The 57,053-nt window shown below is 36.4% G+C and carries 60 protein-coding genes (2 of these 60 running past the window's edge); 39 read left to right on the forward strand and 21 right to left on the reverse strand.

The window, feature by feature from the left end; all coding sequences use genetic code 11:
• The 5 genes from ACEN25_RS11975 to ACEN25_RS11995 form a co-directional block, all read left to right on the forward strand.
• Positions 1-930 carry the 3' portion of a cryptochrome/photolyase family protein gene (locus ACEN25_RS11975; protein ID WP_441803127.1) on the forward strand. 606 nt of this gene lie to the left of the window's left edge, so 930 of the gene's 1,536 nt are visible here — the last part of the coding sequence; its start codon lies off the left edge, out of view; the stop codon is at positions 928-930.
• 85 nt (positions 931-1,015) lie between these two features.
• Positions 1,016-1,174: a lmo0937 family membrane protein gene (locus ACEN25_RS11980; protein ID WP_117434326.1), complete on the forward strand. Its 159-nt coding sequence runs from the start codon at positions 1,016-1,018 to the stop codon at positions 1,172-1,174.
• 28 nt (positions 1,175-1,202) lie between these two features.
• The gene (locus tag ACEN25_RS11985; RefSeq protein ID WP_199907798.1) at positions 1,203-1,340 is read left to right on the forward strand and encodes a hypothetical protein; all 138 of its coding nucleotides are present in this window, start codon (positions 1,203-1,205) and stop codon (positions 1,338-1,340) included.
• Positions 1,341-1,499: 159 nt separating this feature from the next.
• Positions 1,500-2,354: an aldo/keto reductase gene (locus tag ACEN25_RS11990; protein WP_441803128.1), complete on the forward strand. Its 855-nt coding sequence runs from the start codon at positions 1,500-1,502 to the stop codon at positions 2,352-2,354.
• Positions 2,355-2,498: 144 nt separating this feature from the next.
• Positions 2,499-3,257: an SDR family oxidoreductase gene (locus ACEN25_RS11995; protein ID WP_441803129.1), complete on the forward strand. Its 759-nt coding sequence runs from the start codon at positions 2,499-2,501 to the stop codon at positions 3,255-3,257.
• A gap of 1 nt (position 3,258) precedes the next feature.
• Here ACEN25_RS11995 and ACEN25_RS12000 read toward each other — a convergent pair whose 3' ends face one another.
• From ACEN25_RS12000 to ACEN25_RS12020, 5 genes are all read right to left on the reverse strand, one after another.
• Complete coding sequence (locus ACEN25_RS12000) at positions 3,259-5,091, reverse strand: ABC transporter ATP-binding protein (protein WP_441803130.1); 1,833 nt, start codon at positions 5,089-5,091, stop codon at positions 3,259-3,261.
• A 61-nt stretch (positions 5,092-5,152) separates the two neighbouring features.
• Positions 5,153-5,884 (reverse strand): DUF6089 family protein, encoded by a 732-nt coding sequence (locus ACEN25_RS12005; protein ID WP_441803131.1) that lies wholly within the window; start codon positions 5,882-5,884, stop codon positions 5,153-5,155.
• A gap of 138 nt (positions 5,885-6,022) precedes the next feature.
• Positions 6,023-7,378 (reverse strand): multidrug effflux MFS transporter, encoded by a 1,356-nt coding sequence (locus tag ACEN25_RS12010; RefSeq protein WP_441803132.1) that lies wholly within the window; start codon positions 7,376-7,378, stop codon positions 6,023-6,025.
• Positions 7,379-7,396: 18 nt separating this feature from the next.
• Positions 7,397-7,612, reverse strand: coding sequence for a hypothetical protein (locus tag ACEN25_RS12015; RefSeq protein ID WP_441803133.1), 216 nt, complete (start codon positions 7,610-7,612; stop codon positions 7,397-7,399).
• A gap of 112 nt (positions 7,613-7,724) precedes the next feature.
• A complete protein-coding gene (locus tag ACEN25_RS12020; RefSeq protein ID WP_441803134.1) occupies positions 7,725-8,441 on the reverse strand; it encodes a pirin family protein in 717 nt (238 codons plus the stop codon).
• A 195-nt stretch (positions 8,442-8,636) separates the two neighbouring features.
• Here ACEN25_RS12020 and ACEN25_RS12025 point away from each other — a divergent pair, with 195 nt between their 5' ends.
• Positions 8,637-9,350 (forward strand): hypothetical protein, encoded by a 714-nt coding sequence (locus tag ACEN25_RS12025; protein WP_441803135.1) that lies wholly within the window; start codon positions 8,637-8,639, stop codon positions 9,348-9,350.
• Positions 9,351-9,601: 251 nt separating this feature from the next.
• Here the strand turns inward: ACEN25_RS12025 and ACEN25_RS12030 are convergent, their stop codons facing one another.
• On the reverse strand, positions 9,602-10,759 hold the full coding sequence (locus tag ACEN25_RS12030) for an MFS transporter (protein ID WP_441803136.1): 1,158 nt from the start codon (positions 10,757-10,759) through the stop codon (positions 9,602-9,604).
• Positions 10,760-10,842: 83 nt separating this feature from the next.
• On the opposite strand from ACEN25_RS12030, the gene kynU reads away from it, so the two are divergent.
• From kynU to ACEN25_RS12045, 3 genes are read left to right on the forward strand one after another with little or no spacing between them, the layout of a single operon-like run.
• The gene (gene kynU / locus ACEN25_RS12035; RefSeq protein ID WP_441803137.1) at positions 10,843-12,132 is read left to right on the forward strand and encodes a kynureninase; all 1,290 of its coding nucleotides are present in this window, start codon (positions 10,843-10,845) and stop codon (positions 12,130-12,132) included.
• 38 nt (positions 12,133-12,170) lie between these two features.
• Positions 12,171-13,577 (forward strand): FAD-dependent oxidoreductase, encoded by a 1,407-nt coding sequence (locus ACEN25_RS12040; RefSeq protein ID WP_441803138.1) that lies wholly within the window; start codon positions 12,171-12,173, stop codon positions 13,575-13,577.
• Positions 13,578-13,582: 5 nt separating this feature from the next.
• Positions 13,583-14,233 (forward strand): O-methyltransferase, encoded by a 651-nt coding sequence (locus tag ACEN25_RS12045; RefSeq protein ID WP_441803139.1) that lies wholly within the window; start codon positions 13,583-13,585, stop codon positions 14,231-14,233.
• 242 nt (positions 14,234-14,475) lie between these two features.
• On the opposite strand, the gene ACEN25_RS12050 is transcribed toward ACEN25_RS12045, so the two are convergent.
• The 5 genes from ACEN25_RS12050 to ACEN25_RS12070 all read right to left on the reverse strand — a co-directional run bounded on the left by ACEN25_RS12050 (position 14,476) and on the right by ACEN25_RS12070 (position 19,438).
• Positions 14,476-14,754 carry a Sec-independent protein translocase subunit TatA/TatB gene (locus ACEN25_RS12050; RefSeq protein ID WP_441803140.1) on the reverse strand — a complete coding sequence of 93 codons (279 nt, stop codon included), beginning with the start codon at positions 14,752-14,754 and terminating at the stop codon, positions 14,476-14,478.
• 81 nt (positions 14,755-14,835) lie between these two features.
• Positions 14,836-17,136 carry a M1 family metallopeptidase gene (locus ACEN25_RS12055; protein WP_441803141.1) on the reverse strand — a complete coding sequence of 767 codons (2,301 nt, stop codon included), beginning with the start codon at positions 17,134-17,136 and terminating at the stop codon, positions 14,836-14,838.
• Between the two features lie 65 nt (positions 17,137-17,201).
• Positions 17,202-17,702: a DUF6702 family protein gene (locus tag ACEN25_RS12060; protein ID WP_441803142.1), complete on the reverse strand. Its 501-nt coding sequence runs from the start codon at positions 17,700-17,702 to the stop codon at positions 17,202-17,204.
• Between the two features lie 78 nt (positions 17,703-17,780).
• Positions 17,781-18,599, reverse strand: coding sequence for a hypothetical protein (locus ACEN25_RS12065; RefSeq protein WP_441803143.1), 819 nt, complete (start codon positions 18,597-18,599; stop codon positions 17,781-17,783).
• A 62-nt stretch (positions 18,600-18,661) separates the two neighbouring features.
• Positions 18,662-19,438: a hypothetical protein gene (locus ACEN25_RS12070; protein WP_441803144.1), complete on the reverse strand. Its 777-nt coding sequence runs from the start codon at positions 19,436-19,438 to the stop codon at positions 18,662-18,664.
• 121 nt (positions 19,439-19,559) lie between these two features.
• Here ACEN25_RS12070 and pepE point away from each other — a divergent pair, with 121 nt between their 5' ends.
• Complete coding sequence (pepE, locus tag ACEN25_RS12075; RefSeq protein ID WP_441803145.1) at positions 19,560-20,264, forward strand: dipeptidase PepE; 705 nt, start codon at positions 19,560-19,562, stop codon at positions 20,262-20,264.
• Positions 20,265-20,270: 6 nt separating this feature from the next.
• Here the strand turns inward: pepE and ACEN25_RS12080 are convergent, their stop codons facing one another.
• On the reverse strand, positions 20,271-20,702 hold the full coding sequence (locus ACEN25_RS12080; protein WP_441803146.1) for a GNAT family N-acetyltransferase: 432 nt from the start codon (positions 20,700-20,702) through the stop codon (positions 20,271-20,273).
• 32 nt (positions 20,703-20,734) lie between these two features.
• On the opposite strand from ACEN25_RS12080, the gene ACEN25_RS12085 reads away from it, so the two are divergent.
• The 8 genes from ACEN25_RS12085 (at position 20,735) to ACEN25_RS12120 (ending at position 30,251) form a co-directional block, all read left to right on the forward strand.
• Complete coding sequence (locus ACEN25_RS12085) at positions 20,735-21,025, forward strand: GNAT family N-acetyltransferase (RefSeq protein ID WP_028377634.1); 291 nt, start codon at positions 20,735-20,737, stop codon at positions 21,023-21,025.
• A gap of 14 nt (positions 21,026-21,039) precedes the next feature.
• Positions 21,040-21,480: a GNAT family N-acetyltransferase gene (locus tag ACEN25_RS12090; RefSeq protein WP_441803147.1), complete on the forward strand. Its 441-nt coding sequence runs from the start codon at positions 21,040-21,042 to the stop codon at positions 21,478-21,480.
• Positions 21,480-22,214 (forward strand): M15 family metallopeptidase, encoded by a 735-nt coding sequence (locus ACEN25_RS12095; RefSeq protein ID WP_441803148.1) that lies wholly within the window; start codon positions 21,480-21,482, stop codon positions 22,212-22,214. Before ACEN25_RS12090 ends, ACEN25_RS12095 begins: the two co-directional genes overlap by 1 nt.
• Before the next feature lie 32 nt (positions 22,215-22,246).
• Positions 22,247-23,014 carry a M48 family metalloprotease gene (locus ACEN25_RS12100; protein ID WP_441803149.1) on the forward strand — a complete coding sequence of 256 codons (768 nt, stop codon included), beginning with the start codon at positions 22,247-22,249 and terminating at the stop codon, positions 23,012-23,014.
• Between the two features lie 614 nt (positions 23,015-23,628).
• On the forward strand, positions 23,629-25,146 hold the full coding sequence (gene gpmI / locus ACEN25_RS12105; protein ID WP_441803150.1) for a 2,3-bisphosphoglycerate-independent phosphoglycerate mutase: 1,518 nt from the start codon (positions 23,629-23,631) through the stop codon (positions 25,144-25,146).
• Positions 25,147-25,157: 11 nt separating this feature from the next.
• Positions 25,158-25,745, forward strand: coding sequence for a thioredoxin family protein (locus tag ACEN25_RS12110; protein WP_441803151.1), 588 nt, complete (start codon positions 25,158-25,160; stop codon positions 25,743-25,745).
• A gap of 195 nt (positions 25,746-25,940) precedes the next feature.
• Positions 25,941-28,964, forward strand: a complete 3,024-nt coding sequence (locus tag ACEN25_RS12115) for a metallophosphoesterase (protein WP_441803152.1) — start codon at positions 25,941-25,943, stop codon at positions 28,962-28,964.
• A gap of 258 nt (positions 28,965-29,222) precedes the next feature.
• Positions 29,223-30,251 carry a serine hydrolase domain-containing protein gene (locus ACEN25_RS12120; protein WP_441803153.1) on the forward strand — a complete coding sequence of 343 codons (1,029 nt, stop codon included), beginning with the start codon at positions 29,223-29,225 and terminating at the stop codon, positions 30,249-30,251.
• A 33-nt stretch (positions 30,252-30,284) separates the two neighbouring features.
• Here ACEN25_RS12120 and ACEN25_RS12125 read toward each other — a convergent pair whose 3' ends face one another.
• Positions 30,285-30,596 carry a winged helix-turn-helix transcriptional regulator gene (locus tag ACEN25_RS12125; RefSeq protein WP_441803154.1) on the reverse strand — a complete coding sequence of 104 codons (312 nt, stop codon included), beginning with the start codon at positions 30,594-30,596 and terminating at the stop codon, positions 30,285-30,287.
• 118 nt (positions 30,597-30,714) lie between these two features.
• On the opposite strand from ACEN25_RS12125, the gene ACEN25_RS12130 reads away from it, so the two are divergent.
• The 3 genes from ACEN25_RS12130 (at position 30,715) to ACEN25_RS12140 (ending at position 32,564) form a co-directional block, all read left to right on the forward strand.
• Positions 30,715-31,227, forward strand: a complete 513-nt coding sequence (locus ACEN25_RS12130) for a VOC family protein (RefSeq protein ID WP_441803155.1) — start codon at positions 30,715-30,717, stop codon at positions 31,225-31,227.
• A gap of 167 nt (positions 31,228-31,394) precedes the next feature.
• Entirely contained in the window at positions 31,395-31,772 is a 378-nt protein-coding gene (locus ACEN25_RS12135) for a PH domain-containing protein (RefSeq protein ID WP_028377624.1), read from the forward strand.
• Between the two features lie 30 nt (positions 31,773-31,802).
• The gene (locus ACEN25_RS12140) at positions 31,803-32,564 is read left to right on the forward strand and encodes an FkbM family methyltransferase (protein ID WP_441803156.1); all 762 of its coding nucleotides are present in this window, start codon (positions 31,803-31,805) and stop codon (positions 32,562-32,564) included.
• Positions 32,565-32,758: 194 nt separating this feature from the next.
• On the opposite strand, the gene ACEN25_RS12145 is transcribed toward ACEN25_RS12140, so the two are convergent.
• On the reverse strand, positions 32,759-33,502 hold the full coding sequence (locus ACEN25_RS12145) for a DUF5995 family protein (RefSeq protein ID WP_441803157.1): 744 nt from the start codon (positions 33,500-33,502) through the stop codon (positions 32,759-32,761).
• A 164-nt stretch (positions 33,503-33,666) separates the two neighbouring features.
• On the opposite strand from ACEN25_RS12145, the gene rlmF reads away from it, so the two are divergent.
• Entirely contained in the window at positions 33,667-34,584 is a 918-nt protein-coding gene (gene rlmF / locus ACEN25_RS12150) for a 23S rRNA (adenine(1618)-N(6))-methyltransferase RlmF (protein ID WP_441803158.1), read from the forward strand.
• A 71-nt stretch (positions 34,585-34,655) separates the two neighbouring features.
• Here rlmF and katG read toward each other — a convergent pair whose 3' ends face one another.
• Positions 34,656-36,896: a catalase/peroxidase HPI gene (katG, locus tag ACEN25_RS12155; protein ID WP_441803159.1), complete on the reverse strand. Its 2,241-nt coding sequence runs from the start codon at positions 36,894-36,896 to the stop codon at positions 34,656-34,658.
• Between the two features lie 282 nt (positions 36,897-37,178).
• Between katG and ACEN25_RS12160 the strand changes: the two genes are divergently transcribed.
• Together ACEN25_RS12160 and ACEN25_RS12165 are read left to right on the forward strand one after the other, a co-directional pair.
• Positions 37,179-37,553 carry a DoxX family protein gene (locus ACEN25_RS12160; protein ID WP_441803160.1) on the forward strand — a complete coding sequence of 125 codons (375 nt, stop codon included), beginning with the start codon at positions 37,179-37,181 and terminating at the stop codon, positions 37,551-37,553.
• Between the two features lie 51 nt (positions 37,554-37,604).
• Positions 37,605-38,099 carry a nuclear transport factor 2 family protein gene (locus ACEN25_RS12165; protein WP_441803161.1) on the forward strand — a complete coding sequence of 165 codons (495 nt, stop codon included), beginning with the start codon at positions 37,605-37,607 and terminating at the stop codon, positions 38,097-38,099.
• On the opposite strand, the gene ACEN25_RS12170 is transcribed toward ACEN25_RS12165, so the two are convergent.
• On the reverse strand, positions 38,096-39,004 hold the full coding sequence (locus tag ACEN25_RS12170) for an AraC family transcriptional regulator (RefSeq protein WP_441803162.1): 909 nt from the start codon (positions 39,002-39,004) through the stop codon (positions 38,096-38,098). The two genes, ACEN25_RS12165 and ACEN25_RS12170, sit on opposite strands and share 4 nt — an antisense overlap.
• A gap of 231 nt (positions 39,005-39,235) precedes the next feature.
• On the opposite strand from ACEN25_RS12170, the gene ACEN25_RS12175 reads away from it, so the two are divergent.
• Together ACEN25_RS12175 and ACEN25_RS12180 are read left to right on the forward strand one after the other, a co-directional pair.
• Positions 39,236-40,759, forward strand: coding sequence for an aldehyde dehydrogenase family protein (locus tag ACEN25_RS12175; protein ID WP_441803163.1), 1,524 nt, complete (start codon positions 39,236-39,238; stop codon positions 40,757-40,759).
• Between the two features lie 10 nt (positions 40,760-40,769).
• Positions 40,770-41,144, forward strand: a complete 375-nt coding sequence (locus ACEN25_RS12180) for a DUF779 domain-containing protein (protein WP_441803164.1) — start codon at positions 40,770-40,772, stop codon at positions 41,142-41,144.
• A gap of 154 nt (positions 41,145-41,298) precedes the next feature.
• Here ACEN25_RS12180 and ACEN25_RS12185 read toward each other — a convergent pair whose 3' ends face one another.
• Positions 41,299-41,637, reverse strand: a complete 339-nt coding sequence (locus ACEN25_RS12185; RefSeq protein WP_441803165.1) for a tRNA-binding protein — start codon at positions 41,635-41,637, stop codon at positions 41,299-41,301.
• Positions 41,637-41,942, reverse strand: a complete 306-nt coding sequence (locus ACEN25_RS12190; RefSeq protein ID WP_441803166.1) for a phosphoribosylpyrophosphate synthetase — start codon at positions 41,940-41,942, stop codon at positions 41,637-41,639. Before ACEN25_RS12190 ends, ACEN25_RS12185 begins: the two co-directional genes overlap by 1 nt.
• A 128-nt stretch (positions 41,943-42,070) precedes the next feature.
• On the opposite strand from ACEN25_RS12190, the gene ACEN25_RS12195 reads away from it, so the two are divergent.
• From ACEN25_RS12195 to ACEN25_RS12205, 3 genes are read left to right on the forward strand one after another with little or no spacing between them, the layout of a single operon-like run.
• On the forward strand, positions 42,071-42,634 hold the full coding sequence (locus tag ACEN25_RS12195) for a thioredoxin family protein (RefSeq protein ID WP_441803167.1): 564 nt from the start codon (positions 42,071-42,073) through the stop codon (positions 42,632-42,634).
• The gene (locus tag ACEN25_RS12200; protein WP_441803168.1) at positions 42,635-43,306 is read left to right on the forward strand and encodes a uracil-DNA glycosylase family protein; all 672 of its coding nucleotides are present in this window, start codon (positions 42,635-42,637) and stop codon (positions 43,304-43,306) included.
• Positions 43,307-43,357: 51 nt separating this feature from the next.
• Positions 43,358-45,112, forward strand: a complete 1,755-nt coding sequence (locus tag ACEN25_RS12205; protein ID WP_441803169.1) for a M14 family metallopeptidase — start codon at positions 43,358-43,360, stop codon at positions 45,110-45,112.
• Here the strand turns inward: ACEN25_RS12205 and ACEN25_RS12210 are convergent.
• Positions 45,083-45,706, reverse strand: coding sequence for an NUDIX hydrolase (locus ACEN25_RS12210; protein WP_441803170.1), 624 nt, complete (start codon positions 45,704-45,706; stop codon positions 45,083-45,085). The genes ACEN25_RS12205 and ACEN25_RS12210 overlap by 30 nt on opposite strands.
• Before the next feature lie 7 nt (positions 45,707-45,713).
• On the opposite strand from ACEN25_RS12210, the gene pyrE reads away from it, so the two are divergent.
• Positions 45,714-46,361, forward strand: a complete 648-nt coding sequence (pyrE, locus tag ACEN25_RS12215; RefSeq protein ID WP_441803171.1) for an orotate phosphoribosyltransferase — start codon at positions 45,714-45,716, stop codon at positions 46,359-46,361.
• A 41-nt stretch (positions 46,362-46,402) separates the two neighbouring features.
• Positions 46,403-46,795 carry an SRPBCC family protein gene (locus ACEN25_RS12220; RefSeq protein WP_441803172.1) on the forward strand — a complete coding sequence of 131 codons (393 nt, stop codon included), beginning with the start codon at positions 46,403-46,405 and terminating at the stop codon, positions 46,793-46,795.
• On the opposite strand, the gene ACEN25_RS12225 is transcribed toward ACEN25_RS12220, so the two are convergent.
• Positions 46,792-47,520 carry a biotin--[acetyl-CoA-carboxylase] ligase gene (locus ACEN25_RS12225; protein WP_441803173.1) on the reverse strand — a complete coding sequence of 243 codons (729 nt, stop codon included), beginning with the start codon at positions 47,518-47,520 and terminating at the stop codon, positions 46,792-46,794. The genes ACEN25_RS12220 and ACEN25_RS12225 overlap by 4 nt on opposite strands.
• 84 nt (positions 47,521-47,604) lie before the next feature.
• Here ACEN25_RS12225 and rsfS point away from each other — a divergent pair, with 84 nt between their 5' ends.
• From rsfS to ACEN25_RS12260, 7 genes are all read left to right on the forward strand, one after another.
• Entirely contained in the window at positions 47,605-47,976 is a 372-nt protein-coding gene (gene rsfS, locus ACEN25_RS12230) for a ribosome silencing factor (protein WP_028377605.1), read from the forward strand.
• A 9-nt stretch (positions 47,977-47,985) separates the two neighbouring features.
• Positions 47,986-49,971, forward strand: a complete 1,986-nt coding sequence (gene ftsH / locus ACEN25_RS12235) for an ATP-dependent zinc metalloprotease FtsH (RefSeq protein ID WP_441803174.1) — start codon at positions 47,986-47,988, stop codon at positions 49,969-49,971.
• Positions 49,972-50,075: 104 nt separating this feature from the next.
• Positions 50,076-50,690: an LUD domain-containing protein gene (locus ACEN25_RS12240; RefSeq protein WP_441803175.1), complete on the forward strand. Its 615-nt coding sequence runs from the start codon at positions 50,076-50,078 to the stop codon at positions 50,688-50,690.
• Between the two features lies 1 nt (position 50,691).
• Positions 50,692-51,495, forward strand: coding sequence for a phosphatidate cytidylyltransferase (locus tag ACEN25_RS12245; protein WP_028377602.1), 804 nt, complete (start codon positions 50,692-50,694; stop codon positions 51,493-51,495).
• Positions 51,485-52,138 carry a phosphatidylserine decarboxylase family protein gene (locus ACEN25_RS12250; RefSeq protein WP_441803176.1) on the forward strand — a complete coding sequence of 218 codons (654 nt, stop codon included), beginning with the start codon at positions 51,485-51,487 and terminating at the stop codon, positions 52,136-52,138. Before ACEN25_RS12245 ends, ACEN25_RS12250 begins: the two co-directional genes overlap by 11 nt.
• A 6-nt stretch (positions 52,139-52,144) precedes the next feature.
• Entirely contained in the window at positions 52,145-52,417 is a 273-nt protein-coding gene (locus ACEN25_RS12255) for an acyl-CoA-binding protein (protein WP_441803177.1), read from the forward strand.
• 29 nt (positions 52,418-52,446) lie between these two features.
• Complete coding sequence (locus ACEN25_RS12260; RefSeq protein ID WP_441803178.1) at positions 52,447-54,066, forward strand: S41 family peptidase; 1,620 nt, start codon at positions 52,447-52,449, stop codon at positions 54,064-54,066.
• A gap of 84 nt (positions 54,067-54,150) precedes the next feature.
• Here the strand turns inward: ACEN25_RS12260 and ACEN25_RS12265 are convergent, their stop codons facing one another.
• Positions 54,151-56,784, reverse strand: coding sequence for a valine--tRNA ligase (locus ACEN25_RS12265; protein ID WP_441803179.1), 2,634 nt, complete (start codon positions 56,782-56,784; stop codon positions 54,151-54,153).
• 206 nt (positions 56,785-56,990) lie between these two features.
• Here ACEN25_RS12265 and ACEN25_RS12270 point away from each other — a divergent pair, with 206 nt between their 5' ends.
• Positions 56,991-57,053: the beginning of a DUF1573 domain-containing protein gene (locus ACEN25_RS12270; protein ID WP_028377597.1), read on the forward strand. Its footprint extends 336 nt past the window's final position; 63 of the gene's 399 nt are visible here — the first part of the coding sequence; the start codon lies at positions 56,991-56,993; its stop codon lies beyond the right edge, outside the window.

Raw genomic sequence — 57,053 nt, forward strand, 5'->3', positions numbered from 1 at the left:
ACACAAACTCTAAAGCGTATTAAAAAGGCTGAAGTTAAAACAATGGGAACTGTTGAGGCTACTAATTTTAACTGGCCTACCTCAAGATCAGATGCATTAAGCGTTCTTAATTATTTCTGTGAAAATTTATTAAAACATTTTGGTGATTATCAAGATGCTATGGCTCCTAATGAAGCTTATCTTTTTCACAGCAGACTTAGTTTTGCACTCAACAGCAAACTTATAGATCCTATAGAAGTAATTGAGAAAGTAATAGATCACTGGCGCGAGCATAAAGAAGATATAGACATAAGTCAGGTAGAAGGTTTTGTACGTCAAATTTTAGGATGGCGAGAATATATGCGTGGCATTTACTGGATGAAAATGCCCGAATACGCCACAAAAAACAAACTCGACAATCAAAATAAACTACCCGATTTCTACTGGAATGCAGATACTAAAATGAACTGTTTGCACCACAGTATCAAACAAAGTTTAGATCACGCCTATGCGCATCACATACAGCGTTTAATGATCACCGGCAATTATGCCTTGTTAACGCAGACTCATCCTGACGAGGTTGACGCCTGGTATCTAGGTATTTATATTGATGCTATAGAATGGGTAGAAATCACAAATACCCGTGGCATGAGTCAATTTGCAGATGGGGGTATTGTTGCTACAAAACCTTATATATCTAGTGGCAGTTATATAAATAAGATGAGTACCTACTGTAAAGATTGTCATTATAACGTAAATCACAAAACCGAAGAAGATGCCTGCCCGTTTAATAGTTTATACTGGAATTTTTTAAGTAAAAAGAAAAAACACTTTACTGAAAACTTCAGAATGAAAATGATGTTACGGCTATTAGAAAAAATTCAGCCAACGGAGCTTGAAAAAATCATAAACCGGGCGGAGGATATCATAAATAATCCCCAAAATTTTTAAATCCTGCGTTAATTCACTGTTAAGCAGGGACATTATATTTTTTAAAAAAATTAATTTTATATCACTAACCAATATTTATATTATTATGAAAGATATCATTTGGCTTATCATTGTGATCCTTATTATAGGATGGCTAGTGGGGTATTTTGGCTTTGCAGAATCTGTAGGAAGTCTAATACATATCTTACTTGTACTCGCCGTAATTGCAATATTATATAAGCTGGCTACAGGAAGACGCCTGTAACTTAACTTTAACCAATAATTCTATACTTATGAAACGTATTTTTTTGATGCTTTTTACTGCTGGTTTACTAGCTACAACTTTACATAGTTGTCGTGAAACTACAGGAGACAAAATTGAAGACGCTGCAGATGATGTAGGAGATGCTGTTGAAGACGCGGTAGATTAGTCTTAATCTAAGAAATTAAAAAAATCTGTACTTACGTGCAGATTTTTTTTTTGCAACAATTTTGCGCATTCATTTAAAAACTCTTAACACTCTAGCGTTAACAGGCGTTAAAGGTTCATAGAATACACTGTCTGTCATTTAATTTAGCAAAAAAAAGTTATGAGCACAGACACAAATATCAGAACAATAGAAGGCCTAAGCGGAACATGGAAATTACATAACGGTTATAAAATGCCTTATATAGGTTTAGGTGTTTACAAAGCAGACGATGGTGAAGAAGTTATTAATGCTGTAAGGTGGGCTTTAGAAGCGGGTTATCGTCATATAGATACTGCAAAAGCCTATGATAATGAAAAAGGAGTTGGCAAAGCTATAAAAGAAAGCAAGGTAAATCGCAAAGACATTTTTCTAACGAGTAAAGTTTGGAATGACGATCAGGGTTATGATTCTACGATACAGGCATTTAATGACTCTTTAAAACGTTTAGATACAGATTATTTAGACTTATATCTTATACATTGGCCGGTTGAAGGAAAATATAAAGAAACCTGGAGAGCGCTTGAAGATTTGTATAAAGAAGGAAAAATTAAAGCTATAGGCGTAAGTAATTTTCTAAAACATCATTTAGAAGATTTGATGAAAGATGCCGAAATTAAGCCTATGGTAGATCAACTTGAGTTTCACCCGTGGTTGATTCAAAGTGAACTTCAGGATTTTTGTAAACAAAATGACATACAATATGAGGCCTGGTCACCTCTAATGCAGGGAAAAGCCTTTGAAAATGAAACTTTACTAGAATTAGGTGAGAAATATGGTAAGTCACCAGCTCAAATAGTAGTAAGATGGGATTTACAAAATGGTGTTGTAACCATTCCTAAATCAACCTCAAAAGAGCATATAATAAGCAATAGTGATGTTTTTGATTTTGAGCTTTCAGATTTAGATATGAAAAAAATTAATGCACTTGATCGCGATGAGCGTATAGGACCAGATCCTGATAATTTTGATTTTTAAAAATCCTAAAATATCAATAAAAGAATAAAATTAAGACCGCTACATAGCGGTCTTTTTTATGATTTTTAAAAAAGAATCTGCATTAAAATTAGACACGTATCCCAATGTAGCTTTGTATTTTTACTATCCGAAAAATTGATTTTTATGTGGAATTTAGATGGAAAAACAGCCCTAGTTACCGGTGGTACTAAAGGCATTGGTAAAGCTACAGTAAAAGAGCTTTTGAGTTTAGGCGCAAAAGTGATCTTCACCTCACGCAGTCAAAAAGATATAGATGATTTTGAAAGTGAATTGCAGGAACAAAGTTACATCTGTAATGGAATTGTATCAGACGTAAGTATAGAAGATGATCAGGATCGACTTACTGATTTTGTTTTTGAACGTAGCGGAAGTCTTGATATTTTAGTAAATAATGCAGGAATAAACATTAGAAAAGATGCCACGCACTATGAACCCGAAGAATACCGCAAAATTTTAGAAATAAACCTTATTGCTCCTTTTGAGCTAACCCGTAAATTTTATGCGTTGCTCAAACGTTCCGGTAAAGCTTCGGTTATAAATGTTGCCTCGGTAGCAGGTAGTCAGGATGTAAAAAGTGGTGCTCCCTATGCGATGTCAAAATCAGGATTGTTGCAGCAAACCCGCAGTCTAGCTTCAGAATGGGCTGAGCATAATATTCGCGTTAATAGTGTGTCACCCTGGTATACGCGTACACCTCTAACCACTGAAGTACTGGATAATGAATCTCGCATTGCAAAAATCATTGAGCGCACACCCTTAAATCGTATTGCAGAACCTGAAGAGATGGCAAGTGCTATTGCCTTTTTAGCAATGGATAAAGCCTCATACATAACCGGCCAAAATATTATTGTAGATGGCGGTTTAAGTGCAAACGCCTTATAGATTATTTATAACCCTGTGCCTGCAAATCAAATAACTCTGCATAGAGTTTAGGAGCTTGCATAAGCTCTTCGTGAGTACCTAATTCAAGAATCTGACCGTCTTCTAAAACCAGAATTCGGTCAGCCATTCGTACCGTGCTAAAGCGATGTGAAATTATGATACTGGTTTTTCCTTTAGTAAGGTCTATAAAGCGTTCAAAAACTTCATATTCTGCCTTAGCATCTAGTGCAGAAGTAGGCTCATCTAAAACCATAACACGTGCATCTTTCATATAGGCTCGTGCTAAAGCTACCTTTTGCCACTGGCCGCCAGAAAGTTCCTGACCCTGTTTAAATCGCTTACCTAATTGAGTTTCGTAGCCGTTTTTTAAATCCTTAATTACTTCGGTTGCCAGACTTAGCTGTGCCGCATTTTGAATACGACTATCATCTTTAACGGCTAATATATCGCCTACTGCAATGTTTTCGCGTAGCGTAAATTCATACCTGAAAAAATCCTGAAATATAACGCCGAACATCTGCTGAAATTCAGCTTTGTTATACTCATTAATATTAATACCGTCTAAAAGAATTGCACCTTGTGTGGGCTCATAAAACCGAAGCATTAATTTAATTAAGGTTGTTTTTCCTGCACCATTTTGCCCCACGAAAGCCATTTTCTCGCCGGCTTTAAGTTTAAAACTAACTCCTTTTAAAACTTCAGTCTCGCTACCGGGATACGCAAAATGAACATCTCTTAATTCAAATCCCTCTTTAATTTCTAATGGTAACTCTAAAAATACTTTGTCTTGATCTGGAATTACTAGGTCTACAAAGTCAAAATAATCTTTTAGATACAGAGCGCTTTCTGTGATACGCGTAAAGTTTGAAAAGAAGGTTTGTAAGCTATTACGCAATCTGTTGAAGGAAGCAGATAAAAAGGTTAACTCACCAATGCTAATCTCCCCTACCAGCACACTTCTAATAATGACAATGTACGCCCCATAATAACACACCACTCCCAAAATATTAAAAATAGCGCTATAGACACTGCGCTTAACGGTAATTTTTTTGTTAATATCATAATAGCGCTCGCTCAGATTTCTAAAACGATTGGCAATAAAATCTGTTAGACCAAAGAGTTTTATTTCTTTGGCGGTCTTGTCATTTGCTCCTATGTATCTTAGGTAATCGAGCTCACGGCGTTCTGTCGTCCAGCTTCTTGATAATGAATATTGCTGTCCGCTAAACCTGATTTCATTTACAAATAAAGGGATAATACTCAACGCAAGTAATACAATTAGCAGGGGTTCAAAATAGATCAATCCCGCAATAAGTGTAGCTATAGAAATAACGCTTTGTGCCTGTCCTAATGCATTGCTCATTAGGCCTACACGACCTTGTGTTTGCTGTCTGGCACGCTCCAGTTTATCATAGAATTCTGAGTCTTCTAACTGACTCATATCGATCTCGCTGGTTTTGCGAATCATCGTTTCTGAAGATCTGATGTTATATTTATCGCCCAGTAACCCATCTGTGATGGCAATGATTCTACTTATAATATCTGAAACAACAGCGATTACAAATTCAAGTATTACATAATTCCATAACTGAATGTAATCTGGATGGGCAGCGGCAACCTGAGCAATAATTTCATCAATGATTAGCTTTCCTACCCATAAAATAACTACAGGTGCAAATGCATTAATGAGACGACAAATAAGATTTGCAAGAAATAATTGCGGACTAACATTCCAAATTTCTTTAAAAAATCTGGGAATAAAGCGCAGTGCCTGAAACGACGCCCGTACATTTGTTTTTTTCTTATCTGAAATACTATCGAGTCCTCGAGCCATAGCGCAAATATACTCTTGCAGGGTGGTAAGATTGAGCCGGGATTGCTTAAAAAATACTTAATTATAAATTACAATCGCAATAATCATCGCCACCTTTGCCCAAGCGATAGGTAAGCGTTAAGCCCAGATAATTATAAATATCATTTTTCTGAAAGTAACTCATTCGATTAGGCTCAAGCTCCTGAGGTTCTGGCTCGGTACCATCTAGATTGTCTGTAGAACTTAAATGCATTGTAAACTCGATACCCACCTGAATTTTAGGAGACACTAAAGCTTTTAGTCCCAACCCTACCGGTATTGCGGTTTTAGTCTTATTTCCATAATCTATGGCTACTACGTCTTCGTTCCCCGCACTTAAGGGGTAATACAATTCATCTCCATAAAAAATAGAAAAGCCTGTATATACATAGGGAGAAATAGGCAATGCAGAATCTGAAAATAACTGAAAAGGAGTGTATTCAAGGGCGAGGGTACCTTCTAAGTTTGTATTGTCAAAAGAATAATACAGATTCTCACCTCTTCCGTTTCCGCGGAAAGTATCTTTTGCGTCACGGTCGTTATCATGTAAGTTCATATAGGTGAAGCTTCCGCGAAGCGCAATTTTTTCATTAAAATTGAGCTTTCCCACCACTCCGAAAAAGCCACGATTAGGCGCCAGGTAACTTTTATTTCCTATTTCTCCAATATAATTTGTACCTCCTAAATACAAACCTATATCATAGGTTTTCTGCGCATTGACAGTAAATAAAGATAGAAAAAGTGTAATTATAGGGGTAATTACTCGAAGATTCATTTTAGTTGTTTTTTTTTTGCAAAATAGGCACTTTAGAAATTTTACGCCTAAATTTTTGATGTTATTTAGTATAACTCTCAACGTATTAGAAAATTATACATCAACATTAAAATCTCAAAAAAATGAATACCATGCTAATTATGCTTTCACAGCACTGTTAAGCATTTTTCGCTTGTAAAAAAATATAAGTAGCATACTACACAAAGCACACGTAAAGAGTAAATATAGTAACGGCATTACCCCAACCGTTACTAATTGTGAGACAGCAATACTTGCAATTGACCCAAAAATCATCCCTATACTTCCTACCAGAGCAGACGCACTACCGGCCTGTATTGTAAACGGATCTAAGGAAAGCGCCGTGGTGTTAGGATTTTGAAATCCTATACAGAACAGCATCATAAATAAAAATGGATAGATAATCCAAAAATGAACACCCACAATACTACTTACTATAAGACCAGAAAAGGTTAATAGAGTAAGCGCAACACTTATACTTAATGCAATATTAAAAAGTGAAAATTTTCTAAGTGCTAGCCTATTTATTTGACTACCTAAGATTAAACCTAGTGCATTGCTTCCAAAAACCCAACCAAATTGCTGCTCAGACAAGCCAAAAAATGTCATGAATATAAAAGGAGCACTACTTACATAGCTTAGCAAAGCTCCCAACGAAAATCCTCGGGTCATTGCAAAAATAAAAAACTCTCTATTTTTTAATATTGATAGGTACTCTGAAAGTATTTTCTTAGGTCGTAAACTTGTTCCTTTATTGGGCTTCGCACTTTCCGGGAGTATGTAGGTGATTAATAACAACATCACAACTGCAAAACCGGCTAATATAAAAAATACGGCTTCCCAGTCAAAAGCCCCTATTACGAGACCTCCTACTGTAGGCGCGATTATGGGAGCTACGCCCATAATTAACATCAGCGTAGACAAAACATCTGCCACCTGCTTTTTCTCGAACAGATCCCGCACCATTGCTTTTGATGCAACCATGCCGGCACAACCCCCGAGAGCCATAAAAAAGCGGGCAATAACAAGAATTTCTAGCTCCCAGCTAAAAGCACAGATTAATGAAGAGATTATAAATAAAATAAGGCCTCCTATAAGGGGTCTTCTTCTTCCAAATCTATCCATTAAAGGCCCATATGCTAATTGACCTAAAGCGATACCTATAAGATAACTCGTAAGCGTGTATCCTACTTTACTAATGTCCACATCAAAATCTGATGCCACGTTTTCAAAACCCGGCAAATACATATCTATAGAAAAAGGACCTATAGCTATGAGTGTACCCAGAATGAGTACAATTAAATTACGAGATGATGTAGTATAGCGTTTTGTCATAGCGGGCTTTGCGTATGCAAAATTAAGGCTTGATTCTGCAAGAAATTGGCTTTGAGATGTTATTAAAATTGTAAAACTAGAACCGTTTTTCTTAAGGTATCGTTGTAGTGCTTTTAAATTAAAAAAGAGATGGTAAACCATCTCTTTTTTAATTTAAGTTTATGCCCTAATTCTCTCGGATGATGTGGTTCCCATCCAGGGATCTTCCTGATTTTTAAGAAATGTAGACGATTCCTTTACAATGTATTCGGTACTTTTTTTAAACTTTTCTAAAAGTTCAAAATTTACATTGATAGGAACCTGCAAACCCGGATATTTTAGGGCGTACATATCATCTTTTTTTCCTACTAACTCTAACTCAATTGGTGTTTCCATAATAATAAGGTTTAATTAATAGTTTTGGCTTATGCCAAACAAAAAAAATACCAATTAAACCCGGAAAGCTCTCGCTCAAAAAAAGACTGTCAAATTTTCAGAATTCGATAATCTAACTCAATTGCATAGGCACCTCCATCAACAAAACCGAAGCATTTTCAGAAGCGGTAAGCGTTACCGCATTAGTCTCCAGAACACCTAAAGCATCTCTGCGCTCTAATGTTTGATCACCTGCGGTAATGCTTCCTTCCAATACAAAAATATAAAGACCATTGCCTTTTTTATTAAAATCATATGTAACCGATTTCCCGGCTTCCAAATCAACCATATTGAACCAGGCATCCTGATAGACCCAAACTCCTGCATCATCTTTATTGGGCGAAAGAACCTGCTGCAGTTTGTTTTTACGATCTGCTTTATCAAGCGTTATTTGATCGTAACGCGGCTCAACATTTTGCTGATTAGGGATCACCCAAATCTGTAAAAATTTTACGGTTTCGTCTTTGTTTTTATTATACTCACTATGTTGTACGCCGGTGCCTGCACTCATCACCTGTATATCTCCTTCTCTAATCACCGTCGTATTTCCCATACTGTCTTTGTGTTCTAAATCACCAGAAAGCGGTATAGAGATGATTTCCATATTTTGATGCGGGTGAGTACCAAAACCCATTCCGCCGCTTACCTGATCATCATTTAAAACACGTAGAACGCCAAAGTTCATACGTTCAGGATTGTAATAATTTGCAAAACTAAATGAGTGTTTGCTGTGTAACCATCCGTGATTAGCATCACCACGAGTATCTGCTTTGTGAAGTATCGTTTTCATCTTTTTAAGATTAAGATTTACGCTCAAATTTAGGGTTTAAGAGTATTTCTAATTACTGCTATATAGTCGGAAAAATGCCAAAAACTTACCGCTTAGGGTGGTATTAGCACACATTTGATTACTGCTCTAAATAAAGAATCACTACGTAAAACCTAACGGAAACGTTTGTATTTTTGCAACTTAAACTAAGTTACTATGAAAAAAATATTACTTACTCTTGTAGCTGTTGCTGCATTAGTTTCTTGCAAGACAGAAACAAAAACTGAAGTTTCAGAAAACACTACTGAAACACAAGCTATTCAAGAAGAGCGTACTCCAGAGCAAGAGGTTGCTTATAAAATTGCTGAGGCTAGCGGTTTAGAAAATTGGGATAAGGTTTCAGAATTGCAATTTACTTTTAACGTTGATCGCGGTGATAGTCATTTTGCCCGCGCCTGGAAATGGAATCCAAAGACAGACGATGTTACCATGATGAGCCCCGAAGACACTATTAATTACAACCGTAAAAGTGTAGATAGTCTTGCTATGAATGCAGATAAAGGCTTTATAAACGATGCCTATTGGCTATTAGCTCCTATACATTTAGTATGGGATAATGAAGGAACAAATCTTACGGTACAGGATACTGCCACTGCACCTATGAGCAAGCAACTTTTGAAAAAAATTACGATTACGTATGGCGATGAGGGCGGCTACACGCCGGGAGATGCCTATGATTTTTTCTACGATGATACCTTTATGGTACGTGAGTGGATTTATCGCAGAGGTAATGTTTCAGAATTTTCTATGGTAACTACCTGGGATGATTATAACGATTATAAAGGTTTAAAAATAGCATCAGATCACAAGGCTCCTGAAGACGCTGTACACTTGTATTTTACAGACATCGCTGTAAAAACCGAAGAGTAAACAATTCGTATTTAAAAGTTTAAAGCCATCTGAACATCAAGTGGCTTTTTTTTTTACACGGTAACTCAGTACCCGATTGCGTTTATTAAAAATTTGGGCGTGTCCCTTCGGGTCAGGCTATACGCTTCTAGTCCTCACTACTGTTTCGCATGAGGCTCAACAGCAGCTGTGGGCTATCTGCTACTATCCTTCACGCTAAGAAATAATCTAACTTATTTCAGTTAGTCTACTGTGCTATTTAAATCAGTTTATTAAGCTTTTTTATGTCGTTTTAATGTGATTGATACGATTCCTGCTAGAAATGTAAATAGTAATAAAGCTATAAAGCTTCCTTTAAGGTTAAATGTTTCCGCCAGAAAGCCCAGAAATACAGGCCCTAATAATAAACCCACAAAACCCGTTCCTGCAATAAAACTAATTCCTTCGGCTGCATTGATGCCTTTTAAATTACCGCTGTATCTAAACAATTCGGGGACAACCAGAGATAGTCCTAAACCTACAAATCCAAAACCTACTAATGCAGGCGAAGTTGCTGCACTTAATACCAGACTAAAACCCAGGGTCGCAGTAAAACATCCTGCAATCATAATGAGCCTCGACCCATATTTTGAACTGATACTATCACCAAAAAATCTACCTAAGGCCATCATCCCATTAAATATAGTATAGCCCATTCCCACAAGAGTTATTGCTGCAAAGGTTACCTTTTCCAGATATAGTGCACTCCAATCTACAATTGCCCCTTCTGCTGCCATTACTAAAAAACCTATGATTGCCAGACCTATTAATGGCCTTAAATTTTTCAACTTAAAACGTGTCTCATCTTCTTCTTTTTCGGCTTTTAAATGCATATAATTTTTACGTATTGAAAAGTTAATTATTAACATGAGCACGATTACTCCGGCCATATGATACCAAGGTAATTTTATATAAGGTATTAGCAACGTGCCTATACCGGCGCCTAACATGCCGCCTAAACTAAAAAAGCCGTGAGATACCGACATAAAATGTACCTGATCTCTTTTTTCGATTTCGGTAACCAGCGTGTTTATAGTAACGTCCATCAAGCCCGAAAAAATACCGACTGCAAAAAGAGAGACACACAAAAGTACATAGGTAGGTGCTAAAAACGGACCTATAAAAACGATACAAAAACCACTAACGGCGACCATAATTGCTTTTCCTAATTCAAGAAATTTAATAATTCTTGGAACAAAAGGAATCGTCGCTAGAGTTCCTAACGCCATAAAGAAAACGGCAAATCCTAGTTTACCTTCACTTATTTGAAGCTTTGCTGTAATTTCAGGGATATAAATCGCCCAGGTGCCAAAAATTATATTCAAAGTTGCAAACAGAAATACCGGAGTAAAGTATCTCATAGTACTAAAAACAAGGCGAAGCGCTTTCATAGCATAGTTTTATTTACAATCCCACAAAATACCAAAAATCTAAGCACCGCCTAAAAGTATTTTAATTGCTATTTTTACAGCCTATGTTAGAGAAAGAAAAAAATATGTTTAAAAACTCGTTAGCCTACGCAAAACAGGCTGATGCAGAAGATCCGTTAGCACACTTTCGGGAGAAATTTAATCTTCCAAAAGATGAAAATGGCAAAAACCTCATTTACCTCTGCGGAAACTCGTTAGGACTTCAGCCTAAAAAGGCACGCGATTATGTCGCAGAAGAGCTAGATAACTGGGCAGAAATAGCTGTAGAAGGTCATTTTAAAGCAAAAGTACCGTGGACGGAATACCACGAAATTCTTACCAAACCTATGGCAGATATTGTAGGCGCAAAACCTGGTGAGGTGGTCATCATGAATACGCTTTCAACAAATTTACATTTGATGATGATATCGTTTTACAGACCTACTGCTACACGTCATAAAATTTTAATTGAGAGTGACGCTTTTCCTTCAGATAGTTATGCAGTAAAATCTCAAATAAAAGAAAAAGGTTTTGACCCGGAGAGCTCCTTAGTATTGTGGAAACCACGACCGGGAGAACATTTATGCCGTTTTGAAGATCTTGAAGCGTTAATGGCCGAGCATGGAGAAGAGATTGCACTGGTTATGATAGGTAATTCTAATTACTACACCGGGCAAAAATATCCGATAAAAGAGATTACCCAATTAGGTCATAAATACGGCTGTAAAGTAGGCTTTGACCTTGCTCACGGTGTAGGTAACATAGACGCAGACCTTCACGATAACGGTCCTGACTTTGCAGTGTGGTGTACCTATAAATATTTAAATAGCGGCCCGGGAGCAATAGGTGGCTGCTTTGTGCACGAGCGTCACGCAAATAATAAAGATATCCCTCGTTTTACCGGCTGGTGGGGACATAAAATGGATAGCCGTTTTAATATGCGCGTCGATTTTGATCCTATTGAAGGTGCAGAAGGGTGGCAATTGAGCAATCCGCCTATACTTTCTATGGCACCTATACGAGCATCATTAGAGATTTTTGCAGAAGCAGGATTTCAAAACATACGTGCAAAATCAAGAAAAATTACAGGGTATTTAGAATTCCTTATCAAGGATTTAAATGATGATCGTATAGCAATTTTAACGCCTTCAAGCCCAGACGAGCGCGGTTGCCAGTTATCTATACAGGTAAAAAATGCAGATAAGAGTATGCATGATGGTTTTATGCAGGCAGGTATTATTTGTGATTGGAGAGAGCCAGATGTGATACGTGTAGCTCCTGCCCCACTATACAACAGCTTTGAAGATGTATTTGAAATGACCCAAAGATTAAAAGAACTTTTAGCTAAAAAATAAACGGTCGTTTTAAAAGACTGCCCATTAACAAGCCACCTTTGAAAAATCAAGAACATATATTAGTAATAGGCGCAGGACTTTGCGGTTCACTACTTGCATTACGCATGGCGCAGCGTGGTTATAAAGTTACGCTCATGGAAAAACGTCCTGATCTACGCGAGGAAATTGTAGATTCTGGGCGGTCTATTAATCTGGCATTTTCAGATCGTGGCATGAAAGGCTTACGCCTGGCAGGACTTGAAGATAAAGTCTTACCGCTTTGCATCCCTATGAAGGGGCGTATGATACACAGTACAGATGGTCAGCTTTTTATGAGCCCCTATAGCGGAAGAAGTCACGAATATATTAACTCTATTTCACGAGAAGATCTCAATATTATGCTTCTTGACGAATGTGACAACATGCCGGGGATTACGATGCATTTTAATCAAAAGTGTACCGGTGTAGATTTAGAAACCGGAAAGGCAAGTTTTGAAGATTACAAAACACATATCACAACTCAATATACCGCAGATGTGGTTATGGGAGCAGACGGTGTGGGCTCTGCATTGCGCAAAAGCATGCTAGATCATCGCAAATTTTTATTTAGTTATGGTCAGGATTTTTTAACCCACGGTTATAAAGAATTATCATTTCCGCCTGCGGCAGATGGTGGATTTCTTGTAGAAAAAAATGCGTTGCACATCTGGCCAAGAGGTAAAGATATGATGATTGCTCTCCCCAACCTTGACGGGAGTTTTACAGTAACATTATTCTTATCCTGGGAAGAAGGCAAAGACAGTTTTGAAAGCCTTAACACAGACGCAGCGATTAAAGATTATTTTAAAAGAGAGTTCCCAGATGCGCTCGCTTTGATGCCTAATCTTTTAGAAGAGTTTGCACAAAACCCCACATCCCCATTAGGCACTATAAAATGTTCTCCTTGGCACGCCTACGGAAAAGTTTTATTGCTGGGTGATGCCGCGCACGGGATTGTACCTTTTTACGGCCAGGGTATGAACTCTGCCTTTGAAGATATTCATGTATTAGACAAGTATCTAGATCTACATCAAGGCGATTGGAAAGCTGTATTTAAGGCGTATCAGGAAGAGCGCAAAGAAGATACAGATGCCATTGCAGATCTTGCTGTAGATAACTTTCACGAAATGAAAGCCCATACCGCCAGACCTATTTTTCAGGAGAAACGTAAACTGGAAATCGCATTTGAAACCGAGTTTCCTAAGGAATATTTCTCTAAATATTCGCTAGTGACATTCAGAGAAGATTTACGCTATTCTGAAGCTATGCGTCGCGGCCGTGTGCAGGATAAAGCCATTTTAAACCTCATTCACGACGGAAAGTTTACAGCGAGTATGACGTTGCACGAAAAGTTAGATCTTGTAAAACAAGAAACCCGAAAAATGCTTCACGATGACGAGGTCGTTGAAGGTTTAGAAGAAGAATAGACACTATGCATTTTATTTCTGAAGAACTCGATGACTATGCCGTGGCACATTCTGAAAAAGAACCACCACTGCTAAAAGAGCTAACCCGGGAAACCTACCAAAAAGTTGTACAACCACGTATGCTTAGTGGACATTATCAGGGGCGCATTTTAAGTATGATTTCAAAACTGGTAAATCCTAAAGTTATTTTAGAAATAGGCACTTATACAGGTTATTCAGCTTTATGCCTTGCTGAAGGGTTACAACACGGCGGTATTTTGCATACCATAGATGTTAATGAAGAACTTGTAGATTTTCAGAAAAAATACTTTGACGCTTCTGAGTATTCAGAAAATATTAAACAACATTTAGGGCCTGCTTTAGATATCATACCATCACTTGAAGAACAGTTTGACCTTGTTTTTATAGATGCAGACAAACCCAATTATCCCGCATATTTTGATCTTATTGTAGATCGAATTAAACCCGGTGGAATTTTGCTATCAGACAATGTCTTGTGGAGCGGTAAGGTTGTTGAAGAGCTTAATCCTAAGGATGTTTCTACACGCGCACTTCTAGAGTATAATAAATTACTCGCGGAAGATTCTCGTCTGGAGACCGTGCTTCTTACCATTAGGGATGGTCTCACCATTAGCCGAAAAAAAATCCCATCTTGAAAGACGGGATTTAATAATTAACACGTGGTAAAATATTTTAAAAGTGGTACATCAATCTTACAAAGCAATATCACTTTTTAAAATGGCAATTAGTTATTATTGAATTTGATATGAAGATATTACTAATTTCTGAATAATAACTCATAAAATTTACGACGACTCTAATTATTTTAAACATTTACGAGTCGTTTGGAAATCTGGCGTTTCACGCCCAAGTGACCAAAATACCAAATTATTATTTTTTAAAAATTACGCTTTACACTACCCGTAATTTCATCGATATGCTTTTTAGCATCATCTATTTCTTTCTTAACATCTTTAGCGATGTCTGTATTGATGCCTTGTTTGTCTGCACTTTTGGTAATTTCGGTCTTAATGTCATTTGTAGCGTCTTTTAACGTACGCATACCCTTACCCAGACCTCTTGCAATATCAGGAACCTTATCTGCGCCAAATACCATTACAATGATAAAAACGATAAAGCCTATTTCTGCGCCGCTAATAAAAAATGGTATATTCATAGTCCTACAAATATATGGGGAAAATTGAAAAGCCGGTGAAAGATCACCGGCTTTTTAGTTGTAATAAATTCTTAAAATTAATTAATCTTCAGAACCCTCTTTAAAGCTGTCAAATTCGCTTTTAGGCTCTTGTTTTGGCCAGCTGTTATTACTTAAATCTACATCAGCTGTTTCTAAATTAGGGTCTAATTGCACTCCTATAAGTTCTTTATCTGTAGCTAAAACCTTAGTTACCTCAGCATCATTTTTACGCCACACTTGCACAGGGTAGGTTACTTTTTCTTTAGAACCATCTGCGTAGCTGTACTCAACAATAATAGGCATAGGTATGCCTCCCGGCTTATTGAATTTTACTGCGTAAAAATGTTTAGGAGTTTTAAGCTTAGCCCGTTCTGCAGGCGTAAAGTTGTCCATCATAAATTCATTAAGGTTAGGAGCATTTTCTAGCATTCCTTTACCTTTCATTGCGGCGTCATAATCTTCTCCGCCTTCTTCAACTACATAAACAGCATCTACATTTGCAGGGTCTGCGCCATAACGGCTAAGTAATTCTTTACCTGCTGCTGTAGGTTTATTTGTTAAATAATATGATTTTACACTTTCTACACCCATATCTACATTTTCAGTAGAATAGAACCAACCTCTCCAGTACCAGTCTAAATCAACTGCAGAAGCATCTTCCATCGTACGGAAGAAATCTTCAGGAGTTGGGTGTTTAAACATCCAGCGGTGTGCGTAGGTTTTGAATGAATAATCAAATAAATCACGACCCATTACTGTCTCTCTCAAAATATTAAGAGCAGTTGCAGGCTTTCCGTAGGCATTATTTCCTAATTGATATACATTCTCAGGGTTAGACATTATAGGAGAAATGAAGTTTTGATCATCACCCATATAACCGGTGATTTTAGAAGGCTCTCCTCTACGTGAAGGATATTTTGAGTTAGGAGCTATAGCTTCGGGGAAATTCTCACCAAAATCCTGCTCAGCAACATATTGTACAAAGGTATTAATCCCTTCGTCCATCCATCCCCACTGACGCTCATCGCTATTTACGATCATTGGGAAAAAGTTATGTCCAACCTCATGTATAATTACGCTAATCATACCAAATTTTGTACGGTCGCTGTACGAACCATCTTCATTAGGACGACCGTAATTCCAGCAAATCATAGGATACTCCATCCCCTGGTTTTGACCGTGTACAGAAATTGCTTTTGGATAAGGGTAGTCAAAAGTCATTCTTGAATATGACTTAAGGGTTTGTACAACCGCTTTAGTAGAATACTCTTCCCAAAGTGGATTCCCTTCTTTAGGATAAATAGAAATAGCCATTACATCTCCCTTAGGAAACTTAACTGCCTGTGCATCCATTATATATTTACGAGAAGATGTAAACGCAAAGTCACGCACATTGTCAGCATGTAATTTCCAAGTTTTCTTTTGAGTGCTGCGTCCTTTTTCGATCTCTACAGCTTCTGCCTGGGTTCTGATTAGGACAGGCTTATCATAACTATTTTGAGCCTGCTCCCAGCGGTTCATCATTTCTTTAGAATAAACCTCTTTACGGTTAGTTAATTCACCGGTACCATCTAATAAATGATCTGCAGGTACTGTAATTTCTACATCATAATCACCAAAAGGAAGTGCAAACTCACCATTGCCCCAAAACTGATAATTCTGCCAGCCTTCTACATCATTGTACACACACATTCTAGGGAAAAATTGTGCGATCACATAGTTTTTGTTTCCGTCAGGGAAGCTCTCGTAACCCGAACGTGCTCTGTCTACAGTATGTTCTACAATATTGAAATTCCATTTTACGCTGAATTCAAACTCTTCACCCGGCTCTAATGGCTGCGGCATCTCTACACGCATCATTGTAAAATTAACTGTGTGCTTTAACGGCTTACCGTTTTGGCTAACTTCAAGTATATTAAAACCACCATCAAATGGTTCTTTCATATAGCTGCTTACAATAGACGCGGGTTGATTTACAGGAGCCATACCACTTCCATCTTTTTCTAAAGCAGGAGAATCTTTTTTACGTATGTTTTGATCTAATTGAACCCAAAGATATTCTAAACGGTCTGGTGAATTATTCTTATAAGTAATCGTCTCGTAGCCACTTATGGTTTGGTTCTCATCATTAAGCTCGATTTTAATCTCATAATCGGCTTCATTTTGATAATACGCAGGTCCCGGAGCTCCCGAAGCCGTGCGGTATTGGTTTGGCGTGGCAAACTCATTATAAAGTTGTCTAAACTTGTTTGTGTTTGTGTGACCTGCCTGTCTTTCTTCTTTAGCCGGTGTATCCTGTGCAAAGCCCGCAGAAACTGCCAGAAACATCAAACTAAATAGTGTGTACTTGATTTGTTTCATAAATTATATAATCGATTTGTGCTTGTGTATGGTATAAAAGTAAAGATTAGGTAAATGTTAATATATTATTCAGAAAGTTTTAACATTGCTTTATCATTTTCTCGGTTTAACAGAAAACTTTTTTTAGTTGAACCTACGTGCAAATGCACAACATTTTTCTGATCAGGAAACAGGTCCATCAATAACGTATTTTCAATTTCTATAGATTTAGGATTTGTCACTTCCTTTATTTCGATAAAACAAACCACATAATCTACTTCATCTTTATGACCCAGGTAGTGCAGCTCCTGCTCTTTCCCATTGACCGTAACGATAAGCTTTTGCTTAAAATATTTTTGAATATATCCGTCTAATTTCTTTTGATCGTAAGATTTATCAACCTTAATAGACGGGTCGTATCGTTCTTGAAACACCTTTTCTAAATCATCGTAGAAAACGCGGGTAACCATTTTTATGGACTTGGAATTTGTATCATAGTCTGCCTGAGTAACACTAAAATAATATTTATGAGCGCTTGCCGCCAATAGCGGTAAGGCCACGAGAAGAATACCAATTAATTTTTTCATAGATTTTTTAAAATTAAAACTTTAAAAGAGGATGAGCTGCTTTTTAGATCAATTAACGCAAATCACGTTCCAAAAAAATTAATCTTCTTTTTTAACTCCTGCACCATCTAGTTCTTTAAATCGAAGATACTGTGGTGCCTGAGCAATAAGAAGCTCTATTAAAGATAGCGGATTCTCTTCGGAAGCAATTCTAAGATTTTCATTTTGATCCATAAAGACATAATGGGCAAAATCATCTATATAGCGCGCAGGGATATTTAATTGATAGATATAGGTACTGTCTGCTACAAGATTTCGTGCTTTTTGAACCTTAATTTCCATCCTCGATAACGCTACTTGTTTTTTAAGCATTTTAGTACGCCCCGAAATTGCATTTATAACAGCGCCTACAGGAATAATCCCACCACCAGAATGCGTAGCTGTATATAAACGCCGTTCTTCCTGTGTAAGAATAGGCCCCTTATAAACCGGCAAACCGGCGTCTGCAGGATTAAAGGGTTTTTCTACTTTAGGAATATTCATATCATCCCCTAACCTACCGCTTAAGTCAATATCACTAATATTTACATCTTCTAGTTCGGTGATATTTGTTTCGAGCTCAACTTGCAGATAATTTCGCTCTAGAATCTGCGCAGTGACCACAAGCTCTTTAGGCTTAAATTGAATTGCAGAAATATACAGCGTATCATTAACGCGTGCAGGGATTGAAAACCCACCCTGCTCGTTTGTAATTGTACCTTTTTGCAGTGTGAGATTAAGCACGTGTAAATACTCGTGATCTATAGAGTCATTAGTGATTTTACCAGAAAGCAATACCGCTTCCTGAGCTTCAACCGTAAATGAAGCCAGGCAACTCGTAAAAATAAGCGCAAAATTTAATAGTAGTTTTTTTGACACGTGTACCTCTTTAGTTTGTCTTCAAAATACGTGTCAAAGATAAGATTGTTGCACAGAGGCAATTAGTTCTTCTCATTTTGAACTTTTTCAAAATCATCTCGCTTTTCAATCAAAAACTGAATAAGGTTAAGTTCATTACCATTTTCAAGCATTTCTTTACTAAGGCCATGCTCTGCAACATAATCCATATAGGCACCTATAGCCTCTTTTTTAATATTCAGGTTTTCCTGAAAAAACTGATTTGAGTACATCTGTGCAAGTTCATCTTCTGCACTTTTTTGAATATCGTCATCGTTTTTATTCATGTCAAAAACAGCTTTAAAAATATTTACAAAATTTAGACCATACCTCCATCGCTGATTGTCTAGCGCTACGTTCTCTGCCGGTGAATACTGGTCATACTGGCTGTCTTCAATACGTATATCATCTCCTGTAAAGGGTACCGGCTCAATTACCCGAACGCGGTTAACATCTGCGACAATATCTCCTGTTAAGTCATAAGGGGTAACTACAATTTCATCTAAAACAGTAATTGTCTCACGTAAAGTGATGTTAATTTGTTTGCTGTTTACAATGCCTTTATCAACTAAAACGGTAACAGGTGCAAATTGTAAAGATTGTATAACTACCTCATCGTTTTGTGCTACGGCCAGATCAAAGGTTCCTTCAAGTGAAGTTATGGTCCCCCGCAGTGAGGTTTTATTATAAATTACAATACCACTGGGATCATCACCCATAGGTACGATTACCTGTCCGGCTACCATAACACGGGCTATTTTTTGAGAAATAGCTACAGTAGAGCTCATTATTAAAAGAAAAAGGAGGGTATAAAGTTTCATAGCGAGAAGGTTTTTTTTGCTCCAATAAGTAACGACAAGAAAGTTAATTTTAAAATGAAATAGGCTGTAAAATTTTGTTAAATGCCTATTAAACTTAACTTTGATTTTAAAAATTGCACAAATGAAAAATTTACTACTTGCAAGTACCTCTACTGTTTTTGGTGGCTCTTATCTTGATTATTTATTACCAGAATTAAATAATCACTTTAAAGATGCTGAGCGCCTTATATTTATACCTTATGCAAGACCCGGAGGCATCACGCACGACAGCTATACCGATAAAGCGCGTGAAGCTTTTGACAACTTAGATATTGAAGTTGTGGGTCTACACGAGTTTAACGATCCCAAAGCAGCATTACAAAACGCTGAAGCCGTTTTTACCGGTGGGGGTAACACTTTTTTACTGGTAGACCAGCTTTATAAAAATGATCTTATGGCGACTTTACGCGAGCGGATATTTGAAGGTTTGCCCTATCTAGGCACTAGTGCAGGAACTAATATTGCCGGGGTTTCCATGCAAACCACAAATGACATGCCTATTATTTATCCTCCAAGCTTTAAGACTATAGGTGCTGTTCCTTTTAATATAAATCCTCATTATTTAGATCCTATTGAAGGTATTGAGCATATGGGAGAAACCCGTGAAACCCGAATTGCAGAGTTTCATCACTTTAACACCATCCCGGTAGTGGGTTTACGTGAAGGTAGCTGGATAGCTGTAAACGGGAAAACTAACACGCTCAAAGGCTCATTAAGTGCACGCATATTTGAAGCAGGTAAAAAACCTTACGAGTTAGAAAGCGGATCTGTTTTAAACTTCGACTAGTTTACGCTAGTCGAGCTGTTTTAAAAAGTGATACCCCTTAATCACATAATTCTCGTTAAGGTAAAATTTATGGCTTGGGTAATTTTCTACATAACTGTTTAATTCTGCAGTTGTGCATCCTTTTTCTTTAGCATAATCAAAAATCCATTTGAAGATTTGTTTTCCCAGTCCCATGCTGCGGTATTCGGGCTTTAAATACACGTGATCCTGCTCACAGGTTTTACCACAATAGTGTCGAGTAGCAAACCACAACCCAAAAACACCGGCAAGATTATCATCTACATAAACCCCGTGGCACTCATAGCGATGCTCAAACATTTCTGTAAAACGAGACGTTAAAGTAGCATCATCTACCCGGTAACCCATCAACTCCTGTATGAGTGGTAAAAAGGTGTTAATGTCTTCCTTATACAACCTACGGATATTAAGTTTGCTCATTATTTTCTAATTTAGACGAAAACACAAAAATAATGGATTCATCAATTCAACACAGGGAAAATAGCACCAGAGGTGTTTTTTTAATAGAAGGAGAACAAGGTAAAATTTCAGAACTTACCTATACCATTAAAGATGAACATACTATAATCGTAGATCACACCGAAACTAAACTTGGGTTTGAAGGACAGGGTTACGCCAGTAAATTAATGGCAGAAGTTGTAGAATACGCGCGCTCAAAAAAAATTAAAATTGAGCCCCTGTGCCCCTTTGCTGAAGTAAAATTTGACGAGCATCCAGAGTATGCAGATGTTAGAGCAAACTAATTAAATAACAGAATGTGTCAAATTATCTAATCAAGGAGATCACTGCCCGCGAGACATGGGCGGTACGTCACCCGGTTTTGAGAACAGGCAGACCTTTAGAGACCTGTGCTATGGAAGGTGATGATCACCCAGACACCTTTCATCTGGGCTTGTTTGATCAAGCTAGTTTAATAGGTGTTGCTAGTTTTATGAATGCCGCTAAACCACAATTTACAGGAAGCCAATATCAACTGCGCGGTATGGGGGTATTAGCTGCCTGTCAGGGTAAAAATCTGGGAGCGCTACTTATTAAGGCAGGTGAGCAAAAATTAAAGACATTAGCTATAGATGTGTTATGGTGTAATGCGCGTATAAAAGCCTTAAATTTTTACCTGCGGAATGATTTTATAGTAGAAGGAGATTCTTTTGAAATTGAACCTGTAGGCACGCACTACCTACTTTATAAAACGCTGTAATGAAACGACGTAATTTTATACAAACCACAGTACTTAGTGCAGCCGCAATAGGCTTATTTCCGCAGTTTTTAGAAGCAGGTATATTACTTCCTGAACCCGAACTCATAGGTAAAGGAAGCCCGAAACTTATTGAAAAAAATGGATACCGCCTGCGTCCCGAAGCTTCAGCGGCTTTTGATAAGCTTACTGCAGCGGCTCAAAAAGACGGAATAGGTATACAGGTTGTTTCAAGTTACCGCGATTATGCACATCAAAACCGCATCTGGGAACGTAAATACACGAGTTATACCGGCAACGGACTTTCAAAAGAAGCTTCCATAGAAAAGATAATAGAATACAGCACCATCCCAGGAACATCGCGCCACCACTGGGCAACAGATCTTGATATTATTCAAGCGGGTACAGGAGTAACTAACAATGTGTTGGATCCCGATAAATTTCACGGTACCGGTCCCTTTTGCAAACTGAAAGCCTGGCTAGATGAGCATGCAGCATCCTTTGGGTTTTATGAGGTTTATACTAATGATTATGGTCGTAAAGGATTTAACTACGAGCCATGGCATTTTAGCTATGCACCGCTTTCAAAAGGATATCTCGAAGCTTATAAAGAACTCGATATCGCTCAAGTACTTCAGCAGGAAAAATTACTGGGCAGCGAAGCTTTTACTTCGGCATTTATAGAAAAATATCGAACCGAAAATATTTTAGACATCAACCCAAAACTTTTGAGTTAAATTTAACCTAACCCATCAACAACCAGCATATTATGAAACTAGGAGGAAGATCTCTCAAAATACTTTTAGGCGTAGGTATCGTCGCCTTTGGTTTAATTAGATACTGTGGCAGCCAGGAAGAAAACCCGTACACAGGGCGTACACAGGCGATTAATCTTTCTACAGACGAGGAGATTGCCATAGGTTTACAAAATGCGCCTATAATGGCAGAACAGCACGGCGGTTTACACCCAGACCAGCAACTGCAGGATTTTGTAGATATGGTGGGAAAAAAGCTAGTAGATAATACTATTGCACGGGAGACGCCGTATCAGTATGAATTTCATCTGTTACGCGATCCCAATACGGTTAATGCGTTTGCTTTACCCGGCGGTCAGGTGTTTATAACCTACGCCCTAATGGAGCGGTTAGATACTGAAGATCAACTTGCAGGTGTTTTAGGTCACGAGATAGGTCACGTGGTAGGCCGTCATTCTGCTGAACGTATTGCACAAAGCGAACTCGCAAATACGGTTGCTACCGGTGCTCAAGTGGGTGCAGATGCGGGAATGCTTGCCTCTCAAATAGGACAAACATTACTGCTTAAAAATGGGCGTGGTGACGAACTTGAGAGCGATGAACTGGGCGTTAAGTTTATGATCGAAGCAGGCTACAACCCGGAAGCCTTAATCGAAGTGATGAAAATTTTAAAAGAAGCCAGCGGCGGGCAACGTGTTCCTGAGTTTCAAAGCTCACACCCCGATCCTGAAAATCGCATTGAAAAAATACAGGCAGCTATTGAGAAGTATCGTTCTAGTTAATTATTAAACCGGCATACAGAAAAGATCTCGTGAAATTTGAAAAGAGCGCTTCGTGAAATTTTATGCTGTTTGACCCGCAGGAGAGTTCAGAAAATTTAGAAGCCGAATGAAAAATTTAGAGATCCATTTCTTAAGCCTAAACTTTTTTGATTCTTTTTGGGCGATGCAAAAAAGAACAGCTTAAAATATCCTATTAAACCTTAGTCCCTGGGATAATCTATTTTTTAATCTCTCGGTTCAGAATAGCTGCAGGCAGCTCCGAAAGACAGGAGCGATAGCGACGCGGAGCGGAAAAAGCGGTTTTTGCCCGCGAGGCAAAAAATTCCTAAGCGAGAGGCTCTTTTCTTTTGGTTCGTTTTCTTTGGAGAAGCAAAGAAAATGAACAGAACACCCTAGAAGACTAAGAGTTTCATTAGTAACAAAACCGGCATATAGAAAAAATCTTTTGAACTTTAGAGATCTATTCTTAATCCTGAAGTTTTTTAGCTCTTTTTTGGGCAATGCAAAAAAAGAGCCGTATTAAAATGAGCTACTCAATCGCTATCGTGATTGCTGTTTAAAGTTTTAGCCATTAGTTGGTTTAGTCCTTATCTTTGTAGAACAACTCAATAATCATGAACAAGAAAGTTATATTAATGATCCTCGATGGTTGGGGATTTGCACCTAATAAAAATGTTTCTGCAGTAGATCTTGCAAACACACCCTTTATAGATTCGTTATACACAAAATACCCGCACGCGCAACTGCTTACCCACGGTGGCAATGTAGGTTTACCAGACGGCCAGATGGGAAATAGTGAAGTAGGCCATATGAATCTGGGTGCCGGTCGTATTGTGTATCAGGATTTTGCTAAGATTAATAAATCACTCAGAGAAAATAAATTACGCGAGCAACCTGAGCTTAAAGATGCGTTTGCGTATGCTAAAGAACACAACAAACCCGTGCATTTACTCGGTCTGGTTTCAGACGGTGGCGTACACGCACATATAGACCACGCAAAAGGCTTGATTAAGGCTGCTCACGAAGTAGGCATTAATGAGGTGTATATTCACGCATTTACAGACGGTCGCGATGTAGACCCGCAAAGTGGAGCCGGTTTTATAGAAGAACTCAACACATACGCTAACGAGAACGGTGCTAAACTGGCCACCATTACCGGTAGGTATTTTGCCATGGACCGTGATACCCGCTGGGAGCGCGTTAAAAAAGCCTATGATGTGACCGTACACAGCATTGGAGCAAAAACCAATGATCCTGTAGCAGCGATTAAAGAAAGCTACAAAGATGGGACTACAGATGAATTTTTAGAACCTATTGTAGTAACCGAAAACGGCAATCCTGTAACCCAAATCAAAGATGGTGATGTTGTCATTTTTTTTAATTACCGTACCGATAGAGGCCGCGAGTTAACCCGTATGCTTTCGCAGGAAGATTTTCACGAGCAAAATACCCATAAGCTCGATCTGTATTATGTAACGATGACTAATTACGACCAGACGTTTAAAAACATTCACGTAATTTTTGACAAAGACAATCTCGAAAATACCCTCGGAGAAGTCGTTGCTAAAGCGGGCAAAAAGCAAATTCGTATAGCAGAAACCGAAAAATACCCACACGTAACTTTTTTCTTTTCCGGCGGAAGAGAACAGCCTTTTGAAGGCGAAACCCGTTTAATCGCAAAATCTCCAGATGTTGCGACTTACGATTTACAGCCCGAAATGAGTGCTTATGAAGTACGTGACAAAATTGTTGCCGAACTCAAAAAAGAGGAAGTAGATTTTGTGTGTTTAAATTTTGCCAACCCAGATATGGTGGGTCACACCGGTATTTTAGAAGCCGCAATCAAAGCGGTAGAAACCGTTGACGCTTGTGCTAAAGCTGTTGTAGAAACCGGTATGGAGCACGGTTACAGCAGTATTGTGATTGCAGATCACGGTAACTGTGAGACCATGGCAAACGAAGACGGTTCTCCAAACACCGCACACACCACAAACCCGGTGCCTATTATCGTGGTAGACAATGACATTAAAGAAGTTAAAAACGGAATTCTAGGCAACGTCGCTCCTACTATTTTAGATATGATGGGCATACAAAAACCGGAAGTTATGGATCAGGAAAGTCTGGTTAGTTAAGATTACAAACTATGAGAACATTAAAATATTTAAGCCTCGCACTTGTGTGTGCAGCTGTAGTAAGTTGTAAATCTAAAAGCAGTGTGGTTGCGCAAGCAGAAACACCCGCAGCTGCAGAAGAACTACAAATACCAGAAGAAGTACCCGAAGCACCGCAACAACCCGAAATGCTAACTGGCAAGACACAACGTACCCAGTTGCAGGCAGGAACATTTAGAAGTTGGTTCAATCCCGAATATGAAGACTACACTGTCGACAGCGGTTTACTTGAAGAGCTTAAACCGCTTTTAAAAGATGTTGAAATCACTGTTTTTATGGGAACCTGGTGTGGGGACAGCAAGCGTGAGACGCCTCGTTTTTATAAAATTCTCGATGCTGCCGGTAAAACGGAAGATATCGAACTCATCACTGTAGATCGCTCCAAAACTACTCCACAAGGCTTGGAAGCTGGTAAAGACATCAAACGTGTACCTACGCTTATTTTTAGTAAAGACGGTAAAGAACTGGGGCGTATTGTAGAATACCCTATAGAAAGTCTCGAAGCAGATATGCTAAAGATTCTAAAAGGTGAACCCTATAAACACGCCTACGCGAATTAAATTTGTTATCGAATACCAAAAAATTAAAGCGACAATTTTCTATGAATTGTCGCTTTTTTTATGCGGTTTACGGAATGGCGTACAGTAGTGATTGAAAGTTGGGTTATATTTAGCGTGGTAATGGGGTTCGAACACAAGGTAATGTACTGCCAAAAATGTTAGCAAGAACTTTAATAACCGCCAAATAGAGAAAACATGAAAATTGGAATATTACATTTGAGTGACTTACATATACAAGACAATCCTTTAATCGATAGAATTGATAATCTTGTTAAGGCAATAGATTATGATGTAAATCAACTATCACATATATATCTAATTTTATCGGGTGATATTGTAAATTTTGGAAGACAAACAGAATTTGAAAATGCCAAAATATTTATCTCTAAACTGATTGAAAAACTGAAAGAAAGAAGAGCTATAATAAATATTAAAATAGTTACTGTACCTGGAAATCACGACTGTTGCTTTGATAATGAAAAGAAAACGAGAAAATCTATATTGAATGATTGCAGAACTGATGAAGTTCTAGAAGATGATTATTTTACTGATGCAATGGCCGTTCAAACTAATTTCTGGAATTTCACAAATGAATTAACGGAATTTAAAGATAGAGATAAGGTCGCATATAAATACGAATTTAGACCCCACTTAGATTTTAAAATCACATTTCATTGTTATAATACCAGTTGGCTAACTGAAATCAATGAAAAACAAGGTTCATTAATAATCCCAGAAAACAAATTTATTGAGAATGAAAATGGCGAATATGTAATTTCTGTTTTCCATCATCCAACAGACTGGCTTTCGGCCAACACAAAACGAAACAATAAACAAAGATTTGAAGAACATTTAATAAAAAGCTCAAATCTTGTAATTTATGGTCACGAACATGACAAGGGTAATCCAAAAGCAATCCTTCAAAGGAATAATAATGTTATTTTTTGTGGTGGTAAAGCTTTTAATACAAACATTATTGATGAAACAGGATTTTCTCTATATGAAATAGATCTCTCCGACAAATCTATAAATTCTAAAACATTTAAATTTAATGGTGAAGAGTATTCCGTAGAATCTCAAGAAAAGCATCGAATTATTGAAAAAATTAAGCGGAAATTTATTCTATGCCAAGAGTTTGAGTCTAGAATTACAAATTTGACCATTCCATTAAAACATTCAAAAAAACCCAAATTAGTTTTATCAGATATATTTGTTTTCCCAGATTTAGAGCCATTAATTGAAAATGACAGTATTGTTCAATATCCAAATTCATCGGATTTAATTGATAGAGTCAAAAATGAAGAGAATGTAAATATACTTATTGAAGGAGCCGATCAAGCAGGTAAAACAGCTTTGCTTTACGTTCTTTTCAAAAGATATTATGAAATGGGATTGACTCCTATATTTTTAAGAGGTAAGTATTGCAACGATACTGATATTAAAAAATTAGTAAAGAAATCTTTAAAAGAACAATATAATGATGACAATATTGACTTGTATTTTCAACTTGAAAAAAGAATTATTTTAATTGACAACTTTCATAGATCGACACTTAACTCAAAATATAAGAAAAAATTAATTCTATCATTTACAAATAATTTTGACTATGTACTAGTTACATCAGATAACACATATAGCTCTAAGAATTTAACTGAAGAAACTACTAGTTTTAAAGAATATTTGAAGTATAAACTTTTGCCTCTTGGTCACGAAAAAAGAAGTGAATTAATTGAACAATGGCTTTTAATTGGAGAAAATATATTGACTATTCAAGAAGAAGTGATTTTAAATAACGTCAAATTAAGATTTAATGAAATAAATTCTTTAATCGGCAATAGGCTCATGCCTTCTTATCCTATTTTCATTTTAACACTTTTGCAAAGCCTAGATGAAAACTTGCAAAATTTTTCGCAAACATCATATGCTAATATTTATTTGGTATTAATTAAAGCCGGGCTAATTAAAGAAGGTATTAAAGATTCCGTTTTAACAAGCTTACTAAATATTCTAAAAGAACTTGCATTTTATACATATGAAAAAGAAATAAGTGTTATAAATACTGATGATTTTGATAATTTCATTACAAATTACAAACGAAAATATTTCCGCCATAAATCATTAACAAATGATAAAATTCTTAAAGTACTTTGCAATTCAAATATTCTAAAGTACGATGATGAATACTACACATTTTCTTATAAATACATATATTATTTTTTAATTGCTCAAAAAATATCCACAGATATAGAAAAATATCAAGACCTTATATATCAGCTATGTAATGAGATACATTTGGAAATTAATGCCAATATTCTAATTTTTCTTTCCCACCATACAAAGGCACAAATATTAATAGATAGTATAGTGTTTACAAGTGAAATACCATTTGAAAATGCCTCTCCTTTAACTTTAGATAAAGATGATGAATTCGTGAAATTCATTTCCGAATTTACTAATGAAATAAAGCACGAAATAATAGAAGACATAAATCCAAAAGAAGAGGTAAAGAAAGAGCTAAAGAAAAAAGATTCTACTGAAAGAAATGAACAAAAATATGAGGATAGCGAAGAAAGCATTTTACCTCCTGAAGCAATTGAAATGAATCAAGCTTTTAGAACTGTAAAAATTATAGGTCAAATAGTAAAAAATCAAAGTGGAGATTTCGAAAAGGAAAAACTTATTAAACTAGTTGAAGCAGCCTACAATACTATTTTTCGTTTTCTAGGTTTCTATTCAAGTATGCTAGAAAAAGATAAAGAAATACTTATAGAAACAATTGTTGAAGATATTAAAAGAAAAGAGGAAGAAAAGAAAAGCAGACGTGGGGAAATAGATGTTAAATTTATAGAAAAATCTGTAAGAAATATTTTTCAATTTATTTCATGGCGAATTTGTGTTGATAGTATGACAAATTTAATGTTCGCTGTAGGAACTAAAGGACAGAATGAATTATTTGATAAAGTAAATTCTAACATCAATTCGCCAGCATCAAAAATAGTGACTTTTGCAATTAAGACTTTCTATAATAATATAGACATAAAAGAGTTAGAAAATTTATTTAACGATGTCAAAGAAAATTATTTAGCTCAGTGCATATTAAGAGAATACATTAAAAGGCATTTGTATACGAATTTTGTTGAGAGAAAAAAAAGAGATAGAATAATTCAAATTGCTGGTTTTAACAAACAAAGACTTATTGGAAAAATGAAAATTAATTAGACACCTTAAAAGATATTAATAATAAGGTTTATCTATTATTTATTACAGCTAGAATCACATTGAAACAAATGGAAAACGAATTCGTAAAAACCGCAGTTCCACAAAGATCTGCGGTTTTTTAGTTTATAAAAGTTTGACTAATCACATATTCAAAATCCTATAATATTCTTTGACTTTCAGCCTTTTAAAATAGGCTCAAGCAATTTTGTTTGTAATTCCTAAATTAGCATTTTAAATAGGTAAAGCATTACACCAATTATGAAACCAAAGCCAATATTTAGAATCCTATTTATAGTTGCGAGTATAGGCTCTCTATATTTCGTGCCGTGGATTTTAGTAAAAGCGTGGATACTACCCCTACCCGATACCGTACAGAAACAACTTGATGAAGCAATAGGTCACGGTTTTGATGGGATGATTGTGTATATAGATCAAGGCAATAAGCCTCCTGAGTTTTACGCTGCAGGATGGCACGACCGAAAAAATAAAATACCGGCAAATCCCAAAGCTTTATTTAAAATTGCAAGCATCACAAAATTGTATGTGGCCGTAGCAGCGACAAAATTAGTTAAGGCTAAACGCTTGTCATTAGATAAAACCCTAGCCGAATATTTCCCTGAACTTACAAATCGTATAGAAAATGCTAATGAAATCACTTTGCGGATGATGTTACAACACCGCAGCGGTATTCCCAATTTTGTAGATCACCCGGATTATTGGACAAATCCTCCTAAAAATAAAGAAGAAACACTGGGATATGCGTTAGACTTACCTGCAGATTTTAAACCCGATACAGATTATGGGTATTCCAACACAAACTATATGTTGATTTCAGATCTTATTGATAAAACGGTAGGATATAGCCACAGGCAGTTTATAAAAGAAGAAATATTAGATCCGCTTAATCTGAAGAATACCTATGGTTCAATTCAAGACATTGACCTTGCTGATCTTATGAGTGGGTATTATGTAGGCATTGAAGAAGATTTAAAAACCGAAGAAACAGGTTTAATGATCGCAACCGCAGAAGACGTAGGTGCGTTTATAAGAGCTTTAAATGATGGTTCTGTATTTAATGAAGGGGAGCAGGAAATTTATTCAACGGTTTACGAATACGAGCACACCGGATTACTACCGGGGTATCAAAGTATTGCAAAATATCATAAAGATATTGACACTGTAATTATTCAGTTTAACAATACAACCAACTTTGAGGGTTACGAATGGAATTTAGCAAAAATAAGCTACGGTCGTATCTTTAAAATTGTAAAACGCAGAAGCAGTTAAACAAATTGTTGTAGAATTTTAGATATATATAAACTAGCTGTTTATATCATCTAATCCCCATTGATCTAAAGCCTTTAAAATAGTTTCTAACGATTTACCTCGAGCACTCAACGCATATTCTACCTTTGGCGGAACCACAGGAAACACTTCACGAATAATTAACCCGTCTTTTTCTAATTCGCGTACCGTTTGGGTAAACATCTTATTCGATATTTCGGGTACTTTTTTTTGTAAAATTCCTGAACGTAACGGGCCTTCAAGCAGATGAAACAACACCAGCGGTTTCCACTTACTACCTATTAAATTCATTGTGTAATGAAGCGGACAATAATTATCTGTACTCATTTAAAATCTTAATCAATTGTTTTTCAGCAATTCACTCATTTTGGTAACTATGCTACTTTTAGGTAAGTTATTGCCTTCTAGGCAAATATAGGCTAATTTTGTAGTCTAAATTAAGATTATGACGACTACTAAAAATTATCCGAAAGCTTTTTCACACGTAGGTATTACCGTTCCTGATATTCATAAAGCCGTAAAATTTTACTCAGAAGTGATGGGATGGTATGTAATTATGGAACCTTCTGAAGTGAAGAAAGAAAAGGAAACCGCGATTGGCCAGATGTGTATAGATGTATTTGGTGATGATTGGGAAACCTTTGAAATCGCTCATTTAGCAACTTCAGACGGGGTAGGCATCGAGCTGTTCTCATTTCCTAACGGCGTAAAAGAAGCTCCAAAATTTACCCCGTTTAATACAGGCCTTTTTCACTTCTGTGTTCAGGATCCTAATATTGAAGAATTAATAGAGAAGATAGTTTCTTACGGCGGAAAGCAACGGATGCCTATTCGGGAGTATTACCCCGAAGATAAACCCTTTAAAATGTGTTATGTAGAAGATCCGTTTGGGATTGTGTTTGAGATATACACGCACAGTTATGAATTAACGTATTCATCAGGAGCTTACTCAAAATAAGAAGCAAATAACCCATTAAAAAAACCGTGGTTTCTTAAAAGGAGACTACGGTTTTTTAGTTTTATGAAATCCTTCTAAAAAACTAAAGCTCTAATTGCTAGATTTACAGAGAACGTCTCGAGCGAGAGACGTTCAATTTAAATACAAACTTATTAAACTAAAACACAATGGGACTATTTAACAATATACTGGGCAACGCCAGCGAAGTTTCTTCAGAAGAATTAACTCAAAAATACAGCCGTTTACTTATAGAAACTGAAACGGTAGAACTGGGTTTTAAACTTTTTCGTGATGTATTTATGTTTACAAATAAGCGACTAATTCTTATAGATGTACAAGGTTTAACCGGCAGTAAAATGGAATATAAATCGCTTCCTTATAAAAACATATCACGCTTTTCACTTGAAACAGCAGGTACTTTTGACCTTGATGCAGAGTTAAAAATCTGGATTTCTAGTGAAGATGTGCCATCGGTTTCTAAACGATTTAACAAGAGTATAGATGTGTATGCAGTACAGCGCTTGCTTGCTCAGAAAGTGATGTAATTTTAATTAAAATACTTTTAAAAAAGCATTGTGATACCTATCAAAAGACTGGTTAAAAAACTTTTTAGACGCTTCGGTTTAAAAATCATTAAGACTGAAACTAAAAATTACAGCGATCAAAATCCATTTTTGACGCAATATAATTTATTAGAAAATCCGGAAAAAGAGATTATAATTTTTGATGTGGGAGCTTATGTAGGTGAGGTTACCGGTTTTTACAGATCTTTATTTCCTAACGCAGCTATACATAGTTTTGAGCCTTTTAAAGAATCGTTTGACCAGCTAAAAGTTAATACGACAGGTGATGCTAATATTAGTTTAGTAAACAAAGCATTAAGTAACAAAAGTGGTAAAGTATTGTTTAACAGCAACTCCTTTGCGCAAACTAACTCTTTATTAGATTCAGACCCTAATGCTAAAAAAACGTGGTCTGAGGGACTCTTTGATACCCGGGAAAAAGTTAGCATAGAAACAATTACCTTAGATGATTATGTAGAAGCCAACGCCATCAAAACTCTCGATATTTTAAAGATGGATGTTCAGGGAGGCGAGTTTAAAGTATTTCAGGCCGCTTCAAAAACCTTATCTCAAAAACGAATCAAAATGATTTATACAGAGATAAGTATAATGCCAAGCTATCAAGGCCAGCCTCAATTTGATGAAATTCTAAGTTTGCTTCGTACGTACGGGTTTGTATTGTATAATCTATACGGAAATTCTACTACCGAGAAAGGACAACTACGTCAGGTTGATGCTCTTTTTATATTAAAAGACCTGATTGAAGAAAAATAATTTGAGAACATTGCAAAAGCTTCTAAAATTAAGTTTCAGCATTATTTTTTAACTCAAAGTCAGCTACAAAAACTTTTCAGAAATGATGAATAAAAAATTTTTAGTTCTTACCGCTATACTTGTTCTTTCATTTACAAGTGCACAAGAACCACTAAGCTTCTTGAGTAAATCAATTTTAAAATAAAAGTTAACCGTTAAATTCCTTCTTCTAAAACAGAAGCGACTTTCTGTACATCCTTAACTTCAAAAAAACGAACAACCTCAGCAATAACCTGTACTAACTTGCTTTTTGGATTTACAATTTTATAAGCTAAAGCAGCTATTACCTCATCACGTTTTTTAAATGCTACTTCTTTATTTACAGCAGCAGCATATTCATTAGCAAACAGCCAGGCACCATCGCGGGCAATGTTAATGCTAAAAGAAACCAGCTTGTCCTCTTTGCCCTTCCCCACCAGGCCGAGCAGCTTAAATAATGGAGAAACTTTACCGATGCGCTCTTTTACATCAGCAATCATACTGGCCAGAATGGCATTTATTTTATTAAAATCGGTTTCAAAATCCCCCAAATGATTATCGCCGGTAGTTAGGGCAGCGGCAATACCCAGATCAAGGTTAATATGCGCATTAATACCCAGCAGCAAGTGCTGCATCACCATCGCTTCGGAAGTTTTAAAAGCAAAATCCCAACTTTGCGTGAGTGGTTCTCCTTCTTTAAATGCATGATAAGCATTGATATACCGGTTCGCAAAAATGACATCCAATTTTTCCATTCGGGCATTGTCATCAAATTCGTTATTCACAATACCTTTTTTAATGCGTTTAGTAACAGCATTATACAAAATCGGAAAAAAGACCAGACAGCTATTGTCTACTTTTTCACTTAAAATAATTTGATCAAGTTGAATAATAACTTCGTCAATAGTAACCGCTTGCATATATTTGATTTTTAACTATTTAAATATAACCGATTCTATTAGAAGTTAAAATTATCTATTAAATATTCAGTCAAAAACGAATAATTGCAACGTCCTTTTTTATTAGTCACTTAAAAGCCACGAGTATGAGTATCTTCGCACCTTAGCCACTTAACTAATTATGTATGTCTAAATCTAAAAAAACACCTTTAAAATCAACGTTGCACGCACGCAATCGCAATCGTGAACCGTATGATTTAAAAGCTTTAGTAAATGTGGTTCCCGAATTAGGAAAACATATAAAACCAAATAAGTATGGCACAGAATCTATTGATTTTGCAAGTGCTGAAGCTGTGAAACTACTCAATCAGGCATTACTTAAGCATTATTACGGAATTAAAAACTGGGATTTCCCTGACACTAATCTGTGTCCGCCCATACCAGGACGCGCAGATTATCTACATGCTATCGCAGATTTATTAAGTGAAGGTACTGGCGAACTTCAAAAAGGAAATCAAATTAAGGGACTGGATATAGGAACGGGAGCGAGTTTAATTTATCCTATTCTGGGTGTAACTGAATATGACTGGAGTTTTATTGCTACAGATATAGATGCAAACTCTATTGCTTCCACAGAAAAAATCATTGAAGCTAACAATTCATTAAAAGGGAAAATCGAATTGCGCCTACAAAAAAATGCAGATAGTATTTTTAATGGTATTCTAAATCCTGATGATATTATTGACTTTACAATGTGCAACCCACCCTTTCACGCATCTCAAGAAGAGGCATTACGAGGAACCCGTAGAAAAACAAAAAATCTTACAGGTGTTAAAAACTCAAAACCCGAACTAAATTTTGCAGGTGTAAGCAACGAATTAATTACAGAAGGTGGTGAGGCAGAATTTATTAAAATAATGATTAAGCAGAGTAAAACCAGAGGCACACAGTGCAAATGGTTTACCACTTTAGTCTCTAAGCAAGACAATTTAAAACGTATTTATAAACAGCTTAGAAAAGCTGAAGTTAAACAATTAAAAACCATCCCCATGGGAACCGGCAATAAATCAAGCCGCGTTGTAGCCTGGTCTTTTCAGGAATAGGACTATAACAGTGTAAAACTAAAAAAGGCGACCCGTTGGGTCGCCTTTTACACATCTTAAATTACAAGAGATTAGTAACGGTCTAAATTCATTACTTTATCCCAGGCCTTAACAAAATCGTGTACAAATTTCTCTTTAGCATCGTCTGCAGCATACGCTTCAGCAAGTGCTCTTAACTCACTGTTAGATCCAAAAATTAAATCTGCACGGGTTCCTGTATATTTAACTTCACCACTTTTGCGATCGCTACCTACAAAGATTGCGTCTGAGTCTGAAGTCGCTTTCCAGGTTGTACCCAGGTCTGTAATAGCTACCAGAAAATCATTTGTAAGTGTTCCCGGATTATCTGTAAACACTCCTTTATTAGAACCATCAAAGTTAGTGTTCAATACACGCATACCTGCTACTAATACAGTCATTTCAGGAGCTGTAAGCGTAAGTAAGTTAGCTTTATCTAGTAATAATTCTTCAGCAGTAATTTTTACACCTTCTTTTAAATAGTTTCTAAAACCATCTGCTACAGGTTCTAAAGCTTCAAATGCTTCTGCATCTGTTTGTTCTGCTGAAGCGTCTGCTCTACCTGCTCTAAATGGTACATTTACAGAATATCCTGCATCACTTGCTGCTTTTTCTACAGCTGCGCAACCTGCTAAAACGATAAGATCTGCCAGAGAAACTTTTTTGTTTCCGCTTTGCGCAGTATTAAAATCATTTTGAATACCCTCTAGTGTATTTAAAACAGACTGTAATTGCTGCGGATTGTTCACTTTCCATCTATTTTGAGGTGCTAAACGTACGCGTGCACCATTGGCACCACCACGCTTGTCAGAACCTCTAAAGGTAGAAGCTGAAGCCCAGGCTGTAGCAACTAATTCTGAAACTGAGTGTCCACTATTTAAAATAGAAGATTTTAAACCTGTAATATCTTCATCATTCACTAACTCATAATCTACAGCAGGAATTGGATCTTGCCATATTAATTCTTCCTGCGGAACTTCTGGTCCTAAATACCGCTCTTTAGGCCCCATATCACGGTGCGTTAATTTAAACCATGCGCGGCTGTAGGCATCTGCAAATTCCTGTGGATTCTTATGAAAATGTCTTGATATTTTTTCATATTCAGGATCCATTTTCAAAGAAAGATCGGTTGTCAACATAAAAGGCGCGTGCTTTTTAGAAGGATCGTGCGCATCTGGTACAGTACCTGCTCCACCGTCGTTAACCGGTTTCCACTGATGTGCTCCTGCCGGGCTTTTTGTTAACTCCCACTCGTAACCAAATAAGTTATTAAAATAGGTATGACTCCATTGTGTTGGGGTATCTGTCCAGGCTCCTTCAAGACCACTTGTGATTGTATCTGCTCCTTTACCGGTACCATATCTGTTATTCCAGCCCATACTTTGTGCCTCGATACCTGCAGCAGCAGGTTCTGCATCTACGTAAACAGTAGGATCTGCAGCACCGTGTGTTTTACCAAATGTATGACCACCGGCAATAAGCGCTACGGTCTCATAATCATTCATCGCCATACGACCAAAGGTTTCTCGAATGTAATGAGCCGCTTCCACAGGATCTGGATTTGCATTATGCCCTTCTGGATTTACATAAATAAGTCCCATATGCGCAGCACCTAATGGTTTTTCTAAATCACCGTTAGCATAACGATCTTCATTACCTAACCACTCTGATTCTGCTCCCCAGTATACTTCTTCCGGTTCCCAAACGTCTTCACGACCACCTGCAAAACCAAACATTTTTAATCCCATAGACTCATGAGCTACGTTACCGGTTAGGATAAGTAAATCTGCCCAGGATAATTTTTTGCCGTATTTTTTCTTAATAGGCCAAAGCAATAAACGTGCTTTATCAAGGTTTGCATTATCTGGCCAGCTGTTTAATGGTGCAAAGCGCTGTTGCCCAGAACCTGCGCCCCCACGACCGTCCTGTATGCGGTATGTACCGGCAGCATGCCACGCCATACGTATAAAAAACGGACCATAATGACCATAATCTGCAGGCCACCAGTCCTGGCTATCTGTCATAAGATTGTGTAAATCCTGTTTAACAGCTGCTAAGTCTAAAGATTTGAATTCTTCAGCATAGTTAAAATCAGGATCCATTGGGTTAGTCAATTCTGAATTTTGTCGTAGAATACTTAATTTGAGCTGATTTGGCCACCAGTCTCGGGTTGTTGTTCCTCCTCCGGTAGTGTGATGCATTTCACCACTTAAAAAAGGACATTTTGCTTCTGAGTCATTCACATCCCAGACTTTTCCGTCTGCGCCATGATCATGATTATTTTGATTTTCCATATTAGATTGAATTTTACATTTTAAAGAGTATAAAGAACTTCAATTTTAAACTATTTTTGGTATAATTATAATTTATACTTTTTATGTTTCCATAAGTAAATACTATTTACAACGATTGATACGCATTCAAATTACCTCAAACATTTGATAAAACACAAATCTTTTGATCTGAATATCAACAATTAATCTGTTTAAATCCTAAATTTATAATTAGCTCTAGAAAATTACACAAAACATTTTTAACGCATTTAACCTAATCTTTAAGAATCAACCAACATTTGTATGAAACGTAAAATTATTAACATCGTAAGTATTCTTTTTGGACTACTTTTTATCAATTCTGGTCTCAACAAATTTTTTAATTATATGCCTATGCCAGAAGATTTACCTCAGGAAGCGCAAGATTTATTTGCAGCACTAATGAGTTTTGGCTGGTTACTACCGCTAATAGCAGTTGTAGAGATTATAGCAGGAATACTTGTAATGATACCCCGCACACAGGCTATAGGTTATATTATGATTTTTCCCATTATGGTAGGAATTGTTTTAACCCACATTGTAAATATGCCAGAAGGTTTATTAATGGCGGTTATTCTAATGATAATTAATATAGGGATGCTTTATGAAAATAGAGCTAAAATAAAACCGCTTTTCTAACTACCTTGCGTTTTAATAAATGCGTAAAAAAGCGCTCAATACTACTTTTCAATGCATCCTAACGAAGAAGTTCTAGAAACATTTTACAGTGCGTTTAAAGCTCACGACCCTGAGAAAATGACCGCCTGCTATGGTAAAAACATCACGTTTACAGATCCCGCTTTTGGCAATATAAAAGGAGATCGGGCACGAGCAATGTGGTTTATGCTTATAGAACGTGGTGGAAGTAATCTGGAGATAAGTTATAGTGATATACAAGCTAACGACTATAACGGAAGTGCAAAATGGACGGCCACGTACTTATTTGGCCCTAAAAAACGTAAAGTTGTAAATCACGTAGTAGGAACATTTTACTTTCAAAACGGTAAAATATTACAACATACAGATCATTTTAACCTTTGGCGCTGGTCACGGCAAGCGATTGGGTTTAAAGGTTTAATTCTGGGATGGTCTAATGTTATGAAATTAAAAATACAGCAGCAATCTAGCAAATCACTCTCAGGATACCTGCAAAATATGCGCAGCTTTAAAGAAGAAACATCTTAATGGCTGGTCATTGAAGTCTGAAAAACACCAGGAGACACATTTTTCATTCGTTTGAACACTCTATTAAAATAGGAGCGGCTTTCAAAGCCACATTCCTGATATATATTTTTAATTTTACGATCTGGATTCTGAAGTAAGCTTACCGCTAACTTTATACGCTCTGTATTTATATAATCAATAGGAGAAATGCCCAGTTCATTTTTAAAAACCTTATAAAAGTTAGACTCACTCATACACGCCTGTTTGCTTAACAGCTCTACGGAAAGAGATTCATTAAGATGATCTCTTATATATTGTATAATAGAGGTAAGCCTGCTACTACTATTTAATTTTAAAGCCTTATCTGTATAAATTTTACGGTTATTTGTTTGCAGAATACGTATGATAAGTTCTTGAAGCATATTGTCTACAAAATAATCTTTAGAAGGGTGATTCTCGGTAAACAGGAATAGGAGACGTTGTAAAATCTGATAAATGCCGGTATCATTTGTAAAATGAAAATTATAATCCATTAGGCTCCATTCACTGCCATCGTCTTTAGTAAGATTCTCATTCATAAGGTTTACAACCTTTTTAATCTTATCATCTGCAATCGCCATTGCCAGACATCGCGTGGGGTTACGCTCCTGAGCTTCAGGAAAATCTATACACATCAATTCGTCTGCAGGTAAGATGAGTGATTCTCCAGGTAAAAAATCAAAACCATTGTGATCGCGCAGGTGCATAATTTTCTTTCCGCGAAGCATACTTGCTAAAACCGGCTTATCAAACTGTAACAAAACCCGTTCTGCCTGTGCATGTGTTTCAAAGACATGCATAGCCGCATGATTTAACGTATATGATGTCTGGTTTTCGACCAGATGTTCAAGCTTTCTGTTTTTAAAAAATGATTCAGATAATTGCATATTCAAAATATAACATCCTCAGATTAACACCCCTTACAATACTAAATATACAATTTAAGAAGCTATATTTTAACACATTAACACTATTTGATAGAATAGTACATTGTTTTAATAGTATAGGTCAGTCGTTTTCCTAAACTGATTTTTAACTTTAGAAGACTAAAAAGTGCACTACCATTTCCCCTACTAAGCACAACTCAAAAATTTAAACTATAACTAAAAAAAATCATTATGAGCGATGTAAAGACTGCTTCCGCAAACGTTGTCGAGAAGCCTAAATTTAAAGATCAATATGAAAACTTTATAGGAGGAAAATGGACAGCTCCTGTAAAAGGTGAATATTTTGACAATGTATCACCTGTAGATGGCGCAAACTTCACAAGAATACCGCGCTCTACTGCAGAAGATATCGAAAAAGCTCTAGACGCGGCCTGGGAAGCTGCCCCACAATGGAATAGCTCTGCTGCAGCCTATCGCAGTAATTTACTTCTTAAAATTGCAGATGTGATGGAGCAAAATTTAGAAACACTTGCTCGGGCTGAAACCTGGGATAATGGTAAAGCGATACGTGAAACCCGTGCGGCAGATTTACCGCTTGCTGTAGATCATTTTAGGTATTTTGCAGGGGTTATACGTGCAGAAGAAGGCTCCGTTAGTGAATTAGACAGCAATACTGTAGCCCTCAATATAACAGAACCATTAGGTGTCGTAGGTCAAATTATCCCCTGGAATTTCCCAATCTTAATGGCTGTTTGGAAACTTGCTCCTGCTCTTGCCGCAGGTAATTGCGTAGTTCTAAAACCGGCAGAACAAACTCCTGTGAGTATACTTATATTAATGGAGTTAATTGAAGGTATTTTGCCGGCAGGGGTACTTAATATTGTAAACGGTTTTGGAGCTGAAGCCGGAAAACCTCTCGCCTCTAGCCCACGTATAGATAAAATTGCATTTACAGGAGAAACCACAACCGGCCAACTTATTATGCAATATGCTTCTAAAAATATCACACCGGTTACATTAGAATTAGGAGGTAAATCTCCTAATGTTTTCTTTGAAAGCGTTATGGATGCAGATGATGATTTCTTTGACAAATGTCTTGAAGGTGCGGTAATGTTTGCTCTAAATCAAGGTGAGATTTGCACCTGTCCTTCTCGATTACTAGTGCAGGAAAGTATTTATGAAAAATTCTTAGAACGCGTGGTAGATCGTACAAAAGCCATCAAACTGGGACACCCGTTAAGTCCTGATACCATGATGGGAGCTCAGGCTTCTAACGACCAATACGAGAAAATTTTAAACTATATAAGTATTGGTAAAGAAGAAGGCGCAGAAGTACTCTGTGGTGGAGAATCAGCGTACAACGAGGGACTTGAAGGTGGTTTTTATATTCAACCTACTATTTTAAAAGGCAATAATAAAATGCGCGTTTTTCAAGAAGAAATTTTTGGCCCTGTGCTTTGTGTAACATCTTTTAAAGATGAGGCAGAAGCTATTGAGATCGCTAATGATACTTTATATGGTCTTGGTGCAGGCGTCTGGACCCGTGATACACATCAAGCTTACCAGATCTCAAGAGGCATTAAAGCCGGTCGTGTTTGGGTAAATAACTATCATAATTATCCTGCTCACGCTCCCTTTGGTGGTTATAAAAAGTCTGGTATAGGACGTGAAAACCATAAAATGATGTTATCTCATTACCGTCAAACAAAAAATATGCTGATTTCTTATGACAAAAAAGCAATGGGCTTTTTCTAAATTAAAACCTATGACAGAACGTGTATCTGCCACAGCGGCAGCAAAAAAAATTATAGATCAATTACGAGAGCAGCACGGTGAGTTAATGTTTCATCAAAGTGGCGGCTGTTGCGACGGCTCCTCACCTATGTGTTTTCCTAAAGGTGATCTTATGATTAATGAAACTGATGTCTATCTGGGAACCGTACACGGATGCGATTTTTTTATGTCTAAAGATCAATTTGAAAATTGGAAACATACTCAGTTAACTATAGATACCACTCCGGGAAGAGGTTCTAGCTTTTCTTTAGAAATTCCTTTAGGAATACGCTTTGTAATCAAATCCAGATTATATACTGCCGAAGAAGCGCAAGATCTCAGTCCTACGCGTAGTGGAGAACATTAGAATAATTGGTATATAAAAATAGTAAAACCCACATTTTAGTAAAATTGTGGGTTTTTTAGTTTTTTGGCGATTGCTAGAGCACCGCGCTATTCGCTGTATCTTTTTTTCGCCACAGGCTCAAAAAAGGATGCCGCTGCTATCGCTATCGCAAAGACTAACCTATGCGTAATCCATTTTCAACAGGAAGATCAGGACTTAGTAAAGTTACAGCACTACCATCAACAGCTCCTAAAATAAGACACTCGCTCATAAAATTAGCAATCTGTTTCTTTGGGAAATTAACTACTGCAACTACTTGCTTACCTACTAATTCAGTACGCTCATATTTGGCTTTTATTTGAGCTGAAGTTTTACGAATTCCTATACTATCACCAAAATCAATTTGCAATTGAAATGCCGGCTTATTAGCTTCCGGAAAATCACTAACTGTTAAGATTGTACCTACACGCATTTCGACGCGCTCAAATTCTGACCAACTGAGATCATTTTGCATTAGTATTCAATTTTCAATTTTTGTATCATTTCTTGAGAAATTTGACCACTGTATGCACCGTAAGCATCTACTAATAACCCTTTCTCTCCACTTTTTGTATTTATTACGTAGAGAACACTATTATCACCGGGGTTAGTCATCCCTTCAAATCTAAAAGCCTCTTCTACTTCTATTTGAGCTGCCGTCCAGGTTTTTTTAAGGTGCTTCGATTCGATACCTTCATCTACAAGGTTAAAGTCTACCGTGTATCCTTTATCTTGTAAATCTTCTATTGCTACTGAAAGCGAACTATATGTATTTTTCATAATCATTAGATTTAATTTTAAAGTTACAAAGGGGTTACTGAGCACCCAAAAAATTAAAACAACTTTAGTATTTGTAACTTTATACTCCTTTTACTACTAATCTGGTATATTAAAAACCTACACGCATTATGGCAAGAACACAATCTAATATGCTTCCATTAGGAACCATCGCTCCTTTTTTTTCTTTGCTAAACCCCCTAACTAATAAATATGTAACTTTAGTTGATGCGGCTGGAGAACTAGGCACGGTTGTTATGTTTTTATGCAACCACTGCCCGTTTGTTAAACATGTGAATGATGAGATTGTACGTATCGCAAATGATTACCGGGTTTTAGGTTTTGGCTTTGTAGCCATAAGCAGTAATGATGTTGAGAAATATCCAGAAGACAGCCCCTGGCTAATGCGCGATACTGCGCATAAATACAATTATTCATTTCCTTATTTATACGATGAGAGTCAGGAAGTTGCTCAAGCGTATAATGCCGCCTGTACTCCAGATTTTTATTTGTTTGACGCAGCATTAAAATTGGTATACAGAGGTCAGCTTGATGATTCCCGCCCCGGCAATGGCATCCCCGTAAACGGAAGAGATTTTAGAGAGGCATTAGATAATATCTTTAATAATCGCAAGCAAAACGAACTTCAAAAGCCAAGCCTGGGATGTGGTATAAAATGGAAAGAGAGCCACTAAATGTTTAACCATATTCACCCGTATCTCCCATTTAATCTTGAAGAAGCCACAACACTTATTGTGGGAACATTGCCACCGCCACGCTTTACAACAGGCGAACTTTTAAAAGAGGATGTAGATTTCTGCTACGGAAGTAAAAATGGAATGTTATGGCCCATACTTGATCATATCTTCAATCTTAATCTGATTTATGACAATTCTACATTTGCCATAGATCAACGGCTCAATTTTCTCAAAAAACAAAAAATTGGAGTCTGTGATATTGTAGCTTCGGCAAAACGCGAGAAAATTGATGCATCAGATCTCGGGATGCAGGCTGTAGAACTGCGTGATTTGATGGGCTATCTCCATGAGTTTTCGCAAATTAACACCTTACTATTTACCGGTGGAAACAGTAAAAATGGTCCTGAATATTTTTTTCGCCGACAGGCAAAAGAATACGGGATCAAATTAGAAGTTGTCTCTGCAACTGTACCACGTATTCATCAATTCAAACTTCAAAATCGAAGCATTAAAACCGTATCACTTACAGCTCCTTCGGGCGCTGCTAATAGAGCCATAGGGAGTATGAAAGCTTACCAATTACAGAAAGATGTAAATCCTTCATTTACCACTTTTGATTTTAGGGTGAATCAATACCGCCCCTTTTTTACACGTGAACCCATAGATTAATCTCAAACTTAGATTTATTCTTATTTTTAAAATCTCTAATTCTATTATCAAATGAAAATTTATCTATTCAGTTTTATAGTGGTTGCACTTATTGCCTGTGCTGAGAAACCAAAACCCGAAGATTTTGATTTAGAAACTCAATTTGAAAAAAGCGAAGGGACACAAACTCCTGAATATGCTGATGTAATATCTTACTACAAACAGCTAGATTCTGCATATGTTGCTATAAAAACCTACGAGATAGGTGAGACAGATAGCGGATTTCCATTAACACTTATCACCTACAATCCTGACCGAAGTCTGGAGTCTGAATTTTCTGAAAATAAGAATGCATTACGAGTGCTTATAAATAATGGTATTCATCCCGGTGAGCCAGATGGTATAGACGCTACAATGATGATGATGAGGGATTTAGCTAGTGGAAAAATAAAAACTCCTGAAAATATTTGGGTTGGAGCCATTGCTGTTTACAATGTGGGAGGAGCCCTTAATCGCAACAATACTAGTCGCACTAATCAAAATGGCCCTGAGGAATACGGGTTTAGAGGTAATGCGCGTAATTATGATCTAAATAGAGATTTTATAAAAGCCGACACAAAAAATGCACGCAGTTTCGCTGAAGTCTATCACCTAATAAATCCCGATGTATTCATAGATAACCACGTGAGTAATGGTGCAGATTACCAGTATGTACTAACCCATTTATTTACGCAACACAACAAACTTGGAGGAAAACTAGGTGCGTATCTAAACACAGAGATGCATCCACAGTTAGAAAAAGAGTTAGAAGCAAATGGCTGGCCTATTACTCCTTATGTTAATGTTTTTAATGAAGTTCCTGAAACCGGCTTTTCTCAGTTTATGGATTACCCAAGATATTCAACAGGCTACACTACCTTATGGAATACTTTAGGAATGATGGTAGAAACACATATGCTTAAACCTTACAAGCCTAGAGTTGAAGGTACTTATGAACTTATGAAAGCCATGCTAAACATCGCATCTAAAGATGCTGCCAGGATCAAAAAAATGCGTTTTGAAATTGATTCTCTTTATAAAAGCGGAAACTACAGCGGTAAACACTATGTTACTAACTTCACTATAGACAGCTCAAGAACTACAATGTTTGATTTTAAAGGTTTTGAAGGCAAGCAGATTACAAGTACCGTAACCGGTTTAGACCGTTTAAAATATGATCGGGAAGCTCCTTTTTCTAAAGAAGTGACCTATTACAATTATATAAAACCAACTGATTCGATCACAATTCCTAAAATGTATATTGTTCCCCAAGCTTACAGTGATATAATCACACGTCTTAGAGAAAATAAAATTAGATACACCACCATAAAAAAAGACACTTCAATGGCGGTTACTGTTTATCATATTGCAGATTATAGCACACGATCTACACCTTATGAAGGTCATTATCTACATTCAGCAACACAGGTTGACAAAAGCACAGAAAACATCAATTTTAGAAAAGGAGATTATTTGGTAGAGACCGCGCAATCAGGACTACGCTACTTATTAGAGACATTAGAACCTACAGCCGTTGACTCGTTTTTTAACTGGAATTATTTTGACACTATTTTACAGCAAAAAGAAGGTTTTTCTCCTTACGTATGGGAAGACAAAGCTCAGGAATTGCTTGATGGTAATCCAGACTTAAAACAAGAGTTTGAAACTAAAAAACAGGTAGATAAAGATTTCAGTAAAAATTGGTATGCTCAATTAGAATGGCTTCATAAGAAATCTCCTAATTATGAAAAAGCGCATCTACGCTACCCGATCTTTAGGGTTGAGTAGTAAATATTCTTTAGGGAACAGGAGTTTTATATTTTCATAAGACTTAGAAAGTGCCTTTTGAGATTTTTCAAAATTTTTCCAACACACTTTTTTTATCCCTTCAGAAGGTTGTGGCTCTAGAGCACCTTCAAAAGTTGTGGTCATCTTATACCAGTAGGTTTCCTTCAACTTAAATTTATTATTGCGTTTGAAGATATGGTAGGTAGTTGTAATGTGTTCACCTAAAACCAGGTCTTTACATCCTGTTTCTTCTTCAACCTCACGTATGGCACACTCTTCAATAGTCTCGTTCTTCTCTAATTTGCCCTTAGGAAGATCCCATTTACCATTGCGCTTAATAAATAAAATTTCTGAATTTTTATTGTAAACCATTCCGCCACCGGCGATAACCAAAGGGAGCTTTTTCTTTAAAAACTTGAGTAATTTTTCACCTTTGGGGTGGTACAAATTTATGTGCGTAAGATCACCTAGATTTACTTGTTTAATAATGCTTTTAATTTTTGCACGTTTTAAAGGAATTGATGTGTAATTTGCACCAATATACTTTTCAGTTGAAAGTATAATGGGCACATCATTTACAAAAACTTTATACATTTGTACCATGATTTTAAAAAAGGAAACAGCCAAAAAAACGGCTGAGTTGTTATTGCAAATTAATGCAATTAAATTACAACCACAAAATCCCTTCACCTGGGCTAGCGGTTGGAAGTCTCCCATTTATTGCGATAACCGCATCACACTCTCTTACCCCCAGATACGCAACTACTTACGTGAGAATATTGCGCAGCAAATTGAACATTTGTATGGGAAACCAGATGTAATTGCAGGTGTAGCAACAGGAGCAATAGGTATAGGAATGCTGGTTGCAGACTATCTAAATGTACCATTTGTATATGTACGTCCTGAGGCTAAAAAACACGGAAGACAAAATAAAATAGAGGGTAAATTAGATTCTGGACAAACAGTGATTGTGGTTGAGGACCTTATAAGCACAGGGAAAAGTAGTCTTATGGCTGTTGATGCTCTAAAAGAAGCTGGTGCTAACGTTAAAGGAATGCTTGCCATTTTTACTTATGGTTTTGATGTAGCTCTTGAAAATTTTAAAAACTATAATTTAGATCTGTACACTTTAAGCGACTACGAGCATTTACTTGAGCAGGCATTAGATACACGATACATTTCTGAAAAAGAAAAACTTACATTGCAATCATGGCGTCTCTCTCCACACACCTGGGAGGCAGCGGTATAATTAATAATAACTAAACTTATATTACAGTTTAATACATAACTATGTTTATAGAAAGCCCTAAAAAAACAATTGACAAAAGCCCTGAAGAACTATTTGCTTTTTTAAATGATGTCAACAATTATAAACAATTGATGCCAGATAGCATTAGTAAATTTGAAATCCTAAGTGATAAACGCTTCTTATTTGCTTTGAAAGGAATGCCTGATATTGTTTTAGAATTAAAAAACAGTGTCCCCTTTAATAAAGTAGTATTGGGTGCTGCGAGTGAAAAACTTCCATTTACCCTAACTGCGAACATTAAAGAACTAACAGATCAAAGTAGTGAAGCTTATTTTGAATTTAAAGGAGAGTTTAACGCGATGATGTCTATGATGATTAAAGCCCCTATCACAAAATTTATTCAAACACTTACAGACAACTTACAAAACATTTAATAAAGTAACTTAAGTTCTTTAAGATCAAATTCTTTTAAAAGCTCATCTTCTACCTGGAGGATGAGCTTTCCTGTTTTAGATACTTCTTTAATGATGCCGGTAAAAAGTTCACCGTTGGGTAATTCAAAGGTTGAAGCTTTATCTTTTCTAAAGAGTTTAGACTCGTATTCTGCCTTAAGTAATGCTAAATCACCATTTGTAATTAAATCAACGTAATGATAAAATTTTGAGATTAATATCTTCATAATTTCCTCTGGCTCATGATATTTCCCGGTCTCTAGAAGTATTGAAGTCGCTCTGGGTGCACGTGTAAAAATCTTTTGATTAACATTAATTCCTATGCCAATAATCACAGCATAAAGACCATTGCGAATAACACTTTCAATGAGCACTCCGCAAATTTTAGATCTGCCTGCCAATATGTCGTTAGGCCATTTTACAGAAAGTTGATTAATTCCCAATTGTTGAAGCGCTTCATAAATAGCTAAAGATGTTGCCATCGTAATATAAAATTGTCTATCTACACGCAGTCCTTCAACCCTTTTAAACACGCTAAAAGTGAGGTTTTTATCTTTCTCAGATTCCCAGTATGCACCGCGTTGCCCCTTACCTGCACTTTGCTCAGTGGCCCACACGATCGTGTCATCCTCAATGTCAAGCTTTCTCGTATATGCCCGCAAGTAGGTATTAGTTGAGGTTGTGGCATTAAGTTTGACTATCTTCATGAAATAAATGAATAGCTTAAATGTTATTACAAAAAACACTATCAGACAAATTTGTAATAACTTTGTCAGACTAAAAAAGATTTAATGGCCAAAAAAGAAGTAAGTACAGATCTACTAATAACAACTATTCTAGAAGGGATTGAAGAGGTAAAAGGTCAAGATATTGATATATTAGACCTTAGGGAAATAGAAAACATGGTTTGCGACTACTTTATCATTTGTAATGGTACGTCAAACACTCAGGTTTCTGCCATTGTAAATTCAATTCAAAAAACGGTAAGCAAGAAAATTAAAGATAAACCATGGCATGTAGAAGGATTGCAAAATTCTGAATGGGTGCTTATGGATTATGTGAATGTTGTTGTACACGTTTTCCAAAAACACATTAGAGAATATTATGACATTGAAAGCCTTTGGGGAGATGCCAAAGTAACATCAATCGAAACAAATTATTAAAACACATAGATGGCAGATAAATCAAAAAAGCCGGCTCCTAATAAACCTAAGTTTAGTGCCTGGTGGATATATACCGCAATAATTCTAGTTTTCTTAGCATTAAATTTTTTTAGCAGTAGTTCTGACTATGGTAATCCTAAAGAGATACTTGAGAATCAATTAATGACCTTCGCTAAAGATGGTGATGTTAAGCGTATAGATATTAATAAATCTAAGCAAATCGCATACATCTACCTTACCGAAGAGGCTGCTAAGAAAGAAATTCACGCTAAACCAACAGATAACGGAATGTCGTTATTGAGTTCTGATTCTGGCGCTAATTATGAATATAGATATGCTACTCTAGAGGATTTAACAGATCAACTTTCAAAGATCGAAGAAAATCAGGGAATCTATATTTCTCGAAAGGTACTGCCTCCAGATAGTAATATAATGGGTGATATATTAATCACACTTTTACCTATAGCAATTATTATAGGAATCTGGATATTCATCATGAAGAGAATGTCATCTGGTGGTGCAGGTGGTGCAGGTGGTCAGATATTTAATATTGGGAAATCTAAAGCAAAACTCTTTGACGAGAAAATAGATGTTAAAACAACCTTTAAGGACGTTGCAGGTCTTGAAGGCGCAAAAGAAGAAGTACAGGAGATTGTAGATTTCTTAAAGCACCCAGATAAGTATACTAACTTAGGAGGTAAAATTCCTAAAGGAGCATTGCTTGTAGGACCTCCGGGAACAGGTAAAACTTTATTAGCTAAAGCTGTTGCCGGCGAAGCTAAAGTTCCATTTTTCTCACTTTCCGGTTCAGATTTTGTTGAGATGTTTGTGGGTGTAGGTGCTTCTCGTGTTAGAGATTTATTCAAACAGGCTAAGGAAAAATCTCCTGCTATAATCTTTATTGATGAGATTGATGCTATAGGTAGAGCGCGAGGAAAAGCAAATTTTAGCGGTTCTAATGATGAACGTGAGAATACACTTAACCAACTTCTAACCGAAATGGACGGTTTTGGCACAAATACAAATGTTATTGTACTTGCTGCAACAAACCGTGCAGATGTTTTGGATACAGCACTTATGCGTGCAGGTCGTTTTGACCGTCAGATCTATGTAGATCTTCCTGATGTACGTGAACGTGAAGAAATATTTGAAGTGCATTTAAGACCACTTAAAAAAGTTGCAGATGAACTTGACACAAAATTTATGGCAAAGCAAACTCCAGGTTTCTCGGGAGCTGATATTGCCAATGTTTGTAATGAAGCTGCTCTAATCGCTGCACGTCAGGGAAAAACTGCAGTAGGCCGTCAAGACTTTTTAGATGCGGTAGATCGTATTGTAGGTGGTCTTGAAAAGAAAAATAAGATTATTACTCCAGAAGAGAAAAAAGCAATTGCTTTTCACGAGGCGGGTCATGCAACGGTAAGCTGGATGCTTGAACACGCAGCACCTTTAGTTAAAGTAACTATTGTACCTCGGGGTCGCTCTTTAGGAGCTGCCTGGTATCTACCTGAAGAGCGTTTAATCGTACGCCCTGAGCAAATGCTTGATGAGATGTGTGCCGCTATGGGTGGTCGCGCCGCTGAGAAAGTTACTTTTGATAAAATTTCTACAGGAGCATTAAGTGATCTTGAAAAAGTAACGAAGCAAGCCCGTATGATGGTTACTACCTACGGTTTAAATGATGCCATTGGTAACTTAACTTATTATGATTCTTCAGGTCAAAATGAATATAACTTCAGTAAGCCTTATAGCGAAAAAACAGCTGAATTAATTGATAAAGAAATTTCAAAAATTATTGAAGAGCAATATCAAAGAGCTATAACTATTCTTGAAGAAAACAAAGACAAACTAAATGAGCTTGCTGCCGTACTACTAGATAAGGAGGTGATCTTCAAAGATAATTTAGAAAAAATATTTGGAAAGCGCCCTTATGATAAACCAGAAGGCACTGAACAACAGATACAGGAAAATACACTTCCTGTAAGCGAGAATTAAATTACTCTGGTGCCAAAAATTTTAAATCTTAACTTAACGCTTTGTTGAGTTAAGATTTTTTATATTTGATAAACACCATATAACATAAGCATACACACTCATTTATGAGTATTTTCGATAAAATTTTTAAACCGAAAAATTCAGAAGAATCTGATAAGCCAGGAACCTCAAAATCTGAGCGCGGTAAATATATGCCAGATGTTAGCGCTCCTGCTGATGAGCGTTTTACAAAACATTTCATATTAAATGGCGGTAAATTTTTATACTGTGTAGATATGGAAGAAGTGCATGAAAGTTTTGACAATATCTTACTGGAAAACGACTGGTATGAGCAAGATGTATATTGCCTTGATGAGAAGTTAGAAAATCTCTTCACTAACTACAATTTGAAGTACGGCACCGAAACCGAGTCAAAATTTATGCTTTCGACCTGTGAAAATTTAATTGCAGATGATGGTAGTTTACTTATCTCCTCCAACCAAATTAAGGAGAAAAAGCTAAAAGAGCTCCCTCAAAATTTTGTGATTTTTGCAACAACCAGCCAGATTGTAAATAGTATTGGTGAAGGTCTTAGAGGTATTAAAAAGAAAAATACCGGTTATATACCTACCAATATTACAACCATAAAAAACTTTGAACCTAAAGAGGGTCCTAAAGATTTTATGTCTTACGGTAGCAGTGCAAAAAATCTGTATTTATTGCTACTAGAAGATTTATAGTATGCGCGAACTTACTGTAAGAGCACTTTCCGGCCTTTTGTATGTCATTATACTGCTATTTTCAATTCTCTACTCTGAAAAATGGTATATACTTTTATTCTTACTATTTGGCATTATAACCTTACGGGAGTTTCTTAGATTAATAGGTTTTCAGTTCTGGTACACTTACCTCATTCTAATAGCATTTATACTTTTTTTTAGTTATTACAAAGTATCAAAGATCACCACCTTAATTCTATTGGGATTTACGGTAGCTACCGGTCTTTACTTAATGAAAAATTTATTTAGTGAAAAGATTAGAAAGTATGGAAAGCTTCAGAAATTACATATAACTATTTTTTACATCATTTCAAGTTTTGTATTTCTAACCCTGCTTCCTTCTCACGGAGACGAATTTTCTCCATATACCGTTGCCGGTCTTTTTATTTTAATATGGACAAATGACACTTTTGCTTATATCGTAGGTAAGAGTTTTGGAAGACATAAACTGTTTCCAAGTATATCTCCTAAGAAAACCATCGAAGGCTTTTTTGGAGGCCTTGTTTTCGCTTGTATTGCCAGTTATTTTATTCATAAATTTACCGGAAGCCTTAATTTTAATATTTGGCTTTCGCTAGCTGTGGTTATGAGCACTTTAGGAACTTTTGGAGATCTAATAGAATCTAAATTAAAACGCGAAGCCGGTGTTAAAGATAGCGGTACGTTAATGCCCGGACACGGTGGTCTGTACGACCGCTTAGACAGTATATTATTTGCGAGTCCTTTTATTTATCTGGTTTTAATTGTTTTTGAATATGTTTCATAAAGAAGGTTACACAATTATTATAATTACGATTGTAATCGTAGCAATAGGTTTTATAAGTACGCAAACTTGGGTTTCTCCTGTTTGGCTTCAATACGTTTGCTACGCAACTTTAGTAGTATTTTTACTTTTAATTCTACAGTTTTTTAGAAATCCGGGCAGAATTGCCGATGTTAGTACAGAAGATGTTGTTTCTCCAGTAGATGGTAAAGTTGTAGTAATTGAAGAAGTTTTTGAAAAAGAGTATTTTAAAGAAAAACGTCTGCAGGTTTCCGTATTTATGTCTCCTCTAAATGTTCACGTTACGCGATATCCCGTTAGCGGAAAAGTAGTTTATAGCAAATACCATCCCGGTAAATATCTTGTTGCCTGGCATCCTAAGGCTTCTGAAGAAAATGAACGCACAACTGTTGTAGTTCGCTCAACAAGTTTTGGCGACGTACTTTATAGACAAATTGCCGGTGCACTGGCAAAGCGTATTGTAAATTATGCTAAAGAAGGTGATGATGCTATAAAAGGCGAAGACAGTGGCTTTATAAAATTTGGCTCACGTGTAGATATTTACCTACCCATAGGCACACCTTTAACTGTAAAATTAAATCAGAAGGTTAAGGGTTCACAAAGTATAATAGCAACTCTTAAGTAAATCGTTTTGAGTAAAGAAAAATTGGATGAAGATTTTCAGAATGCTGCTGAAAGAGCCAGTAATACAAAGATTGCACTACCACCAGATATTCAGTTATTACTTTACGCCTATTATAAAAAAGGCAATCATAAAAGCAAACTTATTCCTGTAGAAAATTTAAAGGAAAATGATCTCAGAAGTGCCTTTAAATACAATGCTTTAATTCAAATTAAAGGCCTCTCGGCTACTGAAGCCAAAAAGGAATACATTAGGCTTGTGGCTAAATATATAGTTGATTAATTTACATTGTTTTTTTCGCTGCTACTCTTATGAAAAAAACAATTTCGCTTTTATTATTTGTATTTGTATTTAATTTCTTGAATGCTCAAGAAACTATTTCAGAAACTGAAAAATTAGCATCATTTGCAAAAATTTACGGATTTCTCAAATATTATCATCCCGAGGTAAGTAGTGGTAAATACAATTGGGATCAAGAGTTTATAAAACAACTCCCTATAGTTTTAAAAGCTACAGATAAGGAATCACTATCTCAAGTTTATCTAAATTGGATTGAGAGCTTGGGAGTTATTGAAAGATGCAAACAATGTGATTCTAATACCATTTATTTAGATAAGAATTTTGATTTATCATGGACGCAAGACTCCGTCTATTTTAATAAATCACTCTCCCTAAAACTTAAATATATAGAGAAAAATAGAAATCAAGGAGATCACTTTTATGTAGAAAAACAACCTGTTGGTAATATCAAAGTTACTAATGAGCCAGAATATAAAAATTTTGATTATCCTAGTGAAGAATATCGCCTGTTGGGGTTATTTAAATACTGGAATATAATTGAATACTTCTATCCTTATAAATACTTAACAGATCAAAACTGGGATTCCGTTTTGAAAGAAATGATCCCTAAAATAAGAAATACCCCTAATAAAAAAGAATATCACTTAGTCTTACAAGAACTTATCGCAAAATTAGATGATACCCACGCCTCAATAACATTTTCAGAAGAAAAGTCAAAATACCTACCTATCAAAATTTCACATATAGACAGTAAAGCGGTTGTTTCAGGTTTTTATAATGACTCTCTAGCTAAACTCAACAACTTGCAGCTAGGAGATGTCATTTTAAAATTGAATGATATAGATGTTCAAAATGAAGCACAGAAGAATCTCAAATATGTTGCAGGCTCAAATTCTAATATCAAATTCAAACTTGCATACATCAAAATATTTAAGGGATTAGAAGATACTATTAGTTTAACGATTAACAGAAATAATTCTGTTAGAACCATTAAATCAAAAAGATACGATTTTGATGATTTTAATTACAGGAGCAATCCAAAATCGATTAAATCAAAATCTATAAGCGATGCGATAGGTTATATTAATATGGCTAATGTTAAAGAAGATGACATTAAAGATATTTTTAAATCGTTTAAAAATAAGACCGCACTAATAATTGATTTAAGAAACTACCCCTCGTTTATTTATTACAAATTTTCTGAATACTTAAATCAAGAAAAGAAACATTTCGCCACATATTATTGTCCCGATATAAACTATCCTTCGAGATTTGTCAAAACTAATTTAAGGACAAATGGTAGTAAAAAAGCGTTTGTAGGTAAAGTTATAGTATTGGTAAATGAAGGATCTTTAAGTCTTTCTGAATTTACAACTATGGCATTTCAAACAGCAGATAATGTAGTAACAGTTGGCAATCAAACAGCTGGCGCAGATGGAGATGTTGTCAAATTTGATTATCTCGGCGGATTTAAAACTAAAATGTCTGGCAATGGAGTTATTTACCCGGATAGTACAGAAAGTCAAAGAAATGGTGTGAAAATAGATGTGGTAGTCAAACAAACCCTTAACGGATTAAAACACGGCCGTGATGAAATTTTAGAGAAAGCTATTGAGATTGCCAATGAATAAATAGTGTAATAAAAAAAAGGAATACATTAAGCTTGTTGCTAAATATATTCCTGATTAACTAGTTATTTATTCTAAGATTTAATTCTATTTCAAAGCTGCAAGTCTCTTTTCTAAGGCATCGATTTTAGACTGTGCATCTGCTTGTTTTTGACGCTCAATTGCTACCACCTGCTCTGGTGCACCACTTACAAAACGCTCATTTGATAATTTTTTAGTTACCGAATTTATAAACCCTCGGGTATAGTTTAATTCTTCCTCAATTTTAGCGATTTCTGCTTCAACATCTATAGCTCCCGTTAGCGGAATAAAATATTCATTTGCCTTTACTCTAAAAGACAGAGCACCGTCTTTACTAACCGTTGTAGCTTCAATAGTTGAAAGGTTACATAACTTTTTAATAATACCATTAAAACGATCTGTAAAGCCTTCCGTATTCATTACATAAAGTTCTAATTCTTCTTTAAACGATATATTTTTCTCTTTACGTATGGCACGAATTCCTGTTATTACTTGAGTCGCCAGGTCAAAATCATTTAACAACTCCTTATCTCCGGCTTCAACTTCTGGCCATAAATTTATAATTAATGCTTCGTCTGGCGTACGAGCTGTTATATTCTGCCATATTTCTTCAGAAGCAAAAGGAATAAACGGATGCAAAATGCGCAGATTGTTTTCTAGAGCATCAATCACCATATCATAAGTTTTCTTATCAATAGGTTTACCATATTCAGGTTTTACAATTTCTAACAACCAACTGCAGAAATCATCCCAAACTAGCTTATAGGTAGCCATTAATGCATCACTTATACGGTATTTGCTAAAATGGTCTTCAATCTCAACACCGGCTTCTTTAAAACGCTCTGCATACCAATTTAAACCTTTCAGACTAGCCTCAGGTTGTTCTATAGTTGCATCAACTTCCCAACCTTTTATAAGTCTAAAAGCATTCCATATTTTATTAATGAAGCCTTTACCTTGCTGGCATAAATCTTCATCAAAAAGCAAATCATTACCTGCAGAAGCACTCAATAATAGCCCTACCCGCACACCATCTGCACCATACTTATCAATAAGCATCATCGCATCTGGTGAATTACCTAATGATTTAGACATCTTACGGCGCTCTGCATCACGTACGAGACCTGTTAAATACACATTTGTAAATGGTTTCTCACCCGTATACTCATACCCTGCCATAATCATACGTGCTACCCAGAAGAATAAAATATCTGGACCGGTAACTAGATCATTTGTAGGATAGTAATATTTAAATTCTTCATTATCTGGATTTGCCACACCGTCAAAAACACTCATTGGCCACAACCAGGAAGAGAACCAAGTATCTAAAGCGTCTTCGTCCTGTTTTAAATCTGCAAGGGTTAAGGTATCATTTCCAGTTTTCGCTTTCGCGGAAACTAAAGCTTCTTCAATATTTTTAGCTACTACAAAATCTTCTCTACCGTTACCATAGTAAAACGCCGGTATTTGCTGTCCCCACCATAATTGACGCGAGATATTCCAATCTCTTATATTTTCCATCCAGTGACGGTAGGTATTGTCAAATTTCTTCGGAAAAAGATTTATCTCTTCGGTCTCTAATACTGCTTTAATTGCAGGTTCTGCCAGGTCTTTCATCTTCAAAAACCATTGATCTGAAAGCTTAGGCTCAATTACCGCTTTTGTGCGTTCTGAAGTACCTACTTTGTTTATGTGACTTTCGGTCTTAACCAGAGCACCCAGATCTTTAAGTTCTTTTACAATCTCTTCACGAACTACAAAACGATCTTTTCCTTCATAATGCATTCCGAAGGAATTTAAAGACGCATCATCGTGAAAAATATCGATGACCTTCAGGTTATGTTTATCCCCCAGCATTTTATCATTCTCATCATGTGCAGGAGTGACTTTTAAGCAACCGGTACCAAATTCTAGATCAACATATTCATCTTCAATTATAGGTATAACTCTATTTGCTATAGGTACAATTGCTTTTTTACCGCGTAAATGCGCAAAACGCTCATCATTGGGATTTATACAAATTGCGGTATCTCCAAAAATTGTCTCAGGTCGTGTTGTAGCTATAGTTAAAACCTCATCACTACCTTCTAGCTTATAATTTAAATAATATAAAAACCCCTGACGTTCTTCATGAATAACCTCCTCGTCAGACAAGGTTGTTTTTGCCTCAGGATCCCAATTCACCATACGATGCCCTCGGTAAATTAGCCCTTTATTGTAAAGATCTATAAAACTTTGCACCACACTTGCAGACATCGTGTCATCCATCGTAAAACGTGTACGCTCCCAATCACAAGATGCACCTAAGCGTTTAAGCTGCTCTAATATTGTTCCTCCGTATTTGTCTGTCCATTCCCAGGCATGTTTTAAAAACTCTTCTCTGGTAAGGTCACTTTTATTTATACCTTCTGCCTTAAGTTTTGCTACAACTTTAGCTTCAGTAGCTATAGAGGCGTGATCTGTACCTGGCACCCAACACGCATTAAAGCCTTTAAGTCGTGCTCTGCGTATTAAAACGTCTTGAATGGTATTATTTAGCATATGCCCCATATGCAATATTCCCGTTACATTAGGTGGTGGTATCACTATGGTATAGGGTTCTTTCTCATTAGGCTCTGAGTGAAAAAAATTATTTTTCATCCAGTAGTCGTACCACTTTTGTTCTACGTCTTTTGAACTATATTTTGAAGCTAATGCCATTCTTGGTCTAATTTTTGTCTTAAGAAGCAAAAGTACTTATTATAGTAAGTATTTTAAAAGAACCGAGGAATTAAATAAATCTAATTAAATTACTGCAAAAAGTACTTTTCACACCGGCCCACAGGGGTTATCTCTTAAAAAAAAGCTACTTTTTTGTATAAACTCTTTAATAAGTTTATTTTTATACTTCATTAACACTTAGAATTATGAGAAAATTAGTTTTAATACTTGCCGTAGGCCTTATGACTATGGGACTTCAGGCACAAGAA

The sequence above is a fragment of the Leeuwenhoekiella sp. W20_SRS_FM14 genome, from assembly GCF_052119605.1.
Lineage (GTDB): Bacteria > Bacteroidota > Bacteroidia > Flavobacteriales > Flavobacteriaceae > Leeuwenhoekiella.

What these genes read in the sequence shown, in the direction of transcription:
- ACEN25_RS12185 (WP_441803165.1), bottom strand. Translation starts at nt 41,637, where the DNA reads ATGCAAAATGATCTCAGTTGGTCAGAATTTGAGCGCGTCGAAATGCGT.
- ACEN25_RS12205 (WP_441803169.1), top strand. Translation starts at nt 43,358, where the DNA reads ATGAAAATTTATCTATTCAGTTTTATAGTGGTTGCACTTATTGCCTGT.
- ACEN25_RS12100 (WP_441803149.1), top strand. Translation starts at nt 22,247, where the DNA reads ATGAAACTAGGAGGAAGATCTCTCAAAATACTTTTAGGCGTAGGTATC.
- ACEN25_RS12080 (WP_441803146.1), bottom strand. Translation starts at nt 20,702, where the DNA reads ATGAGCAAACTTAATATCCGTAGGTTGTATAAGGAAGACATTAACACC.
- ACEN25_RS11995 (WP_441803129.1), top strand. Translation starts at nt 2,499, where the DNA reads ATGTGGAATTTAGATGGAAAAACAGCCCTAGTTACCGGTGGTACTAAA.
- ACEN25_RS12145 (WP_441803157.1), bottom strand. Translation starts at nt 33,502, where the DNA reads ATGCAAGCGGTTACTATTGACGAAGTTATTATTCAACTTGATCAAATT.
- pyrE (WP_441803171.1), top strand. Translation starts at nt 45,714, where the DNA reads ATGATTTTAAAAAAGGAAACAGCCAAAAAAACGGCTGAGTTGTTATTG.
- ACEN25_RS12005 (WP_441803131.1), bottom strand. Translation starts at nt 5,884, where the DNA reads ATGAATCTTCGAGTAATTACCCCTATAATTACACTTTTTCTATCTTTA.
- ACEN25_RS12180 (WP_441803164.1), top strand. Translation starts at nt 40,770, where the DNA reads ATGACAGAACGTGTATCTGCCACAGCGGCAGCAAAAAAAATTATAGAT.
- ACEN25_RS12010 (WP_441803132.1), bottom strand. Translation starts at nt 7,378, where the DNA reads ATGGTTTACCATCTCTTTTTTAATTTAAAAGCACTACAACGATACCTT.
- ACEN25_RS12170 (WP_441803162.1), bottom strand. Translation starts at nt 39,004, where the DNA reads ATGCAATTATCTGAATCATTTTTTAAAAACAGAAAGCTTGAACATCTG.
- ACEN25_RS12015 (WP_441803133.1), bottom strand. Translation starts at nt 7,612, where the DNA reads ATGGAAACACCAATTGAGTTAGAGTTAGTAGGAAAAAAAGATGATATG.
- ACEN25_RS12120 (WP_441803153.1), top strand. Translation starts at nt 29,223, where the DNA reads ATGAAACCAAAGCCAATATTTAGAATCCTATTTATAGTTGCGAGTATA.
- ACEN25_RS12130 (WP_441803155.1), top strand. Translation starts at nt 30,715, where the DNA reads ATGACGACTACTAAAAATTATCCGAAAGCTTTTTCACACGTAGGTATT.
- ACEN25_RS12060 (WP_441803142.1), bottom strand. Translation starts at nt 17,702, where the DNA reads ATGAAAAAATTAATTGGTATTCTTCTCGTGGCCTTACCGCTATTGGCG.
- ACEN25_RS12240 (WP_441803175.1), top strand. Translation starts at nt 50,076, where the DNA reads ATGAGTATTTTCGATAAAATTTTTAAACCGAAAAATTCAGAAGAATCT.
- ACEN25_RS12070 (WP_441803144.1), bottom strand. Translation starts at nt 19,438, where the DNA reads ATGAAACTTTATACCCTCCTTTTTCTTTTAATAATGAGCTCTACTGTA.
- ACEN25_RS12135 (WP_028377624.1), top strand. Translation starts at nt 31,395, where the DNA reads ATGGGACTATTTAACAATATACTGGGCAACGCCAGCGAAGTTTCTTCA.
- ACEN25_RS12250 (WP_441803176.1), top strand. Translation starts at nt 51,485, where the DNA reads ATGTTTCATAAAGAAGGTTACACAATTATTATAATTACGATTGTAATC.
- ACEN25_RS12050 (WP_441803140.1), bottom strand. Translation starts at nt 14,754, where the DNA reads ATGAATATACCATTTTTTATTAGCGGCGCAGAAATAGGCTTTATCGTT.
- ACEN25_RS12200 (WP_441803168.1), top strand. Translation starts at nt 42,635, where the DNA reads ATGTTTAACCATATTCACCCGTATCTCCCATTTAATCTTGAAGAAGCC.
- ftsH (WP_441803174.1), top strand. Translation starts at nt 47,986, where the DNA reads ATGGCAGATAAATCAAAAAAGCCGGCTCCTAATAAACCTAAGTTTAGT.
- ACEN25_RS12265 (WP_441803179.1), bottom strand. Translation starts at nt 56,784, where the DNA reads ATGGCATTAGCTTCAAAATATAGTTCAAAAGACGTAGAACAAAAGTGG.
- ACEN25_RS12055 (WP_441803141.1), bottom strand. Translation starts at nt 17,136, where the DNA reads ATGAAACAAATCAAGTACACACTATTTAGTTTGATGTTTCTGGCAGTT.
- pepE (WP_441803145.1), top strand. Translation starts at nt 19,560, where the DNA reads ATGAAAAATTTACTACTTGCAAGTACCTCTACTGTTTTTGGTGGCTCT.
- ACEN25_RS12020 (WP_441803134.1), bottom strand. Translation starts at nt 8,441, where the DNA reads ATGAAAACGATACTTCACAAAGCAGATACTCGTGGTGATGCTAATCAC.
- ACEN25_RS12210 (WP_441803170.1), bottom strand. Translation starts at nt 45,706, where the DNA reads ATGTATAAAGTTTTTGTAAATGATGTGCCCATTATACTTTCAACTGAA.
- kynU (WP_441803137.1), top strand. Translation starts at nt 10,843, where the DNA reads ATGTTAGAGAAAGAAAAAAATATGTTTAAAAACTCGTTAGCCTACGCA.
- rlmF (WP_441803158.1), top strand. Translation starts at nt 33,667, where the DNA reads ATGTCTAAATCTAAAAAAACACCTTTAAAATCAACGTTGCACGCACGC.
- ACEN25_RS12225 (WP_441803173.1), bottom strand. Translation starts at nt 47,520, where the DNA reads ATGAAGATAGTCAAACTTAATGCCACAACCTCAACTAATACCTACTTG.
- ACEN25_RS12085 (WP_028377634.1), top strand. Translation starts at nt 20,735, where the DNA reads ATGGATTCATCAATTCAACACAGGGAAAATAGCACCAGAGGTGTTTTT.
- ACEN25_RS12220 (WP_441803172.1), top strand. Translation starts at nt 46,403, where the DNA reads ATGTTTATAGAAAGCCCTAAAAAAACAATTGACAAAAGCCCTGAAGAA.
- ACEN25_RS12095 (WP_441803148.1), top strand. Translation starts at nt 21,480, where the DNA reads ATGAAACGACGTAATTTTATACAAACCACAGTACTTAGTGCAGCCGCA.
- katG (WP_441803159.1), bottom strand. Translation starts at nt 36,896, where the DNA reads ATGGAAAATCAAAATAATCATGATCATGGCGCAGACGGAAAAGTCTGG.
- ACEN25_RS12160 (WP_441803160.1), top strand. Translation starts at nt 37,179, where the DNA reads ATGAAACGTAAAATTATTAACATCGTAAGTATTCTTTTTGGACTACTT.
- ACEN25_RS12260 (WP_441803178.1), top strand. Translation starts at nt 52,447, where the DNA reads ATGAAAAAAACAATTTCGCTTTTATTATTTGTATTTGTATTTAATTTC.
- ACEN25_RS12045 (WP_441803139.1), top strand. Translation starts at nt 13,583, where the DNA reads ATGCATTTTATTTCTGAAGAACTCGATGACTATGCCGTGGCACATTCT.
- ACEN25_RS12245 (WP_028377602.1), top strand. Translation starts at nt 50,692, where the DNA reads ATGCGCGAACTTACTGTAAGAGCACTTTCCGGCCTTTTGTATGTCATT.
- ACEN25_RS12110 (WP_441803151.1), top strand. Translation starts at nt 25,158, where the DNA reads ATGAGAACATTAAAATATTTAAGCCTCGCACTTGTGTGTGCAGCTGTA.
- ACEN25_RS12190 (WP_441803166.1), bottom strand. Translation starts at nt 41,942, where the DNA reads ATGAAAAATACATATAGTTCGCTTTCAGTAGCAATAGAAGATTTACAA.
- rsfS (WP_028377605.1), top strand. Translation starts at nt 47,605, where the DNA reads ATGGCCAAAAAAGAAGTAAGTACAGATCTACTAATAACAACTATTCTA.
- ACEN25_RS12125 (WP_441803154.1), bottom strand. Translation starts at nt 30,596, where the DNA reads ATGAGTACAGATAATTATTGTCCGCTTCATTACACAATGAATTTAATA.
- ACEN25_RS12000 (WP_441803130.1), bottom strand. Translation starts at nt 5,091, where the DNA reads ATGGCTCGAGGACTCGATAGTATTTCAGATAAGAAAAAAACAAATGTA.
- ACEN25_RS12115 (WP_441803152.1), top strand. Translation starts at nt 25,941, where the DNA reads ATGAAAATTGGAATATTACATTTGAGTGACTTACATATACAAGACAAT.
- ACEN25_RS12030 (WP_441803136.1), bottom strand. Translation starts at nt 10,759, where the DNA reads ATGAAAGCGCTTCGCCTTGTTTTTAGTACTATGAGATACTTTACTCCG.
- ACEN25_RS12025 (WP_441803135.1), top strand. Translation starts at nt 8,637, where the DNA reads ATGAAAAAAATATTACTTACTCTTGTAGCTGTTGCTGCATTAGTTTCT.
- ACEN25_RS11980 (WP_117434326.1), top strand. Translation starts at nt 1,016, where the DNA reads ATGAAAGATATCATTTGGCTTATCATTGTGATCCTTATTATAGGATGG.
- ACEN25_RS11985 (WP_199907798.1), top strand. Translation starts at nt 1,203, where the DNA reads ATGAAACGTATTTTTTTGATGCTTTTTACTGCTGGTTTACTAGCTACA.
- gpmI (WP_441803150.1), top strand. Translation starts at nt 23,629, where the DNA reads ATGAACAAGAAAGTTATATTAATGATCCTCGATGGTTGGGGATTTGCA.
- ACEN25_RS12165 (WP_441803161.1), top strand. Translation starts at nt 37,605, where the DNA reads ATGCATCCTAACGAAGAAGTTCTAGAAACATTTTACAGTGCGTTTAAA.
- ACEN25_RS12195 (WP_441803167.1), top strand. Translation starts at nt 42,071, where the DNA reads ATGGCAAGAACACAATCTAATATGCTTCCATTAGGAACCATCGCTCCT.
- ACEN25_RS12175 (WP_441803163.1), top strand. Translation starts at nt 39,236, where the DNA reads ATGAGCGATGTAAAGACTGCTTCCGCAAACGTTGTCGAGAAGCCTAAA.
- ACEN25_RS11990 (WP_441803128.1), top strand. Translation starts at nt 1,500, where the DNA reads ATGAGCACAGACACAAATATCAGAACAATAGAAGGCCTAAGCGGAACA.